The sequence below is a fragment of the Aliirhizobium smilacinae genome (assembly GCF_006335145.1).
Lineage (GTDB): Bacteria > Pseudomonadota > Alphaproteobacteria > Rhizobiales > Rhizobiaceae > Neorhizobium > Neorhizobium smilacinae.
In genome coordinates this window covers 1-57671 of the sequence record NZ_VDMN01000012.1, presented here as the reverse complement: position 1 = coordinate 57671, position 57671 = coordinate 1, and the positions used below count along the sequence as shown (strand labels likewise).

The window sequence follows — 57671 nt, the reverse complement described above, 5'->3', positions numbered from 1 at the left end:
CAGATAGCCGTCCTGCCTATAGCTTGCGACAAGCGCTAGCGTGCTGCCGATCACCAGCGCAATCGCAAGGCTTAGCGCGGCCAGCTTGAGCGTCTCCGGCAGTGCCTCGCCGATCTGGGTGATGACCGTCTTTCCGGACTGCATCGACATGCCGAGGTCGCCCGCAGCCGCTTTTGCAAGCAGATATCCATATTGCTCAAGGGGAGGCCGATCCAGTCCATAACGGCTGGCGAGCATTGCGTATTGCTCTGAAGTCGCCACCGCAGAACCGCCACCTCCCGTATCCGAAGACAACATCAGCGAGACCGGATCGCTTGGAAGCAGATAAAGGAGGAGGAAAGATATGGTGAAGGCGGCCCAAATCACGAGGACGGCATTGAGCAATCGCCTTAAAATATAGAACGCCATCCGATACCAACTTACCTGAATTACTAGAATGATCATTCTAGTCTGTAGCAATCAGAAGCCGAGATGCGATGCGCTAAATTCGATCAGAAAATTAGAATATATTTGCTGTTGAAGGTCGCTTGGAAAAAAGGTGTTAGAAGAGGTGAATAGACTGATGTCATTGGCCTTAATCGCACGCACAGCGCTTTGCCTGCCATCAGGAGCACAAGTGCCGCTGCGTTCCAATGTCAGACGCATGAGTCGATTTCGGCCCGGACAAGAATTCTGAAATATTGTGGTTTGTGGCTTCAGACTGATCCTGATTGCAGCTGTGCCCAACGCGTTGAACGACGACAGTCCGCGCATCCGGCAGGTTCTGGGCCAGCGCCTCATGAATTCTGGGGAACGTCGACTGGTTGTCATATTCACCCCTGGTAATGAGCGTTGGCTGAACTCTCGGATAGCAAGAGACTTCGTGCATTGCATCAAAGGCGCCGTTCGGGGGACGTAAAAGGCGCCGTTCGGGGGACGTATCGCCTCAGTGTGCTGCGATGCAAAAACTATTTTACTTTACATGTGGAGATTAATTTGTGAAGTTTGGCCATCTGATCATTTTCGATAGGGCCGAAGACATTGTCGAACCTCCGTTTTGCCACCCGCCTCAACTCCTTCGCTTCCAATCCTGCCAGCGAATGGCCGGACCTGAAGGGTAAGCCGACGGTCCTGCAGATGGCGGCGCGTGCCGCTAAGGTGGATGGCTTGACGGATCTAGACCTCAATTATCCCGATCACGTCGGTGAAAAGCCGGCTGAACTGAAGCGCAAGCTGGAAGATATGGGCTTGGCAATCAATGGTTTTGCCATGCGCTACTACACCAATCCGGCTTTCAAGCTCGGCGCCTTCACGCATCCCGACGAATCTGTTCGCCGTGAAGCGATCGACCTGACCAAGGCCGGCATCGATGCCGCCCGCGAGGCAGGGTCCAACCTGATGACCATCTGGCTTGGCCAGGACGGTTTCGATTACGCCTTCCAGGCGGACTATGATCGCATGTGGCAACACGAAATCGACGGAATTCGTGAAGTTTGCGAGCACGACGCCGACTGCCTGATCTCGATAGAATACAAGCCAAACGAGCCGCGCTCCTACAGCCTGATGCCGGACTGCGCCACCACGCTTCTGGCCATCAAGGAAGCCGGATGTGCCAACCTTGGCGTCACGCTCGATTTCGCGCATGTGCTCTATGCCGACGAACAGCCGGCTTTTGCCGCTGCCATGATCGCCCGCCACAGCCGCCTGCTCGGCGTGCACCTCAATGACGGCTATGCCAAGCGCGATGACGGCCTGATGGTCGGTGCGGTGCACTCGATCCAGACCATCGAATTGCTGCGTCAGATTCGTCGCGACGGTTACGATGGTGCGATCTATTTTGACACCTTCCCCGACATGACCGGCCTCGATCCGGTTCATGAATGCGAGGTCAATATCCAGACCGTCAAGCGCATGCTGAAGGTTGTCGATCGTCTCGAAGGCGACAACCGTCTGGGTAGCGCAATCGATCAGCAGGATGCCGTCACCGCGCAGTCGATCATTCAGGAGGCAATGCTCGGCGACGTCGCTTGAAGAGGCTCCAAGAGACATCTTCAATTCCAACAACCACACCTGGGAGGATACCATGAACAGACATCTGAAATCCGCAATTGCCGGCATGGCGCTGGCGCTGATGGCAAGTGCGGCCTTTGCACAGGAGCTTGCACCGCTCAACTCGGATACCGAAAAGGACCGGGTTGACTGGGCGCAGCTTGAGGCGAAGTACGGCGCGTTTCCGAAAATTCCGGAGGGTACGCGCGCCGGTGGCGTTTCCAAGACGCTCACTAACGAATACTGGCGTTCGCTCGGCGAAGGTTACGAGAAGTTCGGTAAGAAGGCCGGCGCGACCGTTGCTTATCAGGCAGCGCAGAGCGAAGGCGATCAGTTGGGTCAGCTGACGATTGCCGAAGGCATGGTCACCACCGGCTTCAACGTCATTCTCGTGTCGCCGCAGACAGACGCCAACCTGCAGCCGGTCATGGAGCAGGCCAAGGAAGCCAATATCCCCGTCGTCAACGTCAACGATGCCGTCGTGCCGCAGGCCGAGCACTATGTCGGCAACGTCCAGCGCGATAACGGTGTGCGTGTTGCCAAGTGGTTCATCGACAACCGTCCGGAAGGCGGCAAGGTCGCCATCATCGAAGGCCAGGCCGGCGTGTTTGCCGCTGTCCAGCGCACGGCGGGCTTCAAGTCCACCATCGGCGAGAACTCCAAGTTCCAGGTCGTTGCCAGCGTTCCGGGTAACTGGGATCGCCAGCAGTCCTACGATGCCGCCACCAACATTTTGCAGCAGAACCCCGATCTCGTCGGCTTCTATTGCAACAATGACGGCATGGCGCTCGGCGTCATCGAGGCGGTCAAGGCTGCTGGCCTGCTCGGCAAGGTCGCCGTGTTCGGCACGGATGGCATTTCCGACGCCTACAAGTCGATCGAGGCCGGCGAGCTAACCGGTACGGTCGACAGCTTCCCGATCCTGACCGGTGAAGTGGCGATGGAAACGGCTCTTCGTCTCGTCGCAGGCCAGACGGTGGCGCGAGTCGTTGCCACGCCGCAGGCGCTGATCACCAAGGACAACCTTGCCAAGTACAAGGGCGACGGCGTCGATATCCGCGCCGTGCTGATGAAGGATGCTGCGTCCGCGCAGTAATCGCAACAGGAGCCGGTCCTCCCGAGACCGGCTCCCTCCTTTGATGAAAGCACCGAGATGACGACAACGGCTCGCCTCAAGTTCGAGGGCATCACCAAGACCTTTCCAAGCGTCAAGGCGCTTTCGGACGCGACCTTTTCCATAAAGCCCGGTGAGGTTCACGCTCTTCTCGGCGAAAACGGCGCCGGAAAATCGACGCTGCTGCGCATTCTGTCCGGTGTGTCGCGCCAGACCAGCGGCGAGTTTTACGTCGATGGCAAGCTTGCCACGTTCAAGAACCCCGAGGATGCCCGCCGCGCCGGCATCGCCATGATCCATCAGGAACTGCAGCAGATCCCGAATCTGACTGTCGCGCAGAACATGTTTCTCGGCCATCCGCTGAAGACTGCCGGCGGCTTGCTGGTCAATCGTCGCGAGCAGGAAAAGCGCGCGGCCGCTGCACTTGCCATGATCGACCCGTCGATCGATCCTTCGACGCCGATCAAGAACCTGAAGGTGGCGCAGCGGCAGATCGTCGAGATCGCCCGCGCCCTGCTTGAAAATGCCAAGATCGTCGCAATGGACGAACCGACGTCGAGCCTGACGCCGGCCGAATTCGAGAGCCTCGCGGTCATCATCGAGAAGATGGCGGCCTCCGGCGTGGCGATCATCTATGTCTCGCACAAGATGGACGAGGTTTTTCGCATCTGCCACCAGGGCACCGTCATGCGTGACGGCAATGTGGTTGGCACAGTCGACCTGCGCACTGCCGCCCAGTCGGACGTGATCGCGATGATGGTCGGCCGCGAGCTGATGCATGAAGAACACAATTCGTTTGTGAAGGAGGACGTTCGCGTCGAGGTGCGGGGCCTTTCCTCCGCGGTCACGCATGTCCGCGACGTCTCCTTCACTGTAAGACGCGGCGAAGTCGTCGGCATTGCCGGCCTGGTCGGCTCCGGTCGTACCGAGCTTCTGCGTCTTCTGGCCGGCGTCGACAAGATCGGATCCGGCGAGATCAGCATCGACGGCCGTGCGCTGAAGCTGACAAACCCGCGCTCCGCCATCTCTGCCGGGATCGGTCTGTTGCCGGAAGAGCGCAAGCGCGAGGGCATCATCCCCATGCGCCCGGTGTCGCTGAACATGGCGCTGCCGTCCTTGCGGAAATTCGCAAAGGTCGGCGTCGTTCGCCATTCGGCCGTCAACACGACCGCCGAGACATTGCTGAAGCGGGTCAACCTGCGGCCGTTCCAGATCGATCGTCCGATCAAGCTGTTCAGCGGTGGCAACCAGCAAAAGGCTATCATCGCCCGCTGGCTGGCCGCCGGGTCTGAAATCCTGCTGTTCGACGAACCGACGCGCGGCATCGATGTCGGCGCCAAATCCGAAATCTATCATCTGATCGAAAACCTCGCCGCCGAAGGCAAGTCTGTCATCGTCGTTTCCTCGGAACTTCCCGAGGTCATCCGGCTGTCGGACCGGGTCATCGTCATGCGCAACGGCCGCATCGCCGCTCAGCTGGAACGACACGAGTTGACGGAGCAGACCATCGTCTCGCACGCCGTCGGCGATGCCGAGCCAAATACACTTTCCTCGACGCAGGAGCACACCCATGTCTGATATCGCCGCCGAAACGCCCAAGCGTTCCTCGAAACTCTTCAGCTCGTTCTCGCTGCGTGACGCCGGCACGCTGATCGGCCTGATCATCATCATGGCCGTGTTTGCGGCGCTGGTGCCGGGCTTCCTGTTCGAGCGTAACCTCATCAACATCCTGCAGCAGTCGAGCATCAATGCCTGCATCGCGCTCGGCATGACGCTGGTGATCATTTCCGGCGGCATCGACTTGTCGGTCGGCCCGACAGCGGCGATTTCCGCCGTGCTGACGGCCGCTCTTCTGGTAACGGGGGTGCCTGTGCCGGTGGCGCTGCTTGCCGGTCTCGGCATTGGTGCCTTCTGCGGTCTCGTCAACGGCGTGCTTGTAGCCTATGTCGGCCTTCAGCCGTTCATCGTCACTCTAGGAACGCTCAGCACCTACCGCGCCATCGCGCTGATCTATACGGGTGGCAATCCGGTTCTCGGCGTGCCGCAGGGGTTCCGGTCGCTATTCAACGGCAATGTGGCTGGCATCCCGAACTCGGTCATCATCGTCGCAGTGGTCGCATTCGCGGCCTGGGTTCTGCTCAAGAAGACGCCGATCGGTGAATATCTGCTCGCCGTCGGCGGCAATGAAGAAGCCTCCTATGTCGCCGGTGTGCCGATCGCGCTCACCAAGATTACTGCCTATGTGATCTCCGGTGTTCTGGCGGCGCTTGCATCCTTCATCCTGATCGGTCGCCTCGGTGCAGCAGAGCCTATCCTCGGCAATCTGTGGGAACTCGATGCGATTGCGGCTGCCGCCATCGGTGGCGCTTCGCTGATGGGTGGCAAGGGATCGATCGTCGGCACCATCCTCGGCGCCATCATTCTCGGTGCCATGCGCAACGGTTTGACGTTGATGAACGTCCAGGCTTTCTATCAACTTCTCGCAACCGGCCTTATAATTCTTGTCGCAATGATGATTGATCGCGCGACAAGGGGACGGGGATGAATTCCGACAACATGGATCCGAAGGCAGTCGGGCCGCGCATTCGTATGCGCCTGCCGCTGCTGACGCCGCTGGAAGCAAGGGTGGTCGAGACCGTCTTTGCATTGCGCAGCTTCAACGACGACACGTCGCTGAAGGAAATCGCAAACGATGCCGGCGTCTCGGAAGCCATGGTCGTGAAGATCACCAAGAAACTGGGATTTGCGGGCTATCGCGAATTCCGCAATGCGGTTTCCCAGTATAACCGGTTGCCGACGGCGGAAATGCACCAGGAACTGTCCATCGAGGACACGTCCCAGGAAATCATCCAGAAAGTATTCCGGACGTCGATCCAGGCGCTGGAAGAAACCCTGTCGATCATGGATGTCAAAGCGTTTGATCGTGCTGCGGACCTGATCCATGGTGCGCGTCAGCGCGATTTCTACGGTGTCGGCGGTTCGGCGCAGATCGCGCGCGATGCGGCCCACAAGTTTCTGAGGATCGGCGTGCGCGCAAGCGTCTATGACGATTCACACATGATGCTGATGTCCGCTTCGCTGCTGGACAATGACGATATTGCAGTCGGGTTCTCGCATTCCGGCAATACGATGGCGGTTATCGAGGCGATGCAGATCGCCAGACGCAACGGTGCCCGCACGATTGCGATCACCAACTACAATGAATCGCCGCTGGCGCAGCATGCCGACGTCGTTCTCTGTTCAACAGCGCAGGGTTCGCCGCTGATGGGCGAGAATGCAGCCGCTCGCATCGCCCAGCTCAATATTCTCGACGCGGTGTTCGTGGCTGTTGCGCAGCGCGATTACACCGCTGCCGAAAACCATCTCGAAAAGACCATGGCGGCCGTCGCCTCCAAACGGAAAGACAAATTCCTATGACTGCATCCATCCCCGTCGTCGTCGTCTTCGGCAGCCTGCATTACGACATCATCGTCAAAGGTCCGGCGCGCCCGCGCAAGGGTGAGACGGTGACCGGTTCCACCTGGAACCCGGCCTGCGGTGGCAAGGGTGGTAACCAGGCTGTGTCTGCCGCAAAGACCGGCGTCCGGTCTGCGATGATCGGTGCCGTGGGTAACGATGATTTTGGCGGCACATTGACCGCCAATCTTGCCGCAAACGCGGTCGAACTGGATCATGTCAGGGTGATCGAGGGCGCGGCCTCCGGCATGAGCGTGGCAATCTTCGATTCCGAAGGCGATTATGGCGCAGTCATCGTCTCGGGCAGCAATCTTCAGCTCGGGCAAACCGATGTGGAGCAGGCGGCAGCGCTGTTTCAGGCGGGCAATATCCTTGTCCTGCAGAATGAAGTCCCGGAACAGGCAAATGTGCTGGCTGCTTCAGCGATGAAAAAAGCAGGCGGCAAGGTTGTTCTGAATGCCGCGCCGGTGAGGGATCTGTCGCCTGAACTGGCAGGATTGATCGACGTTCTGGTCGTCAATGCGGTCGAGGCGGAAGCGCTGGCTGGAGGTGCCGAGGTCGACACGCTCGACGATGCGATTGCGGCAGCACGCGTTCTTGCAAAATTATTCCCGGTGGCTGTCGTCACAGCTGGCGGTGCGGGCGTTGCCTATGCAACGCTCGACGGCGAAGAGGCGACGATCCCGGCGATCAAGATAAAGCTCGTCAGCACGCACGGCGCAGGTGATGAGTTCATCGGCGTATTGGCGGCGCAATTGCTGCGAGGGGACGGCATAAAGGCAGCACTTTCTGCGGCCAACGAGGCCGCTGCGATTCTTGTGAGCTCGCTGCGCTGAGCTTGTTCAGCAAACTCAATGTTAGAAATCATCTCTCAGTGCAGCGTCGGAAGGCTTATTAAACATGGACTTTCTGTGCTCTGATTGCTTTAGCATTTGCGGTGCGAAGCAGACGAAACGTTATTCCAGTCGTCAGTCTAGTTTTGCAATGCCGATCATGTAACTGGTTAATTTCTTTGAAGATCACTTGATATCCGGTCAGCGCGGCAGGCGGTTCGATTCCTATCAAGAGCAAGCTACGTTTGGGCTGGGACTCTGGGCAATGCCAATGAAGAGACGGCGCGACCGACGCCAGCTAACGCGATAATCCCCCCAGGAGCCACGGACTACCGTCGGCAACGTGAAGGTGTCGCGACTGAGTTTCGTATGCCCGTCTGCACCACCCTCGTGCCACACAAGAGAAGGGCGATGAGGGCAAATGCAAATGGCATGGCATTTCCACACGTGTAACAACGGATATTCGTTAGCCGCCTAATGTGATTCAATCACCCGTCGCTGGCACGTCCGGGTTTGGCAGGGGGCTGCCCCGATGATCCGGCCGTCAGACACGCTTGCCGTCGCGGTCGAAGAGATGAAAGCGGTCCGGCATCGCAGCCAGATCGAGTGTCTCGCCAATGCCGATAATCGAGCGGCCGGGGACGCGGCAGACGATGATGCTTCCGTTCTCGGCTGCGCCATGGACATAGCTTTCCGCACCGACCAGCTCGACGGCTATGACCTGCACCCTGGTGCAGAAGCCGCCGATGAGTGATCCGTCGGCGATGACGATGTCTTCCGGACGGATGCCGATGATGGTCGCATCGGGTGGCAGCCCGGCGCCATCCGGCCCGGTCCAGCCGATGCCGTCGCCGAGCGTCATCAGGTTCATCGACGGCGAGCCGATGAAGGTGGCGACAAAGGTGGTGGCGGGCTTTTCGTAGAGCTCGATCGGGGTCCCGACTTGTTCGATGCATCCCGCATTGAGGACGACGAGGCGGTCGGCGAGCGTCATCGCCTCCATCTGGTCGTGGGTGACGTAGATCGAGGTGGTTGCGAGCGACTGCTGCAGGCGGCGGATCTCGACGCGCATCTGCACCCGCAGTTTCGCGTCGAGATTGGACAGCGGTTCGTCGAACAGGAAGGCGGCGGGCTTGCGCACGATGGCGCGGCCCATGGCGACGCGCTGGCGCTGGCCGCCGGAGAGTTGCCGGGGCTTGCGCGCCAGGAACGCCTCGATCTCGAGGGCCCGCGCCGCTTCGGTGATGCGCCGCTCGATCTCGTCCTTCGGCGTGCCACGGTTCTTCAGGCCATAGGCGAGATTCTGTTTCACCGTCATATGCGGGTAGAGGGCATAATTCTGGAACACCATGGCGATATCGCGTTCGGCTGGCTCCAGATCGTTGACCCGCTTGCCGTTGATGACGACATCGCCGCCGGAAATGCCTTCGAGACCGGCCACCATGCGCAGAAGCGTGGACTTGCCGCAGCCGGAGGGTCCCACGAGGACGATCATCTCGCCATCGGCGATGTCGAGCGATACGCCCTTGATCGCGTCGATGTTGCCGCCATAGACCTTGCGGACATCTTTCAGTTCAATCGTTGCCATTACTTTTCGGTCTCCACCAAACCTTTGACGAACCAGCGCTGCATCAGCACCACGACGATGACGGGAGGGATGATCGCCAGGATCGCGGTGACCATGACGTAGTTCCAGGGTGTCGACGCATCGGTGAAATCGACCATGCGGCGCAGACCGATGATGATCGTGTTCATCTCCGCCCGGTCGGTGACCAGAAGTGGCCAGAGATATTGCGTCCAGCCGTAGATGAAGAGGATGACGAACAGCGCGGCGATATTGGTGACCGACAGCGGAAGGAGGATGTCCTTCATGAAGCGGAACGGTCCGGCATTGTCGATCCGCGCCGCCTCGACCATCTCGCCCGGTATGGTGAGGAAGAACTGGCGGAACAGAAAAGTCGCCGTCGCCGAGGCCATCAGCGGCAGGGTAAGGCCGGCATAGGTGTTGAGCAGTCCGAGGTCGACGATTACCTTGTAGGTCGGCAGGATGCGGACTTCGACAGGCAGCATCAGGGTGACGAAGATCATCCAAAAGAAGCCCATGCGGAAGGGAAACCGGAAGAAGACGATAGCAAACGCCGACAGGAACGAAATGATGATCTTGCCAACGGCGATGGCGATTGCAACGACGAAGCTGTTGAACAGCAGCCGCTCGAGGCTGACGCCGACGACGCGCTCGACGCCGCCGGAAATGGATTCGCCGTAGTTTTCCGTCATATGGCCACCCGGAAGCAGCGATATGGGCGGCCGGATGATGGCGCTCGACGTCGCCGTCGAAGCGATGAACGTATAGTAGATCGGGAAGGCGACGATGAAGATGCCGAAGATCAGCATCAGATGCGCCATCAGGGTTGCGACAGGGCGGTTCTCGATCATCTGATGTCCTTAACCATAATGCACGCGGCGTTCGACGAAGCGGAACTGGAAGGCGGTGAGAGCGATGACGATCACCATCAACACCACGGATTGGGCCGCCGACGAGCCGAGGTTCAGATTAACGAAGCCGTCGTTATAGACCTTGTAGACCAGCGTTTCGGTCGCCTTGGCCGGCCCCCCGCCGGTCACCGAATGGATGATGCCGAAGGTGTCGAAGAAGGCGTAGACGGTGTTAATGACCAGAAGGAAGAAGGTGGTCGGCGCCAGCAGCGGAAAGACGATGGTCCAGAAGCGTCGCGCTCCACGAGCGCCGTCGATGGCGGCCGCTTCGAGCAGCGATTTCGGGATCGCCTGCAGTCCGGCGACGAAGAACAGGAAGTTGTAGCTGATCTGCTTCCAGGCGGCCGCGACCACGACCAGCGACATCGCCTGGTCGCCGTTCAAAAGCGGATCCCAGGGGATGCCGTTGCGGCGCAGGATGTAGGCGAACGTGCCCATGGCGGGATTGAACATGAACAGCCACAGCATGCCGGCGACGGCCGGCGCCACGGCGTATGGGATGATCATCATTGTGCGGTAGAACCCCTTGCCGCGCACCACCGTATCGGCTGCCGTTGCGAGCAGAAGCGCGATGCCCATCGACAGAAGCGCCGTGGCGAGGCTGAAGACGACGGTGACCCGTAGCGCATGCAGATAGTTCTCGTCGGCAAGAATGTTGGAAAAGTTGGCAAGCCCGACGAAGCTACTCTGCAGCCCGAAAGGGTCCTCGCGCATCATAGACTGGTAGAGCGCCTGGCTGGCGGGCCAGAAAAAGAAGACCACCGTCAGGACGATCTGCGGCGCGACCAGGGCGTAGGGCAGGATCTTGTTGGGAAAGACGACGCTTTGCACGGGCGGGCTCCATCAAGAGGCGAAAAATCCGCCCGCATCTCCACGACGCGGGCGGATGTCGATTCTAGTTGCCGATCGCTTGCTGGATGGCGGCATTGCCGCGTTCGACCGCCTTGTCGAGGGCGGCTTTGGCATCCTGCTTGCCGGCGAGCATCGCTTCGAACTCCTCGTTCATGATGTCGCGCACCTGCGGCAGGTTGACGAGGCGGACGCCCTTGGAGTTTTCCGTCGGCGGCTTGCCCATCATCTGCAGAAGCGGCGTCTCGCGGGCCGGGTTCTTCTCGTAGAAGCCGGACTTTTTGGTTTCCTCATAGGCCGCCATGGTCACCGGCATGTAGCCGGAGACCTGGTGCAGGCGGGCCTGGACCTTGGTCTGCGAGAGGAAGTTGAAGAAAGTGGCGACGCCTTTGTATTCGGCATCGCTCTTGCCGGCGAAGACCCATAGGCTGGCGCCGCCCGGGATGGTGTTCTGCGGCCGGCCGGGGCCGTCCTCATAGGGCAATTGCCCGATGCCGTATTTCATCCCGGACTTGACGATGTCGCCAAGACCGCCGGAGGATTCCGTCAGGATGGCGCATTCGCCGGAGGTGAAGAGCTGCTTGGCCTCCGAGGTGCGGCCGCCGTAGCGGAAGGTACCGTCCTTAGCGAGGTCGGCGATATCCTGAAAATGCTTGACGAAGGGTTCTGCGTTGAAGGCGAGCTTGACGTCGGTGCCGCCCAGGCCGTTCTCGTTGCTTGCGTAGGAGATATTGTTCCAGGCGGCGAAGTTTTCGGTCTGGATCCATGTCAGCCAGGTCGACGTGAAGCCGCAGGGTGCGGCACCGCTGGTCTTGATCTTGCGGGCGGCATCAAAGACCTCCGCCCAGGTTTTCGGCGGGGTGTCGGCATTCAGCCCGGCTTTTTCGAAGATGTTCTTGTTGTAGTAGAGGATCGGCGACGAGGAATTATAGGGGAAGGACAGCATGGTGCCGTCCGGTTTCGAATAATAGGCGACGATGCCCGGCAAATACTGCGACTTGTCGAACTTGAAGCCGCCCTTTTCAAGCACGTCCGCCACTGGCACGATGGCGCCTTGGGCGCCCATCATCACGCCACTGCCGGCGTCGAAAACCTGCATGATCGCCGGCGGCTGCTTGGCGCGGAAGGCTGCGATGCCGGCGTTCAGCGTTTCCGGATAGGTGCCCTTGAAGACCGGAACGACCTTGTAGTCCGACTGGCTCTCGTTGAACTCCTTGGCGAGCTGGTCGACCACCTCGTTGTTGGCGCCGGTCATCGCGTGCCACCAGGCGATTTCGGTGGCGGCCACGGCGCTCGATGCCATCAGAAGCAATGTCGTTGCGGCAATTGCCGATGTAAGAATAGACCTCATGGATGTTTCCTCCCTTTCCCATGAACACGGTGCCGCCTCGATATCGCGGCGGTTGACGGGACCCTCCCAGATCCCGTCCATTGTCATCTGCCCCATCATACGGGGCAGGGCATTTTTCTCAGACGCCGGCGATACGCCGAAGGTCGTCGATTGCCCCGGGACCGGTGGCAAGCACCGGCGCGCCCCGGGTCAGGCCTTCGCCTTCGACCGGGAAGGGCAGGAACCAGCCGCCCGCTTCCCGCACAAGGCAGTAACCGCCCAGGCAATCCCAGGCATGCATGTAGGGCTCGTAATATCCCACGAGGCGGCCGGCCGCGACATAAGCGAGCATCAGCGCTCCCGAGCCGAGGCGGACGAAATTGCCCCCCGTCTTCAGCAGGTCCTCGACGGTCCTGCCGACCGAAGCGGGCGTGACGTGGTGATTGGCGCCAATGCCGGTGACGGCGTTGCGGATGGTCTTTACCCCGTCGAGCGTCAGCGCCTTGCCGTTCAGCGTCGCGCCTCGGCCGAGTGCACCCGAATAGAGTTCGTCATGGCAGGGCACTTGAATGACTCCGATGACCGGCTGGCCGCCATGTAGCACTGCGATCGAGACGCACCAGTTGGGCATGCCGTGGACAAACGGGCTGGTGCCGTCGATCGGATCCACCACCCATGTGTAGCCGGAGCTTCCTTCGACGAGGCCATATTCCTCACCGAGAAAGCCGTCGGCGCCGAAGGCTTCGGTCACCCCGTCGCGGATGAGCGTCTCGACGTTGCGGTCGGCGATCGAGACGACATCCTGCGGGTCGCTTTTGGTCTCGATCACAAGATCATCTCGGTTGCGGAAATAACCTAGGGCGAGCTTTCCGGCCTGCACCGCCAGCTCTTCGGCAAGCGCATGGCGAGCCCTAATCTCTCGCTCGTCACTATTCATCAATCATCGTCCTTGTCTCTCATGTCCTGCGCTGTCTGCCGCTCAGTCAGCGATGATGGCGATGCCGCGGTTCTTGAAGCCGATAGCGACCGGCGTGCCTGTTGCCAGCGGGCGGTCCACCGACGGGTCCACGATGTAAAGGGTCCCGCCACTCGTTTCAGCCTCGTATTCAATGTGATCGCCAAGATAGGCCGCATGGCTGATCCGCCCAGGAAACGCGGCGCTCTCCGCCGGCTCTAAGATGATTGCGTTAGGGCGGACGGCGAGCTTGCCGAGGCCGGGCTTGGCACCACGTGACGGGACCAGATGACTGAGGCCCTCGACCGTTACCGTCGCATTGGCGCCGCTGATATCTATGACCTCACAGGCGACGACATTCGCCTCGCCGATGAAGTCGGCGATGAAAGGAGACGCGGGGGCTTCGTAGAGTTCCCGCGGGCTTCCCTGCTGAGCGATCTCGCCGTCCTTCATGACGATGATCTTGTCGGAGACGGCAAGCGCCTCGTCCTGATCGTGGGTGACATAAACGGCGGTGAACTGCAGCCTTTGCTGCAATTCGCGGATTTCGGTGCGCACCCGCCGGCGAAGACGGGCGTCGAGGTTGGAGAGCGGCTCATCGAGCAGCAGCACCTGCGGCTCGAGCACCAGCGCGCGTGCGACGGCGACGCGCTGCTGCTGGCCGCCTGAGAGTTCCGCCGGTAGGCGGTGACCCATGCTGGCAAGGCCGACGAGTTCCAGTCCATGCTCGGCCTTTTCCCGTGCCTCCTTTTTGGCCAATCCGGAGGATTCCAGCCCGTAGGCGACATTGGCGAGCGAGTTCATATGCGGAAACAGTGCGTAAGACTGGAACACCATGGAGACGTCGCGCTCGTTTGCGGGCAGCATGGTGACGTCCTTTCCGCCGATCAGGATGCGCCCGGAGGTCGGATGTTCAAGGCCGGCCAGCATGCGCAGCGTCGTCGTCTTGCCGCAGCCGGACGGGCCGAGCAGCGTCACCAGCGTGCCGGGCTCGACGGTGAGCGACAGGTCGGCGATGGCGGTGAAGGCGCCGAATGTCTTGCGCACGTTCTGGAAGGTGACCGAACCTGGGCTGCGGGTCATGCGGTTTTCTCCTCGGTAAGCACGGGAAGGGTCTGTTTCGCCAAGCCGGAGATGCGGTTTTCCCGGCGCAGCCGGCGCTCGCCGACCAGAAACTGGAAACCGGTGATGACGGCGATCATCACGAAGATCAACATCGATGAATAGGCAATCGCCACGCCATATTCGCCGTTCTCGACCAAGCCCACGATATAGGATGTCGCCATGTTGTACTGGGCGCTGACGAGGAAGACGACGGCGCTGATCGAAGTGATCGCGCGCACGAAGGAGTAGACGAGCGCTGCGGTGATCGCCGGCCGCAGGAGCGGCAGGATGACCCTGCGGATGGTGCGGAAACTGTTGGCCCGCAGCGTCATCGAGGCCTCGTCAAGGCTCTTGTCGAGCTGGCTCATTGCGGCAATGCCGCCACGCACGCCCACCGGCATGTTGCGGAACACGAAGCAGGCGACGAGGATCAGTGCCGTGCCGGTCATTTCCAGCGGCGGCAGGTTGAAGGCTATGATGTAGCTGATGCCGATGACGGTGCCGGGAATGGCAAAGCTCATCATCAGCGCGAATTCGAAGAGGTTCCGGCCGGCGAATTTCTGGCGCACGATGACATACGCGGTGGCGAGCCCAACGGCAGCCGTCAGCGGTGCCGAGATCAGCGCGATCTCCATGGTCGTCCAGAAGGAGTTCCAGGCGACACCGGTCCAGACCAGCGAGCCGTCGCGGATCGTCACGGAGAAGGCCTTGGCGTAATGGGCGAGCGTCAGCGTGTTGTCGAGGCCCCAGGTTTTGACGAAGCCGCCGAAGATGATCATGCCGTAGACCACGAGCGTGAAGATCATCCACGGTATGACGACGGCATGGACGCCGATCGACAACGGGCGGGGCAGGGCGATGTGCGCGCCGCTATCTCCCTTGCCGGTGACGGTAGCGAAATTCTTGCCCGCCAGCCAGATGCGCTGGGCAAGGAAGGCCGACAAGGTGAAGAAAAGCAAGATCATCGCAAGAACGGCGGCGCGCGACGGATCGTTCTGCGACCCAACGACCGCAAAGAAGATTTCCGTCGACAGCACGCCGTGGCTTCCGCCGAGCACCAGGGGATTACCGAAATCGGCCATGCTCTCGATGAAGCCGATCAGGAAGGCGTTGGCGAGACCGGGTTTCATCAATGGCAGAGATACCCGCCAGAAGGTGCGCCAGCGATCGGCGCGCAGCGTCTGCGACGCCTCCTCCATAGACGGGCTGACGCCCTCGACGACACCGATGAGGACGAGGAAGGAGATCGGCGTGAACGACAGGACCTGGGCGATCCATATGCCGGTGAGGCCGTAGAGCCAGCGGCCCGGTTCGATGTCGAAGGTGGCGGCCAGCGTCTTGGTTACCACGCCGGCACGGCCGAAGAGTAGCGTCAGCGCCAGACCGATGACAAAGGGCGGGGTGATGATCGGCAGAACGGTCAAAAGCCGTAGTCCCTTCTTGAAGGGAAAGCGGGTGCGCGTCGCGACCAGCGCGAAGGCCAGGCCGAGCAGGGTCGATGCGCCGGCGGTCAGGATCGCCAGGAAGAGCGTGCGCCAGGCAATGCCGCAACGAGCGCCCCCGATCAGGCAGTCGAGGCTCCAGATCGAGGGATCGACGAAGTTGCGGCTGAAGCCGTCGACATTCATCGAACCGTCGAAATCCTGGAAGGCGCCGATGAACATGCTGCCGATCGGATAGAAAACGAAGACGGCGACCAGGAAGACCAGGATGGAGATCGTCGAGACGACAAAGGCGTCGCCGCGCATGATGCCGCGTTCGGCAAGACCGAAGGAGAAAAGGAGCACGAAGGTGATGGAGGAGAGGACTGCGCCGGCACCCATCGGCGGCTGCCCGTCCCGAAGCGGGCCGAAAACGGTGTCCGCCATCGTCCAGTTCCAGCCGGATATGCCGATGGCCAGTCCCTGCAACACAAGGAACAGGACGCCGAGGCCGCCGGCCCATGCGAGAAGCCTGCCGCGGGTCATGGGATCGGCAACGAAGCGGGCGCTCAAGGCAAGCGCAAGGGCGACGAGCACTCCGATCAGCCACACCCTTCCGTGCAAAAAGATCTGCAGGATGCCAGGCGCGACGGACGCCTCGCTTGGAAAGTCGCCAAGCCAGGCGAACGACAGGAACCCCTTGTCGATCCGATACCAGGGAACGACGACGAGAACCGCAAGGCCGATGGCCAGGGCGGTATCCAGTCTGCGGTTGCGATTATCCATGGCCGGAAGCTCTCGCATCATCCAGCGACCTCATCAGTCGAGACAAGTGATGTCGGCCGCGCCGAACGAGATGCAGTGCAAACGCGGGGCGCGGCGGCGACGTTCGAGATCAGTTGGCGTTCGCGCCGATTTCCCTGTCCCAGCGCTCGAGCAATTTCTTGCGCTCGGTCGGATCGCCATAGGTCTTGAAGTCGTAATCGATCAGTTTGATATCCTCGAACTTCGGCGATTCCTTCGGCACTTCTGCTTTGGAATTGGACGGCAGCTGGAAGGATTTCGCGTCCTTCATGTGCGACTGCACGTCGGCCTTCAGCGCCCAGTCATACCATCTCTTCGCATTGTCCAGATTGCGGGCACCCTTGACGATCGACATGGAGCCGATCTCGTAGCCGGTGCCTTCGCATGGCGCGACGGACTTTACCGGAAACCCTTCCGCCGTCTGCGCCACGGCGTCATGCATGAAGACGATGCCGAGCGCGGTTTCGCCACGCGCTGCCGCCTTGACCGGCGCCGAACCCGACTTTGTATATTGCGACACATTGGCGTTGAGGTTTTTCAGATATTCGAATGCCTTGTCCTCGCCCATGATCTGCACGAGGGTGGCGAGCGCCGTATAGGCGGTGCCGGATGAATTCGGATTGGCCATCTGAATTTCGCCCTTGAAGGACGCATCCAGAAGGTCGGCCCAGCACTTAGGCTCCTTATAGTTCTTTTGACTGAATATCTCGGTGTTGTAGCCCCAGCCGAGCGCGCCGGCATAGACGCCCACGGTCCGGTAGCCCGAGCTTTCGGCCTGCTTCTTCGCCCAGTCCTGCAATCCGGCGAGCAACGGCGACTTGTATTCCTGCGTCAGTCCCTCGGATGCCGCCTGCAGATGCGGATCACCGGTGCCGGCCCACCAGATATCGGTCTTCGGGTTGCGCGCTTCGGCGCGAATTTTCGCGTAGGTCTCGCCGGACGAAAGGCGAACCATATTGACCTGAATGCCGGTATCCGTCTGGAACATCTGCTGCATCATTTCGCAGATGACCACATCTGCAGAGCAGATCAGATTAAGTTCTTCGGCGGCGCGGCTGGTTGCCGCATTCATTGTCAGGCCAGCCAAGGCGACTGACGCCATTAAAGCAAGACGCATGGTAATCCTCCCAGATTAAGCGACGCCTCCACATCGCTACGCTCTTGCAAGCGTGTGCAATGGTTCCATGCAGTTATGTGTTTTGTCAATCGTATATTCTGCTTGTCTCGATTTTCAGGGATCGAGCGAGGATCAGCTTGTCATATCCCTGTTGCACTCGATTGCAAAAATAGGCATGAAGCAATGGGGAGACAGGTCGTGAACCGCAAGATATTCGTCAGTGCGAAAGAGGTCGCACACCGTGCGGGCGTATCCCGCTCGGCCGTCTCGCGCACGTTCACGCCTGGCGCGAGCGTCTCGGAGGAGACACGGCGGCGAGTGGTGGAGGCTGCGGAAGCGCTTGGATATCACGTCAACCATCTGGCACGCGGGTTGATGCGCAACGAAAGCGGCATCGTCTGCCTGATCGTCTCGGAACTCGACACGCCCTATCGGGCCAGCCTCATCCGCGCCCTGACGCGCCAGCTGCAGAGCGCATCTAAGGTTGCGATGCTGATCAACACAGATCGTTCGGACAATAGTGTCGACCAGGCGCTGCGGCAAGCGATCAGCTACCGGGCCGACGCTTCGATCATCCTGTCTGGCATGCCGGATAAGTCGATCACTGAACTATGCGTCAAAAGCGGCCAGCGGCTGGTGCTGATCAATCGCGATGAGCAGCGCGATGGCGCGCTCAGGATCAATCTTCATGACCGCGAGGCAGCGCGGCGTGCGTTTATCGCCTTCCTGCGGGCGGGCTGTCGAAGCTTTGCTTTCGCCAATTCCGATGTCGGGACGCCGAGCCTAATGGCGCGAGAGGAAGGCTTTCGCGCTGCCGGGCGCGAGCACGGCTTCGAGATCACCATCGAGCGCTACGGGCCAACTCGTTACCAGAGCGGAGTCGTCCTGGCGCAGCGGCTGCTGACCCGCGAAGCCCGTCCGGACGCGATTTTCTGCGCCAACGATCTGCTGGCCTGCGGATTGATGGATACCGCAAGGCACCAGTTCAGGCTCACGGTGCCCGACGATCTGTGCATCATCGGTTTCGACGACATCGAGCAGTCGTCCTGGTCCTCCTACAATCTCACCACATTCTCGCAGCCCGTCGACCGGATCGCGGAGGAGGCTGTTTCCTGGCTTGCCCAGCCCATCCTCAGTGACGAGAATTCGTGCAAGCTAGAGGCACAGCTCGTGTGGCGCGGCTCGGTCCGAGGCGGGTAAGGCTCACATCCGTGCGGCGAGTTCTTTCTACCTCCTGTGCGGGCGCCGCATCGGCCCGCACGATCACGCGCTTTCGCGGATCACCAGCCTTCCTTGAAATAACCGATCAAAATCCCGCTCTTCTTCATTGCTGAGAACTTTCACGAGATACTCAGTCATTTCCGTCAGCGGTTGGCGGTATGTGGTTAGGCGATAATTGGCACCTTCTGCCTGCGGTACGTCGTCGAAGCCTGTGATCGCTATGTCTTGGGGAATGCGCAAGCCGAGTTTGTGGCGGATGAAATCGGTGGCGCCGATAGCGAGCGCGTCGTTCTCACAGACGAGAATATCCGGGAGCGTCGTCTTGTTTCGGTTGACCAGTGCAGTTTCGACCACGCCCGCAGCGAGATCCGGATCGTAGGCGGCTACTGAAATGGTTTCCGGCTCGCTTCCAAAGTGCTGACGCCAATAGTCGACAAACGTTTCCTTGCGCAGCAGATGCGCAGATGAAGTGCGCGGTCCCGCGAGGAACAAAGGGCGACGATAACCGCGTTCATGAACGTAATTGGCAATTTCCCGCATGGCATGCACGTCATCGACGGCGATCGATATCGTGTTCGGATTGCGCGAGGTACGGGCAAATATGATTAGTTTACGAAAGCGGCGGGCATGCAGCGCCGTATCAAGAACCTCGTCATCGAACTGGATGCCGATCAGGATTACGGCATCGACGCGCCGCTGACTGGCATTCAGTAGTGCATGTCCAGCATCGTTTCGGTCGAGCGTGTTGACCAGAAGGATATCCCAGCCCTCGCGCCGAAGAATGCGGGTCAACCGTTCCATCATCACCAGCTTGTGGGGATTGGCGAAGTCGTCAATCAGGAGAGCGACCAGATTGGAGCGATCAGACGCGAGGCTGGCTGCTCTCAGGTCCGGCACATAACCCAGACGTTCGGCGACGATGCGTACTTTTTCGAGGCTTTTTGGAGAAATGGATGCATCCTTACGGAACGCCCGGTTAACCGTCCAACGCGAGACGCCGGCTTCGGCCGCCACATCGTCGGCGGTTATATTGCTGGCAAAGGCGGGTTTCCTGTCGTCTGGCATATCCATCTCCCGAATCCTTCTGGGTCGGTTCTCTTCATACATAACCTCTTATTCGATCTCTCAACAATTAATTCTGCTCCCGTGAGCAAATGCCTATTGCTCCCGTGAGCAAAACTTGCAATGCTCAATTCCAGGGCGGTCGGGAGCTGCCTTTTAGGAGGATGAGAGTGCTAAAAATCGGATTGCTCGGCGCGGGACGTATCGGTCGCGTGCATGCTGTCAATATTGCCGGTAACGCCCGCAGCCAACTGGTTGCCGTGTCGGATGTCAACGGAGATGCGGCGCATTCGCTGGCTGATGTGTATGGCGCAAAGGTCGCCAGTTCCGAGGCGATCCTGTCGGATGCCTCAATAGACGCGGTGTTGGTCGCCACGTCGACGGATACTCATTCGGACCTGATCGAGAAGGCGACGGCGGCCGGCAAAGCCGTGCTCTGCGAAAAGCCTGTTGATCTATCGCTTGACCGTGCGCAACGCTGCCTTGATGCGGTGAGCAAGACCGGCGTGCCGGTGATGATCGGCTTCAACCGCCGTTTTGATCCGAATTTCTCTGCGATCAAGGCGTCGATCGCTGCTGGCGAGATCGGCAAGCCGGAACTTCTGTCGATTACGTCTTTTGATCCGGCGCCACCGCCGGTGGCCTATGTAAAAGTGTCGGGCGGATTGTTCCGTGACATGATGATCCACGATTTCGACATGGCGAACTTTCTGCTTGGCGACGTGCCGAAAACGGTGCACGCCGCCGGTACCTCGATCGTCGATCCCGAGATCGGCAAGGTCGGTGATGTCGATACTGCGGTGGTGACGCTAATTTATGCCGATGGACGTATCGCCGTGATCAAGAACAGCCGACGCGCTGTCTATGGTTATGATCAACGGGTCGAGATCCTTGGCTCGGAAGGGCTGCTGTCTGCCGGCAACGTGCTGGAAAACACGGTCTCGAAGGCAACGAAGCAAGGCGTTTCTAGCGCCAAGCCGGAGTTTTTTTTCCTCGAACGCTACATGCGCGCCTATGCGGCGGAATGGGATGCATTTGTCGCCGCCATTCTCGATGGCGCTTCCATTCCGGTGTCACTCAAGGACGGTGTTGCCGCACTTGCGCTTGCCGAAGCTGCGACCGCGTCGGCGAAATCCGGCCAGCCGGTTTCGTTGACCTGATTGTCAAGCTGCCGGCCGATGTCGGCGCAACAAGGATTGCCGCGGAGCAGGGGAGTGTGCCGCGGGCTTTCGGTGCCGGTCCCGCCTGACCGGATGACGGACGCCTGGGAGTGGCGTTCCGGTGTTCAACTGGGAGGAAGTCATGAGGAAATTGCTTGCAGCAGCAGCAACGATTGCGATCGTCGCTGCCGCGAGCCCATCGCTCGCAACCGATATCATCGTCGTCGCACACGGTCAGGCCAACGACCCGTTCTGGTCTGTAGTCAAGAATGGCGCCGAAAAGGCCGCCAAGGATACCGGCGTCAATGTCGAGTTCCGCTCGCCGGAAACCTTTGACATGGTGGCCATGGGCCAGCTGATCGACGCTGCCGTCAACCAGGATCCGGATGGTCTCGTCGTATCGATCCCGGATGGCGATGCGCTCGGCCCGGCGATCAAACGTGCCGTCGATGCCGGCATTCCCGTCATCTCGATGAATTCCGGCTCGGATGTCGCCCACAAGCTCGGTGCCAAACTGCATGTCGGCCAGTCGGAATTCGATGCCGGCAAGGTCGCAGGAGCCAAGCTCGCTGAAATGGGTGGCAAGAAAGCCATTTGCGTTAACCAGGAGGTCGGTAACGTCTCGCTCGACCAGCGCTGCGCCGGTTTCGCCGAAGGGTTCGGTAAAGAAGTGAAGGTGCTGCCGACCACCAATGATCCGACCGAGGTCGAATCCAAGGTGCGCGCGGCGCTGGAATCCGACAAGGACCTCGACGTTATTCTGTCTCTCAATGCCTCTCTGGTCGGCGAGCCTGCCGTCAAGGCGGCCCAGGCACTTGGCCGTGACAAGGTGCTGATCTCTACTTTCGATATGTCCGCCGGGTTCCTCAAGGATATCGCAGACGGCAAGGCGGCGTTTTCGATCGACCAGCAGCAGTACTTGCAAGGCTATCTGCCGGTCTCTTTCTTGGCGCTCCACGCGCAATACGGGCTGATGCCGGGTGGCGACGTCGCCTCCGGTCCGAACCTCGTGACCAAGGAAACCGCCGCGCAGGTCATCGACCTTTCCTCCAAGGGTATCCGCTAAGCACATCCTCCTCCGGGCCGCCGCAGCTTTCGCCGCGGCCCGGTCACCGATCCCAGGAGACATTCACATGTCGATAGACACGCTGGCGCGTGCGGACGAGCGCATCAAGTCCGAGCCTTTTCTCACAAAACTTATGAAACGGCCGGAGCTCGGCGCAATCGGGGGCGTCGTCCTCGTCACAATCTTCTTCATGATTACCGCCGACAGGACGATGTTCACGCTGTCGGGCGTGATGAACTTCATGACGCCGGCCGCACAGCTCGGCATTCTCGGGATCGCCGCGGCGCTTCTGATGATCGGCGGTGAGTTCGATCTGTCGATCGGCTCCATGGTGGCCTTTGCCGGCATGGTTTTTGGCGTCTTCGTCGTCAACGTCGGTATGCCGCTCGTTATCGCCATTCCGTTGACGCTCGCTCTCGCCGCCGTGCTCGGTGCCACCAACGGCATGATCGTGCTGCGCACCGGCCTCCCGTCCTTCATCGTCACGCTGGCAGGTCTGTTTGTGCTGCGTGGTGCAGCCCTCGTCGGGTTGAAATTGTTCACCGGCGGCTCGACCCAGCTGCGCGGCATTCGCGAAGCGGTCGAAGGCGATTTTCTGGCGCCGATCTTTTCCGGCGATGCATTTGGTTTCGTCATGCGTTGGCTGGCGGAGGCGGGCATCGTCGACAGCTTCAAGTCGGGTGTGCCGAAAGTGCCTGGAATTCCGGTGGAAATCATCTGGTTCGTCGCGTTTGCCGCGATCGCCACCTACATCCTGCTGCGCACGCCAATCGGCAACTGGATCTTTGCGACCGGTGGCGACGCGCTTGCGGCGAAGAATTCCGGCGTGCCTGTCCGTCGTGTGAAAATCTCGCTGTTCATGCTGACCGCCATGGCCGCCGCCCTGGTCGCGATCATCACCGTCATCGATGCCGGCTCGACCGATGCACGCCGTGGCTTCATGAAGGAGTTCGAAGCGATCATTGCAGCCGTCATCGGCGGGTGTTTGCTGACCGGTGGTTACGGTTCCGCCATTGGTGCCTTCTTCGGTGCCATCATATTCGGCATGGTCACGATCGGCCTCACCTACACCAAATTCGACCAGGACTGGTTCCAGGTTTTCCTCGGCGCAATGCTTCTGCTTGCCGTCATCTTCAACAACGTCATCCGTCGACGTGTGACCGGGGAGCGTTAAGAGATGTCCGCACCGATCATCCATATGGAAAACATCAAGAAGCACTATGGCAATGTCATTGCGCTCAACGGTGTAACCTTCGACGTGCGTGCCGGCGAGTGCCACTGCCTTCTGGGCGATAACGGCGCCGGCAAATCCACCTTCATCAAGACAATGTCGGGCGTGCACAAGCCGACGGAGGGAACTATCACCTTCGAAGGAAAACCGCTTTCCTTCGGCAGCCCGCGCGATGCGATGGAAGCAGGTATCGCCACCGTGTTTCAGGATCTCGCTATGATCCCGCTGATGTCGGTGACGCGCAATTTCTTCATGGGGCGCGAACCGACCAAGGGCAGGGGAATCTTCAAGCGGTTCGATATCGATACCGCCAACGAAATCACCATGGCGGAGATGCGCAAGATGGGCATCAACCTGCGTGGTCCAGACCAGGCTGTCGGCACGCTTTCGGGCGGCGAACGGCAGACAGTCGCAATCGCCCGCGCCGTCTATTTCGGCGCGAAGGTGCTGATATTGGACGAGCCGACGTCGGCGCTCGGTGTGCGCCAGACAGCCAACGTGCTGGCCACGATCAATCGCGTACGCTCGCAGGGGATTGGCGTCGTCTTCATCTCCCACAATGTCCGTCATGCCATGGCGGTCGGCGACCGGTTCACTGTTTTGAACCGTGGACAGACACTCGGGACCGCGACGCGGGGCGAGATCAACCCCGCCCAGCTTCAGGACATGATGGCAGGCGGACAGGAAATGGCCGAGCTTGAAGGCTCACTCGGCGGAACGATCTGAGGCATTTTTGATGGTACAGACTGCAACTCTACCGGATCGTCCACTTGGCATCGCATTGATCGGCACGGGCTTCATGGGCAAGTGCCACGCCATGGCCTGGCGCAATGTCGCCGCCGTCTTCGGTGGTGCCCATCACCGGCTGGAAATCCTCTCAGATGCCACACCGGAGAGCGCGCAAAAATTCGCCGGCCAGTTCGGTTTTGCCCGCGCCACTGCTTACTGGGAGGAGGCTGTCACCGATCCGAAGGTGGACGTGGTGTCGATCACGGCGCCGAACGGTATGCACCGGCCGATGGCCGAGGCAGCGCTGAAAGCCGGAAAGCATGTGTGGCTGGAAAAGCCGATGGCGCTGACGCTTACCGATGCACAGGCGATGGCGTCCACCGCCGCCGCCCATCCCGCACAGGCGACCATGCTGGGCTACAACTATCTCAGAAGTCCGGCCTTCCAATCGGCTCGCAACATGATCCGTGACGGTGCGATCGGCCAGCCGCTCGCTTTCCGCGGTGTCTATGACGAGGATTATTCCGCCGATCCGCTCCTCCCGTGGTCGTGGCGGATGACTCACGAAGGTGGCGGGCTGGGCGCGCTCGGCGATCTCGGCTGCCACCTCGTGAGCCATATGCTGGCGTTGATGGGGCCGGTGACCGAACTGGTCGCCCAGACCCAGGTCGCCATTCGCACGCGTCTGTCGCCGGACGGGCCGAAGCCGGTCGAAAACGAGGACAGCGCGCTCGCAATGCTGCGTTTCGGCTCCGGCGCGCAGGGGTCGTTTGCTACCTCGCGCGTGGCCCGTGGCCGCAAATGCCGGCTGCAATGGGAAGTGCATGGCAGCAAGGGCACACTCGTGTTCGATCAGGAAAACATGAACGAGCTTTGGGCGCATCGCGCCGGAGAAGCCGGTTTCACGCGCCACCTGACCGGGCCGGACCAGGCGGATTTTGCCGCCTTCTGCCCGGCGCCGGGACACAATTTTGGTTTCAACGAACAGAAGGTCATCGAGGCGCGCGATCTGCTCGCCGCCATTGCCGGCGGGGCGAATGTGGGACCGGATTTCGCGCATGGGCTGGAGATCGAAAAGATCATTCACGCCATGGCCGCCTCCAACGGCAGTGTTGTCCGTATCGAAAGGTAGAAGACGTGACGAAGAAACTCGATGTCATCACCATCGGACGCGCCGGTGTCGATCTTTACGGCGCGCAGATCGGCGGTCGGCTGGAAGACATGGGCTCGTTCGAGAAATATATCGGCGGCTCGCCCACCAACATTGCCTGCGGCAGCGCAAGGCTCGGCCTGAAGACGGCACTGATCAGCCGTGTCGGCAATGAACATATGGGCCGCTTCATCCTCGAGCAGTTGAAGCGCGAGGGTGTCTCGACCGAGGGCGTGAAGACCGATCTCGATCGGCTGACGGCGCTGGTCATTCTCGGTATTCGCGACGACAGCCAGTTTCCGCTGATCTTTTACCGCGAAAACTGTGCCGATATGGCGCTGTGCGAAGACGATATCGACGAGGATTTTATCGCTTCCGCCCGCGCCATCGTTGTCACCGGCACGCATCTGAGCAATACCCGCACGGAAGCCGCCGTCCTCAAGGCGCTGACACTTGCACGCAAACACGGCCTGCGCACCGCGCTTGATATCGACTACCGCCCCAATCTCTGGGGTGTCGCCGGCCATGGCGACGGCGAAAGCCGGTTCGTGGAAAGCGCCAAGGTGACGGAAAAGCTGCTTTCGAGCCTGCATTTCTTCGATCTGATCGTCGGCACGGAGGAGGAGTTCCACATCGCCGGCGGCTCGACCGACACCATCGCGGCACTCAGGGTTGTGCGTGCGGCGAGCGCCGCCACCCTGGTCTGCAAGCGCGGGCCGCTCGGTGCCGTCGCATTCGAGAGTGCCGTTCCGGCAAGCCTCGACGACGGGCAGAGCGGCGAAGGCTTCCCGATCGAGGTGTTCAACGTACTCGGCGCGGGTGATGGTTTTTTTTCCGGGCTGCTGCGCGGCTGGATGACCGGCGAGGACTGGCCGACATCGCTGAAATTCGCCAATGCCTGCGGCGCCTTCGCTGTCAGCCGCCATGGCTGCACGCCGGCCTATCCGACTTTCGAGGAGCTGCAGTTCTTCCTGAAACGCGGTGTGGCGCGGCCCGACCTGCGCAATGACGCCGAACTCGAACAGCTGCACTGGTCGACCACGCGGCAACGGCGTGTCGACGGCGACTGGTCGACCATGCGGGTGTTCGCCTTCGATCATCGCGTACAGCTCGAACAGATGCCTGGCTACAACCTGCAGAAGGGGGCGGCTTTCAAGGAACTGTGCCTCAAGGCGGCGCTCAGCGTGCAGGCGGGCAATGCCGGCTACGGCATTCTCTGCGACAACCGCATCGGCCGCTCGGCGTTGCATCGCGCTTCAGGCTCGGGCCTCTGGATCGGCAGGCCAGCGGAATGGCCGGGATCACGTCCGCTGACGCTGGAGCCGGAACTCGGCAGCGATTGTGGCACGCTTTCGCAATGGGCGCGCGAGGACGTTGTCAAGGTTCTTTGCTTCTGCCATCCGGACGACGACGCGGCGACGCGCGCCGACCAAGAGGCGACGGTTAAGCGGCTGTTTGAAGCCTCCCGCCGCAACCGGCTGGAACTTCTGCTCGAAATCATCCCGTCCAAGATCGCGACGACCGACGACCACACCGTGGCGACGCTGATCCACCAGTTCTACGCCGCCGGCATCTATCCCGACTGGTGGAAGCTTGAGCCGATGACGACCGAGGCCGCCTGGGCCAATGCCATCGCGGCGATCGAGGCAAATGACCGCTACACCCGCGGCATCGTGGTGCTGGGGCTCGACGCGCCGGAGGCCGAGCTTTCGGCGAGTTTTGAAGTAGCGGCCGGTTTCCCGCTGGTGAAAGGCTTTGCCGTCGGGCGCACGATTTTTGGCAATGCGGCGCGGCGTTGGCTGGCTGGCGACATCACGGACGAAGCGGCGATCGAGGACATGGCCGGGCGCTACGAACGCCTGTGCGGGATCTGGGACGCTGCACGCAGCAAAGCAAGGGAAGAGGCGGCATGAGCACGACGGTGAGACTGACGGCGGCGCAGGCCATGGTGAAGTGGCTTTCCGCGCAGATGACGCAAGAGGGCGAACGTTTCGTCGACGGCATCTGGGCGATCTTCGGTCACGGCAATGTCGCCGGTCTCGGTGAGGCCTTGCAGAAGGCCGGCAACGGCCTTCCGACATGGCGCGGCCAAAACGAACAGACCATGGCGCATGCGGCGATCGCCTATGCCAAGGCCAACAAGCGCCGGCGCGTGCAGGCCGTCACCTCTTCGATCGGTCCGGGCGCCACCAATATGGTCACGGCTGCGGCGCTCGCCCATGTCAATCGGCTGCCGGTGCTACTGATCCCGGGCGACGTGTTCGCCAACCGCCGGCCTGACCCGGTGCTGCAGCAGGTTGAGGATTTCGACGACGGCACCGTGTCCGTCAACGACTGCTTCCGTCCGGTCAGCCGTTATTTCGACCGCATCATGCGGCCAGAACAGCTTTTGACGGCGCTGCCCCGGGCGCTCAGGGTGATGACCGATCCCGCCAATTGCGGGCCGGTTACGCTATCCTTCTGCCAGGACGTGCAGGCGGAAGCTTATGAGTGGCCGGCAGCGTTTTTCGAGCCAAAAGTCTGGCGCATTCGTCGGCCCGAGCCGGATGCCCGTGATCTGGAAGACGTGGCAAAGTTGATTAGAGCCGCGCGAAATCCCGTCATCGTTGCCGGTGGCGGAGTGATCTACAGCGGTGCGGAACAAGACCTTGCCGAATTCGCTACACGCCATGCCATTCCGGTGATCGAGACGCAGGCCGGCAAGTCGGCGCTTGCGCAGGCGCATCCGATGAATTTTGGCGCGGCCGGTGTCGATGGTTCGGCGGCGGCCAATGTGCTTGCCCGCAAGGCCGATCTGGTGATTGGTATCGGCACGCGCTTCCAGGATTTCACCACTGGTTCGTGGTCGCTCTTCGAGGCTGAGGGGCGGAAGCTCGTCTCCATCAACGTGCAGCCCTATGACGCCGACAAGCATGGCGCCGTCGGCCTCGTCGCCGATGCTAGGGTGGCGCTTTCGGGTCTTTCGCAAAAGCTCGGCGGCCATCGCGCGCCGGGGCCGGACGCAGGTGCGCGCGCTACATGGCTCGCAGCCATCGATCGTCATTGCGCGGCACCAACCGAAGAGGGTTTGCCGACGGATGCGCAGGTGATCGGCGCCGTGCAGCGGGCGACCGGTCAAAGCGCCATCGCCATGTGCGCGGCCGGCACCATGCCGGGGGCGCTGAAACTTCTCTGGCAGCCGAGCCAGGGCGGTTATCACATGGAATACGGCTTTTCCTGCATGGGCTACGAAATCGCCGGTGCTATGGGGCTGAAGCTGGCGCGGCCGGAGCGCGAGGTGATCTGCTTCGTCGGCGACGGCTCCTACATGATGGCGAATTCCGAACTGGCGACCGCCGTCATGCGCAAGGTGCCGTTCACCGTTATCCTGACCGATAACAGAGGTTATGGCTGCATCAACCGTCTGCAGCGCGGCACTGGCGGCGAGGCGTTCAACAATCTCTACGCGGACTGCAATGTCGAGCAGCAGCCGGAGATCGATTTCGTCGCTCACGCCGGTTCGATGGGCGCTTTCGCCGTGAAAGCGAAGGACATCGCCGATCTCGAGGCGCAGATCCATGCCGCACGCTCTCGCGACATCCCGACTGTCATCGTCATCGATACCGACCCGACCGAAGGTCCGGGCTTTGGCAAAGCCGGCCACTGGTGGGACGTCGCCGTGCCGGAAGTGGGTACCACTGACAAGCTGAAACAAGCCTATGCGCGCTATCTCGAAAGCGCGTCGAAACAGAACACCGTGAATTGAGGACAAGAGATGATCCGTTTCGGCACAAATCCCATCGCCTGGGCCAATGACGACGACCAGAGTCTCGGCGCCAATATCCCGACCGAGCAGATCCTTCGCGAGGCGAGCGAGATCGGCTTCGATGGCATCGAGAACGGCCATCGCTGGCCGAACGACCCGCAGGCGCTGAAGGAGCTGCTTGGGTCTTACGGTCTGGCTTTTGTGTCCGGCTGGTATTCGCTGAACCTGCTTGCCCAATCGGTCGAGGAGGAGAAAAAGGCGATCCAGCCGCATCTGGACAAGCTCAAGCACAACGGATGCACGGTCTGCATCGCCTGCGAGACCTCCAACAGCGTGCAGGGGCTGGACGTGCCGCTTTCGCAAAGCCCGGTATTGTCGGAGACGGAGATGAGAGCCTTTGGCGCTAGGGTCGAGGAGATCGCAGCATTCACGGCAAGTCAGGGTATCAAGCTTGTCTATCACCATCACATGGGCACAATCGTCGAGACCCCGGAGGAGATCGACGCCTTCATGGCCGCGACCGGTCCTGAAACTCGGCTGCTGTTTGATGCCGGCCATTGCTATTTCGGCGGTAATGGCTGCGATCCTTCGCCGGTTCTTTCGCTCCATGTCGACCGCGTGTCCCATTTCCACGCCAAGAACGTGCGTCCCGCCATCATGCGGCGGGTGCGCGAGGGAGGCTTATCCTTCATGGATGGTGTGCGCGCCGGTGTGTTTACCGTGCCCGGCGACGAGGAGGGCGGGGTCGAGTTCGAGCCGCTACTGCAGATACTCAAAGGCGCCGGCTATGACGGCTGGATCGTCGTCGAAGCGGAACAGGATCCCGACGTGCGCAATCCCTTCCAGTACCAGTCGCTCGGCCTGAAGACACTCAAAGCCGCCGCAGCAAAGACCGGTCTCGTCTAAGGAACTAACAGCAGGAGTCTTTCTATGCTCAACCTACTCCATCGCCCCTTCGGCCGACACGGCAAGGTTCACGAGATCACGCCGGCGAGCGCCGGCTGGCGTTATGTCGGCTTCTCTCTCTACCGCCTCCGCGCTGGCGAAGCGGTGGCGGGAGCGATCGGCGACAGGGAAGCGATCCTGGTGATGGTCGAGGGCAAGGCCGCGTTCGAAGGCGCGGGTCGGAACTGGGGCCTTCTCGGCGAGCGCATGAGCGTGTTCGAAAAAGCACCGCCGCATTGCCTCTATCTGCCCGATGGTAGCGATTGGAAAGCTGTTGCGGAAACCGATTGCGTCATCGCTGTCTGCTCCGCCCCCGGTAGAGGCGGTCACCACGCGCGACGCATCGGGCCGGATGGCATCACGCTGACGCAGCGCGGCGAGGGGACCAATACGCGCTACATCAACAATATTGCCATGGAGAACGAGGACTATTGCGATAGTCTTCTGGTCACAGAGGTGTTTACACCGGCCGGGCACTGGTCGAGCTATCCGAGCCATCGACACGACGAGGACGATTTCCCGCGCATCACCTATCTGGAAGAGACCTATTACCACCGCATCAATCCGGCTGACGGATTCGGCATCCAACGGGTCTATACCGACGACCTCCAACTCAACGAGACCATGGCGGTGCATGACGGCGACGTTGTCTGCGTGCCGCGTGGGCACCACCCCTGCGGCGCACCGCACGGTTTCGAGATGTATTATTTGAATGTCATGGCCGGCCCCTTGCGCAAATGGCGGTTTGTCGCCGCACCGCCGGCCGAGCATTTGATGCGCTGAAATACTTTCAATCTGGATGATGATAATGGACCAACCTTTTACGCTGGCCGCTTGCGCGGAAATGCTCTGGCGCGACAAGCCGATCGAATGGCGTTGCGCGCAGTTGAGAGAACTCGACTTCCATGTCGGCCTATGGAACTGGCCGGAGCACGATCTCGCCTTGCTGGAAAAGTCCGGCGCAACATTTTCGATCATGAACGGTTATCTGACGGGCAGGTTGGCCGACGACGAGGGGGCCGACGAATTGTTGCGCTCGGCACGGGAGACGGCACAAGTCGGCAAGCGGCTCGGCGTGGCGCGCCTCAATTTGCATGGCACGGGGCTCGGCGACGGAGGGCTTCCGGTTCGCCCCAGCGACGTGGTAACGGGGCGTATGTGGCTGAAGGCGCGCGACACGCTCGCCCGCATCGCTGATATGGCGGAAGAAGAGGGCGTCATCTTCACCCTTGAAAACCTCAACCTGCCGGTCGATCATCCCGGCACGCCATTCGGCCGTGCCGAGGACACGCTGGCGCTGGTCGAAAGCGTCAACCACGCGCGGTTGCGATTGAACCTAGATCTTTATCACCTACAGATCGGCGAAGGAAACCTGATTGAAACGTGTCGAGCCTGCCTACCCTTCATAGGTGAAGTACAGGTGGCCGATGTGCCGGGGCGCTGCGAGCCGGGCACTGGCGAGTTGAATTTCAACGGCATTGCGACGGCACTGTTCGACATGGGCTATCGCGGCCCGGTGGGTCTCGAAGCCTTTGCTAAAGGCGATCCGATCAAGGCGCTGGACAGCTTCCGCTCTGCCTTTCGAGTAAAGCTCTGATCGGATTGAACGAACTCAGCGACGTACTGAGCGCGTAAACGCCATCAGCGCGGTTTTTTTTTAGCTGAAGCTAAGCGGAATCGGCCCGCGGATGCTCGCAAAATGGTCTTCTGGACTGTACGTCAGCGATTGAAATGATTTAAATGCGTAAGAGTCGACTTGAGCCCTAACGGCCTAAGTTCGCTGAAGGGCCGGCGCATCGTACTGGCAGTTTTTAACTTGAGAGCCGCACCGATCCAGACCTTGTGTCTATGAAGTTTAAAGTGAAACCACGGTCTCAAGATAACCCAGTATCGGGTCGCTGGTTCGCGTCCCATCACAATAAAGCATTATCTCGTACGGTAATTTGCTCCTTTGAAAATGCAGCGAGCGAGAATCAAACCGGCCTTTTTGCGCGATTGTGAATTCAGAATGATTCTAAAACATCGTCATTGAAACTTCACATTCCCTACCGGAAATAGGTGACTGATTTAGTCATGTATTTGCGGGGGCAAAACATAATGCCGAATATTCGAATGAACGTCCGACAGCAGCAAAAGCGCCGATATCTTTCGGCGACGGCTCTGGGCGTGATCTTTCTGGTCGGCGCAACGCCGGTTTTGGGTCAGGAAGGCGACGAGACGGCGACCGACGACACGGTTCTCAAGCCGATCGTGCTCACCGCCGACGAGCAGTTGAAGCAGGCGCCCGGTGTCTCGACCATCACGTCCGACGACATCGCCAAGATGCCGCCTGCCAACGATCTTTCCGAACTCATTCGCAAAATGCCGGGCGCCAACCTGACCGGAACCACGGCTTCAGGCCAGCGCGGCAACCAGCGTCAGATCGAATTGCGCGGCATGGGGCCGGAAAACACCCTCATCCTGATCGACGGCAAGCCTGTGCTTTCACGCAATTCCGTCCGCATGGGCCGCGCCGGAGAGCGCGATTCACGCGGCGACACGAACTGGGTTCCGGCCGACGCAATCGAACGGATCGAGGTGATCCGCGGTCCGGCAGCAGCGCGCTACGGTTCGGGTGCTGCCGGCGGCGTGGTCAATATCATCACCAAACATCCAGAAAAACTCTCCGGCTCGGTAACCACGTATTTCAGCGTTCCGCAGCATTCCGAGGAAGGTGGCACGCGCCGCGGCAGCTTTATCGTCGGCGGCCCGGTCACCGATACGATGTCGTTCCGCCTGACCGGTGGTTACGCCAAAACGGATGCGGATGATGCCGATATAAACGCCGACGCGAATGTAACGACGGACCCGGCTGCGGCCGGCCGCGAGGGTGTCATAAACAAGGACATTCGTGGCCTGCTGACTTTCGAGCCGACGGGCGACCACGCCTTCGACCTCGAAGCCGCATTCAGCCGCCAGGGCAATATCTTCGCCGGCGACCGCCAGCTTGCCGGCACCAATGCGACACTGGATTCGATGATCGGCAAGGAAACCAACGTGATGAAGCGGGGAACGCTTTCCCTTACCCATCGCGGAACCTACGATTTCGGTGATTCCAACAGCTATGTTCAATGGGAAAGGACATTCAACAAGCGGCTGCTCGAAGGTCTCGCCGGCAGTACCGAAGGTGCGATCAACACAAACGAATTCGGCACCAGCCGTCTCGACAATCTGACGGCGAAATCCGAATGGGACATTCCGCTCGAGATCGGCGTGCCGCAGACCGTGACGCTCGGTGCTGAATTCCGCGGCGAATGGCTGGACGACCCGGTCTCCACCCGGCAGGCGGTTGCCACGGGGGTAACGATCCCCGGCATATCCAACAGCGAACGTGATCCCAAGAGCAATGCCTGGATGATCGGCCTTTATGCCGAAGACAATATCGAGGTGACGGATCAGCTGACACTGACACCGGGCGTCCGTTTCGATCATCACAGCGAGTTTGGCGCGAACTGGAGCCCGAGCCTCAACGCCTCCTACGATCTGACGGAAACGGTCTCGCTCAAGGCCGGTATCGCCCGAGCCTTCAAGGCGCCGAACCTGTTCCAGCTCAACCCCAACTACGTCTATTTCACGATGGGCAACGGTTGCCCGGTCGCTTATTCGAACCTCGGCAACGGTTGCTATGTCGTCGGCAATCCGGATCTTGACCCGGAAACGTCGATCAACAAGGAAATCGGCATCAATTATACCGACGATGACGGCTGGAATGCCGGCATCACCTATTTCCACAACGACTACAAAAACCGGATCGCGGCCGGCGTGGTGCCGGAAGGCGTTTCGAACACTGCCCAGTATTTCCAGTGGTACAATGTTCCCGAAGCCGTCGTTTCCGGGCTTGAAGCGAACCTTGCCGTTCCGATCAACGATGTGCTGACCTGGTCGACAAATGCGACCTACATGATCGAATCGAAAGACAAGCAAAACGGCCAGCCGCTATCGCTCGTGCCCGACTATACGATCAACACATGGCTGGAATGGCAGGCGCGCGAGGATCTGTCGCTGACGCTTTCCGCGACCCATTATGGCAAGACCGAATCGCCGACGCTGACTGCAACGACGGGCGGTGCGGTGACAAATACGGAGCCGCGCGACCCCTATACGCTGGTCAATCTGGCGGTAAACTATGACGTCAACGAACATTTCAGGGTTGGCGCAGGCGTCACCAATGTCTTCGACAAGCGGGTTTTTCGCGAGGGAAGCGGCAATGCCGCCGGTGCCAACACGTATAACGAGCCTGGCCGCACGTTCTATGTTTCATTGACGGCGAAATTCTAGACCGCCATAACCCAGGCCGCTTGGAAATCGCCCTTCATGGGCGGTTTCCCTGTATTTTACGAGTTGCGAACCGGGGAGCGGCGATTGAACGGTCCGGCCTACATTACCGACATCGCCTATGTGCCGCGCTTTCACAGGGAGCACTCTCCCGCCTGGCTTGTGGCAACGCTGACAGCCCTGGGCTTTGCATCGCCGCCGATCCGCGGTTCCCGCTGGTGCGAAATCGGCTGCGGCGACGGTTTTGGCGCCTGCCTGCTGGCCGCCGCCAATCCCGATGCGCATTTCACCGGTATCGATATCAATCCCGCCCATATCGAGGCTGCGCGCCGGCTGGCATCGGAAGCGAGGCTTGGCAATATCGAGTTCCACCTGCTCGATATTGCCGACGACCGGCGGAAAGCCGCGCCGTTCGAATTCATCGTTGCGCACGGGATCTATTCTTGGGTCGCGCCACATACCCGGAACGCGATCATGCGCTTTGCAGCGCAATCCATTGCACCGGGAGGCGTGTTCTATCTTCACTACATGACGCAGCCGGGTGCCGCGCCTTTCTCGCTGTTCCAGAGCATTTTTCGCCAGATGGTGGCTGCAGAGAACGGTCATGTGGAGCGTGGGATCAGAGCCGGTCTCGATCTTCTCGCAAGGCTCAAGGCGACGAATGCCGGGTTTTTCGTCGCCCATCCCGCAGCCGCCGCGACGCTTGATCATCTCGCCAAGGAAGACGTGGCCTATATCGCCCATGAATATCTTAACGATCACTTTGCGCCGCTGCATGTGGCCGAGGTAATGCAGGCGGCAGCCGGCATGGGACTTCGCCTCGTCGGCAGCGCGACACCCATCGAGAATATCGACGCACTGTCCGTTCCCGGCAGCGTCATGCCGGTGGTGCAGGATGTAAAGGACAGCGTCTTGCGGGAGACGCTGAAGGATGCGGCCCGCAACCAGGCGCTGCGTCGTGACCTCTACATGCGCGACCCGAAGCCATTGGATCCCGCACGCCATACGGCCGCATTGAACGACATGGTTTTCGGGCTGCTGCCCGGTGGGCCGGTTTCAGGCCCGTTGACGATCGACACCCGCATCGGCCCGATCGAACTGCCGGCCGCCCATGTGGCGCCGCTGCTTTCAAGATTGTCAAAGGGGCCGGCATCGTTTGCGCAAACGCAGCATGCCGAGCCGAGCCCGGTGCCGACCGGGCTTCTGAACCAGATCCTGCATGCTCTGATGGGTGCGGGGATCGTTCACCCCCTGCCGGGCATGGCGATCGATACGGCGGCCTGCGACCGACTGAATGCCATCCTCGTCGAGCGTATCCGCAACGGAGCGAAGGTCCCGGCTCTTGCTGCACTGGAAATGGGCTCGGGATTGCCCTTGTGGCGAGCCGAGCCGTAAATCGGAGACGGCTATTTCGACAACGTCAGGGCGCGGGATGAGGCTGCTGCAAGACCGTCCAGATCGGCATGGAAGGCGACTTCCTTTTTGTCGTCGAGGCCGGTTGCAACGAGGCGAAGCTCGGTTCCGGTGTGCAGTTTCTGCAGAAGTTCCGGCTCGATGATCGCTGCGGCGTGGCAGCCGTATTCGCTGCATCCCTGGATCGACAGCGACGTAGATGGCGCCGCCTGATCGATGGCGATCTTGACGCCGCTTGCAATATCGATGCTGAAGGGCAGGGTGATGACCGTCTGGGCACGGCCGGCATCGACTGGTGTCAATTCGATGGATGCCTGCTGGCTGACGCCTTCGAGCCTTAAGGGCTGCCCGATGACGCAGAGTTTTTTCATATTGCTGACGCCGCAGGTCAGTTGCCAGCGGCCGTGGATTTCGCTGACCTGATTGCTTCCTTCGAAAGCGCCGAGCCCATTCGACCTATCGCCCTTATGCTGTGCCGATGCAAGGTCGGGCAGCAGGGCGAAGGCAAGTGATGAAACCAGCGCTATCGCGGGGGCAATCCTGCCTGGCCCGTTGACCCGATAGTTGATCTTTCCGGCGCGTCTCGGGTTGCGCCTTGCCCAGAGATCGGAGGCCTTTTCCAGGCAATCCTCGAATCTTGCCTCCACCCTACCGGAGAGGGAGAGGAGGGCCGTTGCCGCTGTGTGAAGTATCACCGTTTCCGCCTTCGGATCACGCGCGGCACCCGACCAGACGGCGCGCCAATATTCCCGCTGGCTGAGCATGCCGGTCGTGCCGGCGCGGCCGGTGCGGACGGCGGGCACGACGGTATCGACCGACTGGCCACCGGCGAGACGGAAGATCTTCACCGCCTTGTCGGGCGCGAGTTCGGCGATATCGCGCGTCGAGCCGATAACCGCAATGTTTTCGACCTCAAGCTCACGGGCCGCATCACGGTAAAGATCGCGTCGCGAAGCCTGTGATGCACCGACGACGGAAGCGGGGGCGATGAGCGGATTGATCAGGTTAACGGCCGCATTGAGCGGATTGCGCATTTCGAACAGGGGGTAAAGCGCAAGCAGGCTCTGGACCTGCGGAGCAATCGCGCCGATCGGCATGTAGGCGATATTGCCGTACTGAAACGCCGCTTCGACCTCGTGTACCGAAATGCAGACGGGGATATCGGCATCGCCGGCAGCCGTTTCCAGTTTGCCGTTGGCCGGGCCGCCGCCGAAATGGCCGTGCATCAGCACCTTGTAGCCAGCCATGGCGACCAGCCGGGCCGAGTGGATGAACCACGGGGCGGTCTGCAGACGCGGCGAAACATAGGCGGGCCAGTCGAGATCCGGCCTGATCGTGCTCATCGACACGCCCTTGATGGAATTGCGGATCCCGTCGGCAAACCCCGCAAGTTCACCCGCCGTCGGACCGCGATACTGGATCGTCATCAGCAGTGCGCCGATCTGAATAGGGTCGCCCTGTCCCTCGAGGATGATCGACACGGCATCGCGAGCTTCATCGACCGTCAGGGGACGGCTTCGGCCAGGCCCAGGCGCCGTGGTTGCGATATAACGAGCAAGACGCCGGTGCGGATCGGCATTGTCGCCGATTGCCGCGAGCCGCCTTGCGTGACTGTCCGGCGTGGGGGCCGCATCCAGTTGGTCCACCGGGGTGACGCCCAAGGGCAAGGCCTTGAGCAGGCCTCTGCCGTGCCAGTCACCTCCGGTCGGTTGCGTCCCGGCGACGGCCGGATTGTTGGCAGCCGGCGAGAGCAATGCGTCTGTCTCGACACTGAAGGCACGCACTCTCAGCCGAAGGGCTTCGGCAAACGGTGTCGGCCGCATGCCGCGGCCGGTTCGCACGAGGATGGGATCGTCGTAATGGTCGCGAAGCTCCCCGAGTATCCGGCTGACGGCAGAGACCTGCATGCCAAGGCTTGCAGCTGCCGCACTGACGCTGCCTTCGCGCAGGAGTGCATCCAGCGCGATCAGGAGCTTGATCTGGGACATGCTCGCCCCGCCGCCGATCGTCTTTTGCGCAACCAGGCTCCTATCCTTCGCCCCCATCAATCATCCCTCAATATGAGACGCCAATTTGCGGCGACGGCAAATTAGAATGTCTCTAAAAAAACTTCGTTGACCGCCTGGCCGGGTCTACATAACTATACCGTATCGCTCAACTTAAATACGCGCATCACGGCAAATGTGATTTCCCTTGATGTGGCATAAGGATAGATCATGGCTGTCTTCTCGCGCCGTGCGGGTATCGCAACGCTTGTCGCCGGTTTCGCTTCGCTGGCTTTTCTCTCAGGTCCGGTCGGTGCCGCCGATATCACCATCAAGCATGCGAGCGGTGAGACCGCATTCAGCAAGCCGCCGGTCAAGGTGCTGACCTACGATATCGCGACGCTCGACACGCTGACGGCGCTCGGCATCGAGGTGGCAGGCGTGCCCGGCGGCAACAAGCCGGATTATCTGTCGAAATATGCAGGCGACGGCGTGGCCAAGATCGGCACCTTGTTCGAGCCGGATTACGAAGCCGTTGCCGCCGCGCAACCGGACCTGATCGTGGTCGCCGGGCGCTCGCGCGCCAAATATGCGGAACTTGCCAAGATAGCGCCGACCATCGACCTGACGATTTCGCCCGAGAATTTCCTCGGGGAGGCCGAGGAGAATGTGCGCAAGCTCGGCACGTTGTTTGGAAAGCAGGAGCAGGCCGAAGCCTTGCTGGCAAAGCTTGCGGCATCGAGCGCGCAACTGAAGCAGAAGTCGGCCAATACCGGCAAGTCGCTGCTGGTGCTGACCACCGGCGGCAAGATGAGCAGCTACGGCCCCGGCTCGCGTTTCGGCATGCTGTTTTCCGACTACGGCTTCCAGCCGGCGGAGACGACGGGTTCCAAGGGGACGCACGGCAATCCGGCGTCTTACGAATACATTCTGGAAAAGAATCCCGACTGGCTTTTCGTCATCGACCGCGATGCCGCGATCGGTCGCGACGGCGCTGCCAGGTCCATGCTCGACAACGAGGTCGTCGGCCAGACGACGGCCTGGAAGAACGGCCATGTCGTCTATCTTGATGCGACCTCCTGGTATCTCGTCGGTGGCGGTATCACCGCCATGCAGAAAACCGTCGACCAGCTGCTCGCCGCCGTCGACAAGACGTGATCGGCAGACGCACCATCCCGCCTTTAAGGGGAGCCGCGCGAAAGCGCGGTTCTCGTCGTTGCTAGAGAATAAGACGCCTTGAAATCTCTCATCCCTGCATTGTTGCTGATCTTCTGTCTGGCCGTCGTCAGCCTGTTCGTCGGGGTGAGCGACGTATCGCTTTGGTCGGTCCTGAATGGCACGGCGGACCAGCGACAGGTGATGATCCTTCTTGCCAGCCGCGTGCCGCGCACGATTGCACTTCTCCTGGCCGGATCGGGCATAGCGATTGCCGGAATGATCCTGCAGATGCTGGCCCGCAACCGGTTCGTTGAACCGTCGACGACGGGAACGGTGGAATCCGCGGGTCTCGGCATGCTGGTCGTGCTGCTGCTTGCGCCCGACATGCCGGTCATGGCCAAGATGTTGGTTGCGGCTGTCTTCGCGCTTGCCGGTACCGGCATGTTTCTCGCGGTTTTGCGCGCCATTCCGTTGCGCTCCGTGCTGATGGTGCCGCTGGTCGGCATCATGCTCGGGGGCATGATCAGCGCCGTCACGACATTTTTCGCCTATCGTTTCGACCTGTTCCAATCGATGGGCGCTTGGGCGAATGGCGATTTTTCCGCCGTGCTGCGCGGCCGCTACGAGACGCTGTGGGTGGCGTTCGCACTGACGATCGCGGCCTATATCGCCGCCGACCGTTTTACCGTCGCCGGCATGGGCGAGGAGTTTTCGACCAATCTGGGCCTCAACTATCGGCGGATCATGGCGATTGGCCTCGTCATCGTCTCGATGGTGACCGCAAGCGTGGTGGTGACCGCAGGCGTCGTGCCGTTCCTCGGCCTGATCGTGCCGAATATCGTCAGTATGGCGATGGGGGACAATCTGCGCAAAAGCCTGCCCTGGATCGGCATTTGCGGCGCAGGCCTGATCCTTGCCTGCGATATTGTCGGGCGCACGATCAACGCGCCGTTCGAGATCCCGGTCGGCACGGTGCTCGGCATTATCGGCAGCCTGTTCTTCCTCTATCTGCTCTTGAGGAGGCAGAGCCGTGTCGCCTGACGAGATCCGCAAGTCCTCCCGGCTCATCCTCCTCTGCCTCGCGGCGCTGGCGCTCATCAGCATGGTGGCGTTCATGACGCTCGGCGCCAAGGGCAGTTGGTCCTTCGTCTTGAGCTTTCGCGGCACGCGGCTGGCGGCGATGCTGATCGTCGCCTACGCGATCGCCGTCTCGACCGTGCTGTTCCAGACGATTACCGGCAACCGCATCCTGACCCCGGCACTGACGGGGTTCGATGCGCTTTATGTGCTCTTGCAGACATCGATCGTCTTCCTGTTCGGTGCCGCCACTTTGACCGGACTCGATCCGCAGCTGATGTTCATCGCCGAAGTGGCGATCATGGTGGGGTTCTCGCTGGCGCTTTACCGGCTTCTGTTCGGCTCCGGCCGGCATAACGTTCATCTCGTCGTGCTGATCGGCATCGTGCTGGGAGGGCTGTTCCGCAGCATGTCCGGCTTTCTGCAGCGGATCATCAGTCCCGACGATTTCGTCGTGCTGCAGGACCGCCTGTTTGCCAGTTTCAATGTGACGGACCAGACGCTGGTGGGCGTTTCGGCGCTATTGATCGGTCTGGTGACGATCGCGATCTGGCGGATGTTCTCGGTGTTCGACGTGATGATGCTCGGCCGCGATACGGCGGTCGCGCTCGGTGTCGACCATAAGGCGATGACGATGAGGATCCTCGTTCTCATCTCGGTTCTGGTGTCGATCTCCACCGCTTTGGTAGGGCCGGTGACGTTTTTCGGGCTGCTGGTGGCAAATCTTGCCTATATCCTGATGCCGGCGGCGAAACACCGGATCATGCTGCCCGCTGCGGTTCTGGTGGCGATCATCTGCCTCGTCGGTGGCCAGACGATCCTCGAACGGGTGTTTGCCTTCGACACGGCGCTTTCGATCATCATCGAATTTGCCGGCGGGCTGTTCTTCATTGTCTTTCTTCTTAAAGGTCGCGTCAGATGATCGGTATTTCCGGCGTCAGCAAATCCTATGGCCAGACGGTGGTCATCGACGATGTGTCGCTGACATTGCCGAAAGGTGGCCTCACCTCGATCATCGGTCCGAACGGGGCGGGAAAATCAACGCTGATGTCGATGATCGCAAGGCTATTGCCGATCGATCGCGGCACGGTGATGGTCGACGGGCTGGACGTGGCGCTGACGGCGGGCGATGCACTGGCAAAGCGGCTGTCGATCCTGCGCCAAGACAACCATCTGGCGGCGCGGCTGACTGTTTCCGATCTCGTCTCCTTCGGTCGTTATCCCTACAGCAAGGGGCGGCTGACGGACGAAGACCGTGGGCATATCGAACGGGCGCTCACCTATCTGGGGCTGGATGAGCTTAAGCACCGGTTTCTCGATGAGCTTTCCGGCGGCCAGCGGCAACGGGCCTTCGTCGCCATGGTTCTGGCGCAGGATACCGACTACATGCTGTTCGACGAGCCGCTCAACAATCTCGATATCCGCCATGCGGTGGCGATGATGAAGCTGTTGCGCGATGCGGCAAAGGATCTCGGCAAGACGGTGGTCGTTGTGTTGCACGACATCAACTTCGCCTCCTGTTACTCCGACCATATCGTCGTCATGCGAAGGGGCAGGCTTTTCAGGCAGGGAGTGCCGGAAGAGATCATTCGCGAAGAAATTCTTATCGAGACCTACGAAACTGATTTCAAGGTGCGCGACATGGACGGCAATCGGATCGCAACATTTTATTGAGCGCTCATCGTCAGCCGAGACTTGGCTCTCAGGCCAAGTCGGATTCTATCGGTGAAACTCAAAGAATCGATCGTTCCAATTCTCAGAAGGATAGCAGATGAGGTTGAAACGCGAAGCTGTGAGTTCATACTGAAACGCGACCTGCGTGGCGTTCCAAGCTAACCTGCGTCCCGCATCTGAGCGAGCAGTTTCTTACGAAAGACTTCCGCAGGCGGAGAATCTCACGCAATTGGAAATTGGAATAGCAGGGACGCAGGTTCGGCCCTAATCAAGAGCGGGACGAAGATGCCCGGCCCAGATGCAGTATGGTAAAGGCGTCCGGGCCGAGCATCTCATCCGATCTTACGCAGCTTCCCAAACCTGATCGGGGATCTTGGCGGCCGGTGCGGCCTTGTCTGGCGGTAGGAAGCGACCATAGTGCTGTTGCACGACATCAGGTGTATCCTGAATGGCGTAGCTCGCCTGCTCGTAGGATCTGGTCTGCTTCAGAATATTCGTCGCGAGAATGCCCCGCAGGTTATGCGGACCGTGCGGAAGCAAGTCTCTTATCGCGCCTCGCCCGGTGTCAGGGTTATAAATTCCATAGCGTTGGATGACGGTCCGCCAAGCCTCGTAGAATGTGGTCGAGTTGTGGGCTGCATCGATGCTGGTCGTCTTCACCGTCTTGACGAACAGGGTTCCGGGATCTTTGGCTCCGCCGAGCAGAACTCCACGGCTTTTCGATATAAGCGTCGAGGTATTTGTAGAGGTCGAGCAAGTCAGGCAGGATCAGCCGGAACGGCCTCTTTCCGAAGAATGAGGAGCCAGAGTTCTTGAATGCGACCGATGGGATAAGGACCTCCCACCCATGATCGCGATCACTCCAGCGCAGCTCGCCGCATTTCAGGTCCTCAAGCCGGCGTTCCGATGTCGGATAGTGTCCGCGCGGGCAGACACGCAGTTGACGGAGGTTCTTTTGTCTGAGGCCAAGTCGGAGGAGAAGGAAGGACCTGACAGCTTCGGCCGCCGGCCGCGGATATCGGCTTTCATCCGGCATACGTCTCACGATCTCATCTGTGATCTTCCGATATTCCGCCAGTGGACTATCGGCCTCGAGGACACACATGATCGGCTCGAACGGGTCGCGATGAACAGGCATGACGCGTTGATGGCTCGCCTGGTGACGTGCGAACAACGGCCCCCAGCCCGGACTGGTGGGCGTCATGTTGAGCCAGCCGTTTAGCAAGAAGCATCTCCATGCTCCTTGTTCGCTCCGACAGAGCCGAAGGACCGGCGTATATTGATAGACCACCAGCATGCCGATGGCGGCGAGGCTCATCAAAAATGGGGTCGCAACAAGCTCCCGTCAGCGATGAACGATCTGGCTGAACGCCGGGTCAGCCTTTTGAAGGCTTTGTTGTACAAATTGCGGATCTAAATTCTAATCCTTTTAAGACCAAAGAGTTTTTCACTAGTCCGACCACGGGAGTACCCCGTGGTGTCGGTACTTCAGGCCGTTATCGACCATACTAGAGGCTTTCGACGCACAGAGCTATGCCCATTCCGCCGCCGATGCAGAGCGTTGCGATGCCCTTCGTTGCGTTGCGGGCTTTGAGCGCATGCAGAAGCGTTACCAGAACACGCGCACGGGATGCGCCGATGAGATGGCCGATGGCGATCGCACCGCCGTTGACATTGACCGGGTCCCAGCCGAGATCCCTGTTGACCGACACCGCCTGTGGGGCGAATGCCTCGATCAGGTCGAGATCGTCGATGCTCCAGCCAGCCCTGATGTAGGAGAGGATGGCGCCCGAAGAGCCGACCAGCGCGCCGGTTTGTTCCGGCGGCAATTATCGGACATGTCGGAGATGGCAATTATCACGTCGTTTTCGCCGTCGATCCGAACAATCAGACCGAACTCGACGAAGTCGCGGCGAAGACCGCCCTTGGCGTTCTCACGCTGAGAGACGACCGCATAAAAGGCGTTGTGGCGGGCCTTCCAGAGACGGTTGCTCCTCCGCGGCGTTCGCCCATTCGAAGTCTCGACTGCCGTTTTCCTCGACGATGGCGACCATTTCCGACCTGTTCCTGCACGCCTACCGGAGAGCCGTGAAATTCGAAGGCGAGCGTATCCTCTGTCTTCCGCGAGAAGTTGGAATAGGCGTTGACGGCATTGATCAATCCGCGGTCCATCAGTTCCATGCGCGCGACGGGAATGCTTTCGGCAGCACATAGCCGCACGATCTCCGCAACGTCTTCGGTCGTCTGAGCAAAAACGACCGCATCCGGGATGGCCGGCATGTGATGGGATTCGCCACGGCCATGCTGTTCACGCAGGGGCTGCGACGTCGAATAACGGTCGCCAAAACGATTGCTCAGCGCTGGAGAAAGAGACATGCGAAAATCCCGATCAAATATTTATTGGATGCAAATCATGCGACCTTCGCGGCGGGCGATGACCTCAGGCAACCAGTTTGTCACCTTTGAGGTGACGGTCGTGGAAGGGCAGGTAAGGCGATGGAAGGCGCGATCCAGGCAATCTTCTGGCTACCAAGCCTGCAGACCGAACGGAGCCTGAACTTCGTTGGTAACTACAAGAAGGAATATGGCGGCGAAGAGCCCAACAACCATGCTTACTCCCATTGGGAAAGCATGCATCTCCTGGCAGAAGCGATCAAGGCGGCAAAGAGCAGCGAGCCGGAGGCCGTGCGCGACGCACTCAAGACCATAAAGTATGAAAGCGCTGTAGGATCGGTCCAGTTTGACGATCACAACCAGGCAAAGCTCCCGATCATCCTTCTCGAGATTGCCGAGGGTAAAATTGAAGCCCGCGGCAATGTGACGGGCGACATCACCTACCCGAAGTAATCGTTGCTCCCGCTAGGCGGGTGGCTTGCTTGTCAGAAGATCATCGAGGGCTGCCTCCGATATTCTCAGAGGCGGCCTTCGACTGCTGCGCGGATATGCGAGCGGCTGACGCCAAGGTCCGACAGGCGGGCGTCGTCGAGAGCGCGCAGTTCGGCAATGGCGCGGCGGGTACGGATATAGGCCTTTACGGTGTCCTGCAGTCTCATGTGTTCTTTCCTTCATCTAAATGCTTAATACATGAGCATTCAGCCGGAGAAAATACAGGCATTTGCCTGCATGGAAGGCATGCAAATTTCAGATGTCTGAGGGTGGTTTGGGGTCGAGTTTCCCGGCATAAGGAAACGCTATAGCGGCAGAAAGGAGTTGTGTTGGCCAAAGGTCCAGACATCAACCTACTCTGGCTGAAAGATTAGCAGAAAGTTAATCAATAAGAACCGCATCAGCGGCAGGAGGCGCCCGGCCCGAGGGCCGGAAAAATATATCCGAAAAACGGAGTGGGAACATGACACGTACAATCACACGCAGGTTTCTTCTGGTTTCCGCAGCAGTGGTATCAACAACCATCGGTGCTGGGTCGATGACGACGGTCAATGCCGCCGAAACCATCAAGCTTGGCATTGTCGCTCCGATGAGCGGCCCCAATGCGCGTTACGGCGGTTTCTCCATGCACGGCGCTGAGCTTGCCGTGAAGGATATCAACGACGCCGGCGGCATCAACGGCATGAAAATCGAACTCTTCAACGCCGACAGCCAGGGAACCCCGGTCGAGGGCGTATCGGCCACGCGCCGCCTGATCGACCAGGATGAAGTCAGCTTCATCATCGGCGACGTTTCGAGCTCGGTGACGCTCGCGATGCAGCCAGTCGCCGAAGATGCGGAAGTCCTGCTGCTGAACGCTGCCTCATCGAACCCGAAGATCACCTATCAGGCTGGTGTTGGTGGCTTCAAATGGACTTACCGCAACTATCCGACCGATGAAAACCGCGCGCTCGTCGTAGCCAAATACGCGGCCGAACAACGTGGTTTCACCAAGTTCGCCGTCCTGTCCGTCGATAGTGACTATGGTCGCTCAGCCGTCACCTTCACCAAGAAGTATCTGCCGGATTTCAAGGGCGAGATCCTGAGCGAGGATTACTACAAGGAAGGCGAAGTTGACTTCCGCAGCGTGCTCGCCAAGATCCGCGACAATGGCGCCCAGGCGATCATCATGTACGGTCTCGCCGATACCACCCCGATCATCGCGCGTCAGATCCTGGAACTTGGCCTTGCAGGCAAGGTCACGCTGATCGGCAACGGTGAATTCAACACCGAGAAGACCATCAAGGCCGCACCGAAGGCCATGGAGGGTGCCATCGAAGCCGCCGCCTGGCTGCCGCAGTATGACTCTCCCGCCAGCAAGGCATTTGTCGAGAAATTCACAGCAGCCTACAACGAGGCTCCGAACAATCACGCCTACGTTCACTGGGATACCGTGAACCTGCTCGCCCAGGCGATCAAGGAAGCCGGAAGCGCCGACAAGGAAGCCGTGCGCGAGGCCCTCTCCAAGATCAAGTACAAGAGCCCTGTCGGTGACGTCACGTTCGACGACCACAACCAGGCCCGGCTGCCGATGATCCTTCTTCAGATCGAGAACGGTAAGCCGAGCATCAAGGGTGCCTACACCGCCGAAATCCAGTACCCCGCGAACTGATCCAGACCTGAAGGGGTACAACCATGTTCTCGACTCTTCTCGAGCAGGTGGTGAACGGCATCGTCACAGGTTCCGTTTACGCTATCGTCGCCGTCGGCATGACCATGATCTTCGGTGTGCTGAGAGCTATCAACTTCGCTCATGGCGAATACTACATGCTCGGCACGTTCGGGGCGTGGTTCGCCACCGACTATCTGGGTCTTTCCTACGAGGCATCGATCGTGGTCGGCGTTCTGTCGACCGTGGTCGTGGCTTACGTGGTCGGCCAGTTGGTCATGCGCCGAATGGTGGGGGCGCCGGCGGAGTCCGGCGTGCTCGCCACCCTCGGTGTCGCACTCATTCTGCAGAACACCGTGATCTTCGTCTTTGGCGGTGGCTACAAGTTCTTCTCAGGGGGGTATATCGAACCTGTCTCGATCCTTGGCTTCACGCTTGCCGAGCAGCGCATCATCATTCTCGTCGTCTGCCTGCTGGTTTTCGTCGGTCTGGAGCTGATGGTTACCTACAGCCGTCTCGGAATGGCAATGCGTGCCGTCTCGCAGAACGTGGAATGCTGTGGTGTCGTCGGCATCGATGTTCCTCAGGTGGTGTTGCGCACTTTCGTTCTCGGTGCGGCGCTTGCAGCTCTCTCCGGTGTGCTGACTGCTCCGGTGAATGTCAGCGTCTATGGCGGAATGGGGGAACTCATCACGTTCAAGACGCTGCCGATCATCATCATGGGCGGTCTCGGTAACGTGCGCGGCACGTTCGTCGCTGCCATGATCCTCGGCATCGCCGAGAGCCTCGTCGCTACCTACATCGGCCTGCAGTACCGCGACACCGTTGGCTTCGCGACGCTGATCCTGATGCTGATGTGGCGTCCGCACGGCCTGTTTTCGACGCAGGCGCGCTTTTAGAAGCCGCGCCCGCCGAACCCTCTCGAACTCCGAGGACCTTACATGTCTCTCACTGACACCGCACCACAGGCACGGCGCCGCGATCTGCGCATCCCGCTTGCCGCAATCCTGGTCGTGGCGGCGCTCGCAGCACCGTTCATTGGAACGCGCTACGTCACCCACTCGCTGATCATTGCTCTGATCTTCATGCTTCCCGCCCACGGTCTGAACCTGCTGGTCGGCTACACTGGGCTTCTGTCGCTCGCGCAGGCTGCCTTCTTCGGTATCGGCGCGTATACGGCAGGCCTCCTGGCTGTTCATTACGACACGCCGTTCTACGTGAACCTGCTGGCGGCGGGGCTCGTGTCAGGCCTTCTGGCTCTTCCTCTTGGCATTCCCGCCCTGAGGTTGCGCGCTACCTCGTTTGTGATGTGTACGCTCGGCTTCGTCATCATCGGCCAGGCAATCGCCAAGAACTGGATCTCGGTCACTCGTGGCGACATGGGCCTGTCCGGCATTCCCAAACCCTACTTTGAACTCGGTCCGCTTTCCTTCACGGTCACCGGCACGACCAGCTTCTATTATCTTGCCCTAGCCGTTGCTGCGCTTGGAACCCTTGCAGCCTGGGCGATTGTACGATCGCCGGCAGGACGCAACATGGTCGCCATCCGTGAAAACGAGACTCTGGCGGAATCCCTTGGTGTCCCGACCTGGCGCTACAAGCTGATCGTCTTCATGATCAGCGCCGCGTTCGCCGGAGTCGGTGGCAGCCTCTACGCCCACTACCTCACCGTCGTTAGCCCGCTGACGTTCCAGATGTACTACTCCACGACGATGCTCATCATCGTGCTGGGTGGCGGCGCGGGAATGATCTCCGGAACAGTATTCGGCAGTCTCCTGTTCGTCGGGCTAACGGAAGCCCTGCGTGTCGCCCCTGAAGTGCGCATGATCGCTTACGGTTTCTGCCTTCTCGTCCTCGTGTTTTGGTTCAAAAAGGGCTTTGCTCCTCTGATCAACCGCTTCTGGAATGCGATCGGAGGTTCGAAATGAACGCGCACCTTCCAATCCTCGAGATCAAGAACCTTAGCAAGTCCTATGGTGCCGTGAAGGCCGTCAACGATGTCAGCATGCACATCAACCGCGGCGAGATCGCCGGGCTGATCGGCCCGAACGGATCCGGCAAGTCCACCTTCTTCGACTGCAGTACCGGTCTTGCGCGTCCAGATACGGGCAAGGTCGTCCTCGACGGTCAGGATATAACGGGATGGTCCCTGAACCGCATCGCCCGCGAGGGGCGAATGCTTCGGTCCTTCCAGAAGACGGTCACGTTCAAGGCGCTCGACGTGGAAGAGAACCTGATCATCGCGGGCCAGATGTTCACCTTTCCGACGCTGGCGTCTACCTTTGGTTTGGGCAAGCTGTCTCGCAGCCGCATCGCCGCTCTGCGGGAGCGGGCGCGGGAACTGATCAAGATGGCAGGCCTGTGGGATGTCCGGCATCAGCCTGCGGGCAACCTGTCCGGTGGCCAGCAGAAACTCATCCAGTTCGCATCCATGCTCATGCCGGAACCGAAACTGATACTGCTCGACGAGCCGATGGCAGGCATCAACCCGAAGATCATCGAGCGCGTTGTCGACACCATCCAGTATGCGAACAAGTCGCTCGGCGTGAGCTTCCTCGTCATCGAGCACAACATCGACGTGGTGACCAGCATCTGCCAGCGCGTCGTCGTTCTCGATCAGGGCGCGAAGCTCGTAGAGGGTCTGCCGCACGACATCATTCAGGATCAGCGCGTAAGGGAGGCCTATCTTGGTGGCTGACAGCAATCTTTCGATCAAGGGCCTGCGCGCAGGCTATGGCAATCTCGACATCCTCAATGGCGTCGATCTTGACATTCCAGCCGGGCAGTTCGTGGCGCTCATGGGGCCGAACGGAGCGGGCAAGTCGACGCTTCTCAAGACGCTCTACGGTATGACTACGGTCAAGGAAGGGAGCATCGACTGGCGTGGCGAGGATATCGCCGCCTCCAAGTCGCGGGCGATCCTGGGCGAGGGCATTTCTTTCGTTCCGCAGGGGCGCTGCAACTTTCCGGTCATGACTGTCGACGAAAATCTCCAGATGGCCGCCTACACAATCCGCGACGCGAAGGTGAAGGCGGACCGTGACTATGTCTACGATCTCTTCCCGATCCTCAAGACACGTCGTTCGACGCTCGCGGGAAACATGTCCGGCGGTGAGCAGCAACTGCTCGAAGTCGCCATGGCCGTCCTGCAACGTCCGAAGGTCCTGCTGGTCGACGAACCGTCTGTCGGCCTGTCGCCAGCCGCTATTGGGATTGTCTTCGACGAGCTGCTGCGCTTGCACGCTGACGGAATGACAATCCTGCTCGTCGAGCAGAACACGAAGAAAGCGATGGAAGTAGCCCAACGAGCTGTAATCCTTCGTCTGGGCAAGGTCATCTGGGATGGCACCCCCGAGGACATCACCCATGACGAGCTCGGCGAGCTGTTCCTCACAGGAAAGATGCGCGGCGAGCTTGAAGCCGCGCACTGACGACGTTTCAGCATACAGCAATTCGAGGAAATACCGATGAGCACTTTCGTGCCAGCATCCCGCGTGTCCAGGATCAAGGTTTCTCCGAGCACGGCGGCCGCCGCTCGAGCCCGGGAACTGAAGGCAGCAGGTCGTGACATCGCCGACCTGACCGTGGGCGAGCCCGATTTCGATACGCCGGAAGACGTCAAGGCCGCTGCGCACGCGGCGATCGACCGTGGTGAAACCAAATATACCTCCGTCAACGGCACGCCTGCATTGCGCAAGGCCATTATCGGTGATTTCGCAAAACGTGTCGGCATCCAATACGCCGACAACGAGATCTGCGTCGGTGGCGGAGCAAAACAAATCCTGTTCCTGGCGCTCATGGCAAGCGTCGAGAACGGCGCCGAGGTCATCATTCCGGCGCCATACTGGGTGTCCTATCCCGATATGGTGATTGCAAACGAGGGCACACCTGTCATCGTGGCTTGCCCGGAAGAGGTCGGGTTCAAGCTCACGGCAGAAGCGCTGGAAAGAGCAATCACGCCGAAGACGTTATGGCTTATTCTCAATGCTCCTTCCAACCCGACCGGTGCCGCCTATGACGAGGCGGAACTGAAGGCGATCGGTAAGGTTCTTCTGCGCCATCCGCATGTGATGGTTCTGTCGGACGATATCTACGACCAAGTCTGGTTCAGGGACGAGCCGATGAAGACCCTCGTGGCGGTCGTGCCTGAACTCAAGGATCGGGTCCTGCTGACCAACGGTGTGTCGAAGTCGTATGCCATGACAGGATGGCGCATTGGCTACGGAGCGGGACCGGGCGCGCTTATCGCCGCCATCAACAAGCTGCAATCGCAGATGTCGTCCTGCCCGTCGTCGGTTAGCCAGGCGGCAGCTGCACATGCGCTCGCCAATGACCAGAAATTCGTCTCGGAAAGCGTCGCGGTTTACAAGCAGCGACGCGACTATACCTGTGCCCGCCTGAACGCTATTCCGGGGCTGTCCTGCATGGTGCCCGACGGTGCTTTCTATCTCTACCCGAGCTGCGCCGGCGTGATCGGCAAGAAGACGCCGGATGGGAAGATCATCGAGAACGATCTCGATTTTGTACTCTATCTCCTCGACGGCGTTGGGGTGGCGGCGCTCCAGGGCGCTGCGTATGGCCTGTCTCCCTATTTCCGGATCTCGTTCGCAACGTCGATGAAAGTGATCGAGGATGCGTGTAACCGCATCGAGCAGGCAGCCGCGGCTCTGTCGTAGACTGCATCTAAAAGGCGGGGAGGGCTTGCTAAGGTCCGCCCCGCCGTCTTAGGGTCTCCGCAAAAAAAGCGGGGAACAATGAGCGTAGACTTCAAGAAACTCAAAAGCTTCGTCAAGATCATCGATACTGGAAGCGTGTCGCGCGCCGCCAGTATCCTGCGTGTCGCCCAGCCCGCATTGTCGCAGCAGATCGCTTCGCTCGAACAGCATTTCAAGCACCAGCTCCTGATTCGCAGCAATGTTGGCATCACCCCGACCGAGGCAGGCCTCGTCCTTTACCGTCACGCCCAGATCATGCTCAAGCAGATCGAGCAGACGCAGACAGATATCGAGCAGTCAAGTCGCTCTGTGTCCGGGCGTGTGTCGATCGGGCTGGCGACGTATTCGTCGTCCAGCGCGCTTTCTCTACCTCTCATCAAGGAGATGAGGGCGCGGTATCCTCATATCACCGTTCATATCAACGACAGTTTTGGGCATATCCTCAGCGAATTGATCATGACGGGCAAGATGGACATGGCGCTCATCTACACGTCGGATCCGATCAAGGGGGTCACCCTGCAACCGCTGTTCCGCGAGGAAATGTTCCTAGTCTCTCCGGCAGATATGGAGCTGCCCGACAAAGCGGGTAACACGCTTCCATTGTCCGCACTTGATGCTCTACCGATGCTGCTGCCGAGCAAGTCGCATTTCCTGCGGCGGCTCATCGATGACGCGCTCGGGCGAGCCCGGTCGAAGCCTGAAGTCATTTCGGAGGTGGAATCCGTCCCGGCGCTCGCTGCAGCTGTTCTCGACGGCCTCGGATCAACGATCCTTCCGGCCTCCGTCGTTCTGGAGACGGCTAGCTTCCGAGGCGCACAACTGCATCCTTTGAATAAGCCTGTTATCGACGCTACCGTTTCGCTCTGTATCTCCGATCACCTGCCATTGTCGGAACCTGCACTGGCGGCGCGGTCCGTCCTTCTCGACATCGTTGCGAAAATGCAGAATGGCCAGCATCCGGGTATCCGGGCGGTTTAAATGGCTAAGGGCTTACGACACGCCTGCAGGTCCACTACTGACATGCACGGATGTCGGACTGATCTTTAGACCCGGTCGAACACTGATGTCAGGTCGCCCCATTGTCATAAGCAAACCCTATGGCGGCAGACTGTAGTTGTGTTGGCCAACCAAAGCCGAACTCTCCTAACCTCTCTCCAGTGAACGGGCCTGGCCAATGGGTCCGCAAAGCAGCGCCAAAGCTGCAAAGGTCGCTCCGAGGGAAACAATGGCAAAACTGGCTTTCGATACTGGCGGTACTTTCACCGACTTCGCACTGCTCGATGACAGCGGCGAACTTCATCTTCACAAGGTTCTGAGCACCCCGAAGAATCCGGCAGAGGCCGTCGTTCAGGGCGTCTCCGAGCTTCTGGAAAAGCATGCCGCGACGATCTCCATTGATGGGTTACAGGTGCTCGGCGCAACGACCGTCGTCACGAACGCGGTTCTGGAGCGAAAGGGCGTGGAGACGGGCTTCGTCACCACGGACGGTTTCCAGGACATGCTGCGGATCCGTAACGAGGGCCGTTACGATCTCTACGATCTGAACATCAAGTATCCCGATCCGCTGGTTACCCGCCAGAATAGCTATGGCGCCGAAGAGCGCATCGCCGCCGACGGCGAAGTGATCACCGAGCTCAGGGAAGAGACAGTTCGCGAGATCGCCGGCCGCCTGAAGGAGAAAGGCATCCGCTCCGTCGCCGTCTGCCTTCTACACGCCTATAAATATCCCCAGCACGAAAAGCGTGTTGCCGCTCTTCTGCGCGAGGAAACCCCGGACATCTTCGTTTCGCTCTCGTCGGAAGTATGCCCGGAGATGCGCGAGTTCGATCGCGCGTCCACAACGGTCGTCAACGCTTATACCCGTCCACAGATGGCCGGCCACGTCGCGCATCTGGAGCGCGAGTTTGCCGAGAAGGGCATCGATCGCCAGGTTCTCTGGATGACGTCTTCCGGTGGCCTTGTTCCGAGCCGTCGCGCCGCCGAGCTTCCGGTGCGCCTGATCGAATCCGGTCCGGCCGCAGGTGCCGTGGCCGCTGCCGAATTTGGTCGCACGGCCGGAGAAGATAGCGTCCTCTCCTTCGATATGGGCGGTACGACCGCCAAGCTTTGCCTGATCCCCAACGGCGAACCGAATGTCGGTACGGATCTCGAAGTTGCCCACTATCAGCGTTTCCGCAAGGGCTCGGGCTTCCCGTTGAAGATCCAGTCGATCCAGATGATCGAAATTGGCGCAGGTGGTGGATCGATCGCCGCCAAAAACCCGCTCGGCCTGCTCGATGTCGGCCCGCATTCGGCAGGCGCAATGCCGGGGCCAGCGGCCTACCAGCGAGGCGGCACGCAGCCGACCGTGACCGATGCCGACATCCTTCTCGGCTACATGGGTACCGAATCGTTCGTCGGCGGCTCCTTCAAGGTCTCCAAGGATGCGGCGCACGAGGCAATGTCGAAGCTCGCGACGGCGCTTGATGTCTCCGTCGAACGCTGCGCCTGGGGTATCCACGACCTCGTCAACGAGTCCATGAGCAAGGCTGCCGCCATGCATGCCACGGATCTCGGCGTCGATCCGCGCTCGCTGCCGATGGTGGCCTTCGGTGGTGCGGGTCCAGTTCATGCCTACGGCATCGCCCTCAAGCTCGGCATCTCCCGCGTGATCTGCCCGACTGGAGCCGGCGTATCTTCGGCAATCGGTCTTCTGATTGCTCCGGTCGCCGTCGATCTGTCGGCAAGCTATCCGATGGCGATCGATAACTGGGATCTCGACGCCATGAACCGTCTGCTCGACGATCTATCGGGGCAGGGCGCCGAGGTCGTGTCTGCGGCTGGCGTGCCAAAGGAGACCATCACCAACCGCTATACGGTCGACATGCGCCATGTCGGTCAGGGTCACGAGATAACCGTCGTCCTGCCGGATCGCAGCCTGTCGAAGGAAGAGTTCCTCGGAGAACTCAAGGCAAGATTTTTCAAGCTCTACCAGGAACTGTTTGGTCGCACAGTCGCTGCACCTCTAGAAGTCATCACCTGGAGGCTCCGCGCCAGCGGCGAGAAGGATCAGGTCACACGGCCACATGACGTAGTCGTCGCCGATGCAAGCAAGGGAAGCCGTCAGGTCTACTTCCAGGAGATTAACGGCTATGTCGAGACGACGGTCTACGATCACTACAAGCTGCCGGTCGGCGAAGCGGTCAAGGGACCTGCCATCGTCGAACAGCGTGAATCGACGGCGGTCGTCGGCCCAAGCGGCGTGTTCCACGTCGATGGCCACGGCAACCTCGTGATCAACATTCTCTAAGGGGCGTCCAGATGTCGAAACCCGCAACAGATTTCAACGATCCGATCAATCTCCAGGTCATGTGGAACCGTCTCGTGTTCATCGCGGACCAGGCTGACAATGTTCTCGGGAAGACCGCATTCTCGCCGATCGTTCGCGAAAACCACGACTACGTGACCGTTCTTCTCGATGCCAAGGGGCAGGCGCTTGCGCAGTGCACCTGGTCCATCCCGGTGTTCATCACTTCGCTTCCGGCGGCTGCCCAGAAATATTTCCTGCCCAAATTCCCGGCCGAAAGGCTTGAGGAAGGTGACGTGCTGGCGACGAACGACCCGGAAATCGGTACGGGCCACCTGCCGGACGTAACGATGATCACGCCGATCTTCAAGAACGGCAAGGTCGTGGCCTATGCGGGCTCGATTGCGCATCTTCCCGATATCGGCGGCGCGCCGCTGCATTCAGAAGCCAGCGATATCTTCGCCGAAGGCATCCGCTTCCCGATCGTCAAGCTGCTCAAGAAGGGCGTTCCCAACGACGACATCTTCGACATCATCGAAGCATCGGTCCGCATGCCTGTCGAAGTGCGGGGCGACCTGGAATCCATGATCGCAGCCAACAACGTCATGGGTCGCGAACTCGTCAAGTTCCTCGACGAATACGGTCTCGACGACGTGGAAGGTTTGGCGGAGGCGATCCATTCTCGTTCGGAAGCGCAGACCCGCAAGGCGATCCGCGAATGGCCGAACGGCGCATACGGCGCCGAGGTTCTGCTGGATGGCTACGATGTCGATGTGACGTTGAAGGCGACGGTTCACGTCAGGGACGATTCCGTCCATGTCGACTACACGGGAACCTCCGATCAGGTTCTTCACTCGATCAACTGCCGCACGAACTATCGCTACGCGCATTCGGTCTACGCGCTGAAATGCCTGCTGGATTCCGAGACACCGAACAACGAAGGCTGCATCATCCCGATCACGGACGAGGCACCACTCGGATGTATCCTCAATCCCGAGGAATGGACCGCTGGCAACTCTCGTAACCTGATCGGTCACGTCATCCCGTCGCTGATCTTCAAGGCGCTGGAAGGCATCGTCCCTGAAAAGGTGCTCGGCGACAGCGGTGGTGCACCAATCTGGGCTGCCAACTGCGTCGGCCAGCGCAACGACGGTAGCCAGTATTCGTCCGTTCAGAACTTCCACGGCGGGCAGGGGGCTCGCTCTGAGTTCGACGGCCTCGATACGCTCAGCTTCCCGTCCAACTGCAAGGTCACGGCCGTCGAGATGTTCGAGGTCGCGGTTCCTGCCCTCATGGAACGCAAGGAACTGATCGCGGACTCTGGCGGCGCGGGCAAGCACCGCGGTGGTCTCGGCCAGCGCGTCATCCTGCGCAATCTCGGCCGCACACCGATGAACATCTATCTTGCCTCCGAACGCGTCCGTCATCCGTGCTTCGGCGTGGTCGAAGGGCAGAGCGGTTCCGCAGGCAAGGTTATCAAGGAAGGCAACCCGCATTTTCCGAAGGGCAAGATCGTCCTGAAAAACGGTGAACGCCTTGAAGTAAACACGCCCGGCGGCGGTGGCTGGGGTAAGGCAAGCGAACGATCCCGCGAACTTATCGAGCAGGATCTTGCTGAAGGACTCGTCACGCCGAATGCCGCCAAGGAAATCTTCGGTTACTCTGGCGCTGCCGCGGTTGCGGCGGAATAGGAGATACCTGTGGCATTGCTTAAAGGAAAGATCGCTCTCGTGACGGGCGCAGGGTCGGGGATCGGTCGCGAGACCGCCATGCTTCTGGCAAAGGAAGGCGCGATCGTCGTGTTGACGGGGCGCCGCCTCGACCCTCTTCGCGAGGTTGCGGATCTGATCGAGAGGAAGAAGGGCACGGCGGTCGCCCGCTCGCTCGACATCGAATCCCGCCAGGCCATCTTCGACACGGTCAAGTCGGTCGAGGAAGCTGTCGGCCCGATCGACATCCTCGTCAACAACGCCGGATCGGCGAGCAAGGTTCTCAACGCCCGCTTCATCAGCGAGGAGGAGTGGAACTCGACGATCAACGTCAACCTGACAGCGGTGTTCAACCTGACGCAGGCGGTCCTGCCGGGAATGCTCGCGCGCGAGGACGGTACGATCATCACCGTGTCTTCGCTCGCCGTCGTCAACCCGAACCTTCTCGGCGGCGTCGCCTATGGTGCGGCGAAGGCGGGCGTGAAGAATTTCATGACCTTCCTTCACAACACCTATCGCAACCAAGGGATACGCTCGACGACAATCCTGCCGGGCGAAACCAACACCCCGATCATGGATAACCGGGCTCGGCCTCCACTCAAGGAAGAGCGCGCAGTGATGATGGATCCGCTGGAAGTAGCACGCGCGATCACGCTGTGCGCCAGCCTCGGCAAGAGCGCCGTCATTCCGGAACTGCACATCTGCCCAGTTCACATGCGTGACACTTCGGCGGATATCGAAACGGCCCGCTGGGTAGGAGCGCCGGCCGATACGCCGGACATGCCGAAGAAAAAATAAGGGAGAGGAAAATCATGAACGGAGCAAAGCTGCGCGCCCGCCTTGCGGCGGGTGAAGCCATCAGCATGTTCACGCCACACCACACGCATTCGGGCCTTTCGGCCCGTCTCGTGGAACTGGGCGCCGATGCGGTCTTCGTCGACTGCGAACACGGCACCTGGAGCTTCGAGGACGTGCGCGAGGTCGGTCAGATCGTCAGAGGCGCAGGCGGAGCCGCCATTGTGCGTCCTCAGTCGCACGAACGGCCGCTGATCATCCGCTATCTGAATGCGGGTGCGGACGGGATCATGGTGCCGATGATCAGCAATGCAGACGAAGCCCGGGCGGTCGTGGATGCCGTCCGGTACGCCATTCCGGCGGACCACGAGAAACGTCTGGTGATCGCCATGATCGAGACGGTCGATGCCATCGAAGAACTCGACGAAATCGTCAAGGTCGAGGGTATCGACGTCTTTTTCATCGGTCCTGGCGACCTGTCGCAGGACATGGGATACCCGCCGGCTCCGCCATTCGGCGATCCGCGCCCGGATATAGTCATGGACAAGGTGGCAGTCGCCGTCGACAAGATCCGCGCTGCCGGAAAGATCCCAGGAACGCTCGCCACGCTCGACGAAATCCCGCATTGGCGCAGCAACGGTGTGCAATTCTTCTACGTCCACTCGGACCCGTTCCTGCGGCGTGGTCTGGCTGCCGTCAAAAGCGCGCTGGCCTGAGAATAGAGCATGGTTTCCGGCCTCTCCGATCGATCTGACCACCGAGCACTGGTGCGTTTGAGATCGCCGGTGACCGCAGTCGCTCGATGAAGATTCAGCGTCCTCTTTGACGAGCTTCGATCCTAATCACTTGCCGCTCGCTTTCCATGCTGGCGGCAAGCTGTTGGACTATCAGACGGTGATGAACGAGACGCCGGAGCACGTTGAGCCGGCATATGACGGATTGAGTTTCGAGATTGATGTGCCGCATGCTGAGTTCTGATTGCACTTTAGCAGATCTCGGCAAGCTCAGGGCGGCTATGGGATATCAGCTTGTTCCATAATATATGTTACGCGATCTTGCGTGTGTAGCGGGGCAGATTCCATTTTCAAATGCAACGAGGACAATAATGGCCATGGTTTCAGGAGGATGGAATGGCCCGCTCCTTTGTGCAGTTGAGTTTTGACGAACGTCGCGTGATCGCGCGCATGTATGAGAA

Annotated in this window: 49 protein-coding genes and 4 pseudogenes (1 of these 53 running past the window's edge); 37 read left to right on the top strand and 16 right to left on the bottom strand. The window is 60.2% G+C overall.

Going from position 1 to position 57671, the window contains the following annotated elements:
* Nucleotides 1–408: the start of an ABC transporter permease gene (locus FHP24_RS27765; protein ID WP_139679490.1), read on the bottom strand. The gene continues 561 nt to the left of window position 1, outside the view; 408 of the gene's 969 nt are visible here — the first part of the coding sequence; its start codon is at nt 406–408; its stop codon lies off the left edge, out of view.
* Nucleotides 409–604: 196 nt separating this feature from the next.
* A complete protein-coding gene (locus FHP24_RS29500) occupies nt 605–868 on the bottom strand; it encodes an alpha/beta fold hydrolase (protein WP_139679489.1) in 264 nt (87 codons plus the stop codon).
* A gap of 152 nt (nt 869–1020) precedes the next feature.
* Between FHP24_RS29500 and FHP24_RS27755 the strand changes: the two genes are divergently transcribed.
* From FHP24_RS27755 to FHP24_RS27730, 6 genes are read left to right on the top strand one after another with little or no spacing between them, the layout of a single operon-like run.
* The gene (locus tag FHP24_RS27755; protein WP_139679488.1) at nt 1021–2010 is read left to right on the top strand and encodes a sugar phosphate isomerase/epimerase family protein; all 990 of its coding nucleotides are present in this window, start codon (nt 1021–1023) and stop codon (nt 2008–2010) included.
* 52 nt (nt 2011–2062) lie between these two features.
* The gene (locus tag FHP24_RS27750) at nt 2063–3124 is read left to right on the top strand and encodes a sugar ABC transporter substrate-binding protein (protein WP_139679487.1); all 1062 of its coding nucleotides are present in this window, start codon (nt 2063–2065) and stop codon (nt 3122–3124) included.
* Nucleotides 3125–3181: 57 nt separating this feature from the next.
* Complete coding sequence (locus tag FHP24_RS27745) at nt 3182–4720, top strand: sugar ABC transporter ATP-binding protein (protein ID WP_139679486.1); 1539 nt, start codon at nt 3182–3184, stop codon at nt 4718–4720.
* Complete coding sequence (locus tag FHP24_RS27740) at nt 4713–5687, top strand: ABC transporter permease (protein WP_139679485.1); 975 nt, start codon at nt 4713–4715, stop codon at nt 5685–5687. The genes FHP24_RS27745 and FHP24_RS27740 overlap by 8 nt, the downstream gene beginning before the upstream one ends.
* Nucleotides 5684–6559 carry a MurR/RpiR family transcriptional regulator gene (locus FHP24_RS27735; protein WP_139679484.1) on the top strand — a complete coding sequence of 292 codons (876 nt, stop codon included), beginning with the start codon at nt 5684–5686 and terminating at the stop codon, nt 6557–6559. The genes FHP24_RS27740 and FHP24_RS27735 overlap by 4 nt, the downstream gene beginning before the upstream one ends.
* Nucleotides 6556–7434, top strand: a complete 879-nt coding sequence (locus tag FHP24_RS27730) for a ribokinase (protein ID WP_139679483.1) — start codon at nt 6556–6558, stop codon at nt 7432–7434. The genes FHP24_RS27735 and FHP24_RS27730 overlap by 4 nt, the downstream gene beginning before the upstream one ends.
* A 541-nt stretch (nt 7435–7975) precedes the next feature.
* Here the strand turns inward: FHP24_RS27730 and FHP24_RS27725 are convergent.
* The 8 genes from FHP24_RS27725 to FHP24_RS27690 form a co-directional block, all read right to left on the bottom strand.
* Nucleotides 7976–9019: a sn-glycerol-3-phosphate import ATP-binding protein UgpC gene (locus FHP24_RS27725; RefSeq protein ID WP_139679482.1), complete on the bottom strand. Its 1044-nt coding sequence runs from the start codon at nt 9017–9019 to the stop codon at nt 7976–7978.
* Nucleotides 9019–9867: a sn-glycerol-3-phosphate ABC transporter permease UgpE gene (gene ugpE / locus FHP24_RS27720; RefSeq protein WP_139679481.1), complete on the bottom strand. Its 849-nt coding sequence runs from the start codon at nt 9865–9867 to the stop codon at nt 9019–9021. The genes FHP24_RS27725 and ugpE overlap by 1 nt, the downstream gene beginning before the upstream one ends.
* Before the next feature lie 9 nt (nt 9868–9876).
* Nucleotides 9877–10758: a sn-glycerol-3-phosphate ABC transporter permease UgpA gene (ugpA, locus tag FHP24_RS27715; RefSeq protein WP_139679480.1), complete on the bottom strand. Its 882-nt coding sequence runs from the start codon at nt 10756–10758 to the stop codon at nt 9877–9879.
* 64 nt (nt 10759–10822) lie between these two features.
* Nucleotides 10823–12127: a sn-glycerol-3-phosphate ABC transporter substrate-binding protein UgpB gene (ugpB, locus tag FHP24_RS27710; protein ID WP_139679479.1), complete on the bottom strand. Its 1305-nt coding sequence runs from the start codon at nt 12125–12127 to the stop codon at nt 10823–10825.
* Nucleotides 12128–12245: 118 nt separating this feature from the next.
* Entirely contained in the window at nt 12246–13043 is a 798-nt protein-coding gene (locus FHP24_RS27705) for an inositol monophosphatase family protein (protein ID WP_139679478.1), read from the bottom strand.
* A 42-nt stretch (nt 13044–13085) separates the two neighbouring features.
* Nucleotides 13086–14144 (bottom strand): ABC transporter ATP-binding protein, encoded by a 1059-nt coding sequence (locus FHP24_RS27700; RefSeq protein ID WP_139679477.1) that lies wholly within the window; start codon nt 14142–14144, stop codon nt 13086–13088.
* Nucleotides 14141–16372, bottom strand: a complete 2232-nt coding sequence (locus FHP24_RS27695) for an ABC transporter permease (protein ID WP_139679505.1) — start codon at nt 16370–16372, stop codon at nt 14141–14143. Before FHP24_RS27695 ends, FHP24_RS27700 begins: the two co-directional genes overlap by 4 nt.
* Nucleotides 16373–16481: 109 nt before the next feature.
* On the bottom strand, nt 16482–17507 hold the full coding sequence (locus FHP24_RS27690; RefSeq protein ID WP_139679476.1) for an ABC transporter substrate-binding protein: 1026 nt from the start codon (nt 17505–17507) through the stop codon (nt 16482–16484).
* Between the two features lie 198 nt (nt 17508–17705).
* Here FHP24_RS27690 and FHP24_RS27685 point away from each other — a divergent pair, with 198 nt between their 5' ends.
* Entirely contained in the window at nt 17706–18707 is a 1002-nt protein-coding gene (locus FHP24_RS27685; RefSeq protein ID WP_139679475.1) for a LacI family DNA-binding transcriptional regulator, read from the top strand.
* Between the two features lie 63 nt (nt 18708–18770).
* Here FHP24_RS27685 and FHP24_RS27680 read toward each other — a convergent pair whose 3' ends face one another.
* A complete protein-coding gene (locus FHP24_RS27680) occupies nt 18771–19793 on the bottom strand; it encodes a LacI family DNA-binding transcriptional regulator (RefSeq protein ID WP_139679474.1) in 1023 nt (340 codons plus the stop codon).
* A 167-nt stretch (nt 19794–19960) separates the two neighbouring features.
* Between FHP24_RS27680 and iolG the strand changes: the two genes are divergently transcribed.
* The 12 genes from iolG (at nt 19961) to FHP24_RS27620 (ending at nt 35525) form a co-directional block, all read left to right on the top strand.
* Nucleotides 19961–20950, top strand: a complete 990-nt coding sequence (gene iolG / locus FHP24_RS27675) for an inositol 2-dehydrogenase (RefSeq protein ID WP_139679473.1) — start codon at nt 19961–19963, stop codon at nt 20948–20950.
* A 142-nt stretch (nt 20951–21092) separates the two neighbouring features.
* On the top strand, nt 21093–22016 hold the full coding sequence (locus tag FHP24_RS27670) for a sugar ABC transporter substrate-binding protein (protein WP_139679472.1): 924 nt from the start codon (nt 21093–21095) through the stop codon (nt 22014–22016).
* A 67-nt stretch (nt 22017–22083) separates the two neighbouring features.
* Nucleotides 22084–23190 (top strand): ABC transporter permease, encoded by a 1107-nt coding sequence (locus FHP24_RS27665; protein ID WP_139679471.1) that lies wholly within the window; start codon nt 22084–22086, stop codon nt 23188–23190.
* Nucleotides 23191–23193: 3 nt separating this feature from the next.
* Nucleotides 23194–23973 (top strand): ATP-binding cassette domain-containing protein, encoded by a 780-nt coding sequence (locus tag FHP24_RS27660; protein ID WP_139679470.1) that lies wholly within the window; start codon nt 23194–23196, stop codon nt 23971–23973.
* A 10-nt stretch (nt 23974–23983) separates the two neighbouring features.
* Nucleotides 23984–25108, top strand: a complete 1125-nt coding sequence (locus FHP24_RS28940; RefSeq protein ID WP_139679469.1) for a Gfo/Idh/MocA family protein — start codon at nt 23984–23986, stop codon at nt 25106–25108.
* A gap of 5 nt (nt 25109–25113) precedes the next feature.
* Nucleotides 25114–27039: a bifunctional 5-dehydro-2-deoxygluconokinase/5-dehydro-2-deoxyphosphogluconate aldolase gene (locus FHP24_RS27650; RefSeq protein WP_139679468.1), complete on the top strand. Its 1926-nt coding sequence runs from the start codon at nt 25114–25116 to the stop codon at nt 27037–27039.
* Entirely contained in the window at nt 27036–28871 is a 1836-nt protein-coding gene (gene iolD, locus FHP24_RS27645) for a 3D-(3,5/4)-trihydroxycyclohexane-1,2-dione acylhydrolase (decyclizing) (protein WP_139679467.1), read from the top strand. The genes FHP24_RS27650 and iolD overlap by 4 nt, the downstream gene beginning before the upstream one ends.
* Before the next feature lie 9 nt (nt 28872–28880).
* Nucleotides 28881–29777: a myo-inosose-2 dehydratase gene (gene iolE, locus FHP24_RS27640; protein ID WP_139679466.1), complete on the top strand. Its 897-nt coding sequence runs from the start codon at nt 28881–28883 to the stop codon at nt 29775–29777.
* Nucleotides 29778–29801: 24 nt separating this feature from the next.
* Entirely contained in the window at nt 29802–30599 is a 798-nt protein-coding gene (iolB, locus tag FHP24_RS27635) for a 5-deoxy-glucuronate isomerase (RefSeq protein WP_139679465.1), read from the top strand.
* Between the two features lie 25 nt (nt 30600–30624).
* Nucleotides 30625–31413, top strand: a complete 789-nt coding sequence (locus FHP24_RS27630) for a TIM barrel protein (RefSeq protein ID WP_139679464.1) — start codon at nt 30625–30627, stop codon at nt 31411–31413.
* A gap of 515 nt (nt 31414–31928) precedes the next feature.
* On the top strand, nt 31929–34133 hold the full coding sequence (locus FHP24_RS27625; RefSeq protein ID WP_139679463.1) for a FepA family TonB-dependent siderophore receptor: 2205 nt from the start codon (nt 31929–31931) through the stop codon (nt 34131–34133).
* Between the two features lie 36 nt (nt 34134–34169).
* Nucleotides 34170–35525, top strand: coding sequence for a class I SAM-dependent methyltransferase (locus FHP24_RS27620; protein WP_139679462.1), 1356 nt, complete (start codon nt 34170–34172; stop codon nt 35523–35525).
* An 11-nt stretch (nt 35526–35536) separates the two neighbouring features.
* Here FHP24_RS27620 and FHP24_RS27615 read toward each other — a convergent pair whose 3' ends face one another.
* Entirely contained in the window at nt 35537–37531 is a 1995-nt protein-coding gene (locus tag FHP24_RS27615) for a glycosyl transferase family protein (RefSeq protein WP_180356154.1), read from the bottom strand.
* A gap of 228 nt (nt 37532–37759) precedes the next feature.
* On the opposite strand from FHP24_RS27615, the gene FHP24_RS27610 reads away from it, so the two are divergent.
* From FHP24_RS27610 to FHP24_RS27595, 4 genes are all read left to right on the top strand, one after another.
* On the top strand, nt 37760–38686 hold the full coding sequence (locus FHP24_RS27610) for a siderophore ABC transporter substrate-binding protein (protein WP_139679460.1): 927 nt from the start codon (nt 37760–37762) through the stop codon (nt 38684–38686).
* Between the two features lie 78 nt (nt 38687–38764).
* Nucleotides 38765–39727 (top strand): ABC transporter permease, encoded by a 963-nt coding sequence (locus tag FHP24_RS27605; RefSeq protein WP_139679459.1) that lies wholly within the window; start codon nt 38765–38767, stop codon nt 39725–39727.
* Between the two features lie 4 nt (nt 39728–39731).
* Nucleotides 39732–40685 carry an iron chelate uptake ABC transporter family permease subunit gene (locus FHP24_RS27600; RefSeq protein ID WP_394344677.1) on the top strand — a complete coding sequence of 318 codons (954 nt, stop codon included), beginning with the start codon at nt 39732–39734 and terminating at the stop codon, nt 40683–40685.
* Nucleotides 40682–41437 carry an iron ABC transporter ATP-binding protein gene (locus FHP24_RS27595; RefSeq protein WP_139679458.1) on the top strand — a complete coding sequence of 252 codons (756 nt, stop codon included), beginning with the start codon at nt 40682–40684 and terminating at the stop codon, nt 41435–41437. Before FHP24_RS27600 ends, FHP24_RS27595 begins: the two co-directional genes overlap by 4 nt.
* A gap of 342 nt (nt 41438–41779) precedes the next feature.
* Here the strand turns inward: FHP24_RS27595 and FHP24_RS27590 are convergent.
* Both FHP24_RS27590 and FHP24_RS27585 read right to left on the bottom strand, forming a co-directional pair.
* Nucleotides 41780–42608 (bottom strand): annotated as a pseudogene (locus FHP24_RS27590) (hypothetical protein); the annotation flags it as partial.
* A gap of 337 nt (nt 42609–42945) precedes the next feature.
* A pseudogene (locus tag FHP24_RS27585) lies at nt 42946–43206 on the bottom strand (acetyl-CoA C-acetyltransferase); the annotation flags it as partial.
* Nucleotides 43207–43253: 47 nt separating this feature from the next.
* Between FHP24_RS27585 and FHP24_RS29295 the strand changes: the two are divergent.
* Nucleotides 43254–43352 (top strand): annotated as a pseudogene (locus tag FHP24_RS29295) (FAD-linked oxidase C-terminal domain-containing protein); the annotation flags it as partial.
* A 6-nt stretch (nt 43353–43358) separates the two neighbouring features.
* Here FHP24_RS29295 and FHP24_RS27575 read toward each other — a convergent pair.
* A pseudogene (locus FHP24_RS27575) lies at nt 43359–43717 on the bottom strand (FAD-binding oxidoreductase); the annotation flags it as partial.
* A 216-nt stretch (nt 43718–43933) separates the two neighbouring features.
* Here FHP24_RS27575 and FHP24_RS27570 point away from each other — a divergent pair.
* Complete coding sequence (locus FHP24_RS27570) at nt 43934–44284, top strand: ABC transporter substrate-binding protein (RefSeq protein ID WP_139679457.1); 351 nt, start codon at nt 43934–43936, stop codon at nt 44282–44284.
* Nucleotides 44285–44349: 65 nt separating this feature from the next.
* Here FHP24_RS27570 and FHP24_RS27565 read toward each other — a convergent pair whose 3' ends face one another.
* Nucleotides 44350–44490: a DUF1127 domain-containing protein gene (locus tag FHP24_RS27565; protein WP_139679456.1), complete on the bottom strand. Its 141-nt coding sequence runs from the start codon at nt 44488–44490 to the stop codon at nt 44350–44352.
* A gap of 296 nt (nt 44491–44786) precedes the next feature.
* On the opposite strand from FHP24_RS27565, the gene FHP24_RS27560 reads away from it, so the two are divergent.
* The 12 genes from FHP24_RS27560 (at nt 44787) to FHP24_RS29495 (ending at nt 57454) form a co-directional block, all read left to right on the top strand.
* Complete coding sequence (locus tag FHP24_RS27560; RefSeq protein WP_139679455.1) at nt 44787–45974, top strand: ABC transporter substrate-binding protein; 1188 nt, start codon at nt 44787–44789, stop codon at nt 45972–45974.
* A 23-nt stretch (nt 45975–45997) separates the two neighbouring features.
* The gene (locus FHP24_RS27555; RefSeq protein WP_139679454.1) at nt 45998–46870 is read left to right on the top strand and encodes a branched-chain amino acid ABC transporter permease; all 873 of its coding nucleotides are present in this window, start codon (nt 45998–46000) and stop codon (nt 46868–46870) included.
* 42 nt (nt 46871–46912) lie between these two features.
* Entirely contained in the window at nt 46913–47899 is a 987-nt protein-coding gene (locus tag FHP24_RS27550; protein ID WP_139679453.1) for a branched-chain amino acid ABC transporter permease, read from the top strand.
* The gene (locus tag FHP24_RS27545; protein WP_139679452.1) at nt 47896–48669 is read left to right on the top strand and encodes an ABC transporter ATP-binding protein; all 774 of its coding nucleotides are present in this window, start codon (nt 47896–47898) and stop codon (nt 48667–48669) included. The genes FHP24_RS27550 and FHP24_RS27545 overlap by 4 nt, the downstream gene beginning before the upstream one ends.
* Nucleotides 48659–49402 (top strand): branched-chain amino acid ABC transporter ATP-binding protein, encoded by a 744-nt coding sequence (locus FHP24_RS27540; protein ID WP_139679451.1) that lies wholly within the window; start codon nt 48659–48661, stop codon nt 49400–49402. The genes FHP24_RS27545 and FHP24_RS27540 overlap by 11 nt, the downstream gene beginning before the upstream one ends.
* 36 nt (nt 49403–49438) lie before the next feature.
* Entirely contained in the window at nt 49439–50647 is a 1209-nt protein-coding gene (locus FHP24_RS27535; RefSeq protein ID WP_139679450.1) for an aspartate transaminase, read from the top strand.
* Nucleotides 50648–50725: 78 nt separating this feature from the next.
* On the top strand, nt 50726–51664 hold the full coding sequence (nac, locus tag FHP24_RS27530; RefSeq protein WP_139679449.1) for a nitrogen assimilation transcriptional regulator NAC: 939 nt from the start codon (nt 50726–50728) through the stop codon (nt 51662–51664).
* Nucleotides 51665–51911: 247 nt separating this feature from the next.
* Nucleotides 51912–53975 (top strand): hydantoinase/oxoprolinase family protein, encoded by a 2064-nt coding sequence (locus tag FHP24_RS27525; protein ID WP_139679448.1) that lies wholly within the window; start codon nt 51912–51914, stop codon nt 53973–53975.
* Nucleotides 53976–53986: 11 nt separating this feature from the next.
* On the top strand, nt 53987–55663 hold the full coding sequence (locus tag FHP24_RS27520) for a hydantoinase B/oxoprolinase family protein (protein ID WP_139679447.1): 1677 nt from the start codon (nt 53987–53989) through the stop codon (nt 55661–55663).
* A 9-nt stretch (nt 55664–55672) separates the two neighbouring features.
* Nucleotides 55673–56479, top strand: coding sequence for an SDR family NAD(P)-dependent oxidoreductase (locus FHP24_RS27515; RefSeq protein WP_139679446.1), 807 nt, complete (start codon nt 55673–55675; stop codon nt 56477–56479).
* 14 nt (nt 56480–56493) lie between these two features.
* The gene (locus tag FHP24_RS27510) at nt 56494–57192 is read left to right on the top strand and encodes an HpcH/HpaI aldolase family protein (RefSeq protein WP_139679445.1); all 699 of its coding nucleotides are present in this window, start codon (nt 56494–56496) and stop codon (nt 57190–57192) included.
* A gap of 106 nt (nt 57193–57298) precedes the next feature.
* Nucleotides 57299–57454, top strand: a complete 156-nt coding sequence (locus tag FHP24_RS29495) for a hypothetical protein (RefSeq protein WP_394344676.1) — start codon at nt 57299–57301, stop codon at nt 57452–57454.
* Nucleotides 57455–57671 lie beyond the last annotated feature (217 nt).

What these genes read in the sequence shown, in the direction of transcription:
- FHP24_RS27665 (WP_139679471.1), top strand. Translation starts at nt 22,084, where the DNA reads ATGTCGATAGACACGCTGGCGCGTGCGGACGAGCGCATCAAGTCCGAG.
- FHP24_RS27525 (WP_139679448.1), top strand. Translation starts at nt 51,912, where the DNA reads ATGGCAAAACTGGCTTTCGATACTGGCGGTACTTTCACCGACTTCGCA.
- FHP24_RS27695 (WP_139679505.1), bottom strand. Translation starts at nt 16,372, where the DNA reads ATGGATAATCGCAACCGCAGACTGGATACCGCCCTGGCCATCGGCCTT.
- FHP24_RS27660 (WP_139679470.1), top strand. Translation starts at nt 23,194, where the DNA reads ATGTCCGCACCGATCATCCATATGGAAAACATCAAGAAGCACTATGGC.
- FHP24_RS27750 (WP_139679487.1), top strand. Translation starts at nt 2,063, where the DNA reads ATGAACAGACATCTGAAATCCGCAATTGCCGGCATGGCGCTGGCGCTG.
- FHP24_RS27545 (WP_139679452.1), top strand. Translation starts at nt 47,896, where the DNA reads ATGAACGCGCACCTTCCAATCCTCGAGATCAAGAACCTTAGCAAGTCC.
- FHP24_RS27535 (WP_139679450.1), top strand. Translation starts at nt 49,439, where the DNA reads ATGAGCACTTTCGTGCCAGCATCCCGCGTGTCCAGGATCAAGGTTTCT.
- FHP24_RS27560 (WP_139679455.1), top strand. Translation starts at nt 44,787, where the DNA reads ATGACACGTACAATCACACGCAGGTTTCTTCTGGTTTCCGCAGCAGTG.
- ugpE (WP_139679481.1), bottom strand. Translation starts at nt 9,867, where the DNA reads ATGATCGAGAACCGCCCTGTCGCAACCCTGATGGCGCATCTGATGCTG.
- FHP24_RS27555 (WP_139679454.1), top strand. Translation starts at nt 45,998, where the DNA reads ATGTTCTCGACTCTTCTCGAGCAGGTGGTGAACGGCATCGTCACAGGT.
- FHP24_RS27680 (WP_139679474.1), bottom strand. Translation starts at nt 19,793, where the DNA reads ATGCCAGACGACAGGAAACCCGCCTTTGCCAGCAATATAACCGCCGAC.
- FHP24_RS27730 (WP_139679483.1), top strand. Translation starts at nt 6,556, where the DNA reads ATGACTGCATCCATCCCCGTCGTCGTCGTCTTCGGCAGCCTGCATTAC.
- FHP24_RS29500 (WP_139679489.1), bottom strand. Translation starts at nt 868, where the DNA reads ATGCACGAAGTCTCTTGCTATCCGAGAGTTCAGCCAACGCTCATTACC.
- FHP24_RS28940 (WP_139679469.1), top strand. Translation starts at nt 23,984, where the DNA reads ATGGTACAGACTGCAACTCTACCGGATCGTCCACTTGGCATCGCATTG.
- iolD (WP_139679467.1), top strand. Translation starts at nt 27,036, where the DNA reads ATGAGCACGACGGTGAGACTGACGGCGGCGCAGGCCATGGTGAAGTGG.
- FHP24_RS27745 (WP_139679486.1), top strand. Translation starts at nt 3,182, where the DNA reads ATGACGACAACGGCTCGCCTCAAGTTCGAGGGCATCACCAAGACCTTT.
- FHP24_RS27670 (WP_139679472.1), top strand. Translation starts at nt 21,093, where the DNA reads ATGAGGAAATTGCTTGCAGCAGCAGCAACGATTGCGATCGTCGCTGCC.
- FHP24_RS27615 (WP_180356154.1), bottom strand. Translation starts at nt 37,531, where the DNA reads ATGTCCCAGATCAAGCTCCTGATCGCGCTGGATGCACTCCTGCGCGAA.
- FHP24_RS27690 (WP_139679476.1), bottom strand. Translation starts at nt 17,507, where the DNA reads ATGCGTCTTGCTTTAATGGCGTCAGTCGCCTTGGCTGGCCTGACAATG.
- FHP24_RS27610 (WP_139679460.1), top strand. Translation starts at nt 37,760, where the DNA reads ATGGCTGTCTTCTCGCGCCGTGCGGGTATCGCAACGCTTGTCGCCGGT.
- iolE (WP_139679466.1), top strand. Translation starts at nt 28,881, where the DNA reads ATGATCCGTTTCGGCACAAATCCCATCGCCTGGGCCAATGACGACGAC.
- FHP24_RS27570 (WP_139679457.1), top strand. Translation starts at nt 43,934, where the DNA reads ATGGAAGGCGCGATCCAGGCAATCTTCTGGCTACCAAGCCTGCAGACC.
- FHP24_RS27595 (WP_139679458.1), top strand. Translation starts at nt 40,682, where the DNA reads ATGATCGGTATTTCCGGCGTCAGCAAATCCTATGGCCAGACGGTGGTC.
- FHP24_RS27625 (WP_139679463.1), top strand. Translation starts at nt 31,929, where the DNA reads ATGAACGTCCGACAGCAGCAAAAGCGCCGATATCTTTCGGCGACGGCT.
- iolB (WP_139679465.1), top strand. Translation starts at nt 29,802, where the DNA reads ATGCTCAACCTACTCCATCGCCCCTTCGGCCGACACGGCAAGGTTCAC.
- nac (WP_139679449.1), top strand. Translation starts at nt 50,726, where the DNA reads ATGAGCGTAGACTTCAAGAAACTCAAAAGCTTCGTCAAGATCATCGAT.
- FHP24_RS27725 (WP_139679482.1), bottom strand. Translation starts at nt 9,019, where the DNA reads ATGGCAACGATTGAACTGAAAGATGTCCGCAAGGTCTATGGCGGCAAC.
- FHP24_RS27510 (WP_139679445.1), top strand. Translation starts at nt 56,494, where the DNA reads ATGAACGGAGCAAAGCTGCGCGCCCGCCTTGCGGCGGGTGAAGCCATC.
- FHP24_RS27700 (WP_139679477.1), bottom strand. Translation starts at nt 14,144, where the DNA reads ATGACCCGCAGCCCAGGTTCGGTCACCTTCCAGAACGTGCGCAAGACA.
- FHP24_RS27620 (WP_139679462.1), top strand. Translation starts at nt 34,170, where the DNA reads ATGGGCGGTTTCCCTGTATTTTACGAGTTGCGAACCGGGGAGCGGCGA.
- FHP24_RS27740 (WP_139679485.1), top strand. Translation starts at nt 4,713, where the DNA reads ATGTCTGATATCGCCGCCGAAACGCCCAAGCGTTCCTCGAAACTCTTC.
- FHP24_RS27630 (WP_139679464.1), top strand. Translation starts at nt 30,625, where the DNA reads ATGGACCAACCTTTTACGCTGGCCGCTTGCGCGGAAATGCTCTGGCGC.
- FHP24_RS27520 (WP_139679447.1), top strand. Translation starts at nt 53,987, where the DNA reads ATGTCGAAACCCGCAACAGATTTCAACGATCCGATCAATCTCCAGGTC.
- ugpB (WP_139679479.1), bottom strand. Translation starts at nt 12,127, where the DNA reads ATGAGGTCTATTCTTACATCGGCAATTGCCGCAACGACATTGCTTCTG.
- FHP24_RS27735 (WP_139679484.1), top strand. Translation starts at nt 5,684, where the DNA reads ATGAATTCCGACAACATGGATCCGAAGGCAGTCGGGCCGCGCATTCGT.
- FHP24_RS27705 (WP_139679478.1), bottom strand. Translation starts at nt 13,043, where the DNA reads ATGAATAGTGACGAGCGAGAGATTAGGGCTCGCCATGCGCTTGCCGAA.
- FHP24_RS27565 (WP_139679456.1), bottom strand. Translation starts at nt 44,490, where the DNA reads ATGAGACTGCAGGACACCGTAAAGGCCTATATCCGTACCCGCCGCGCC.
- FHP24_RS27550 (WP_139679453.1), top strand. Translation starts at nt 46,913, where the DNA reads ATGTCTCTCACTGACACCGCACCACAGGCACGGCGCCGCGATCTGCGC.